The sequence below is a fragment of the Arthrobacter sp. P1_C12_2 genome (genome assembly GCF_056406415.1).
Genome location: NZ_JBFUAF010000004.1, coordinates 168,280 through 224,186, shown reverse-complemented (window position 1 = coordinate 224,186; position 55,907 = coordinate 168,280). Strand labels below are relative to the sequence as shown.

The window sequence follows — 55,907 nt, the reverse complement described above, 5'->3', positions numbered from 1 at the left end:
GGAATACCTCAAGCACACGGGCTCGGGCCTGTTCGCGGTTCCGCCGGGAACCAGGGCGGGAGGCTTCATCGGCGAAGGTCTCTTCGCATGACGGCGGCCGTCACCGATGCCGGCCGCCCGCCCGGAACGGAGGCGCCGGGCCCACCCCACGGCACGGGACATCCGGGACCCAGCAYCAGCGGRCCCGGCAGGCTGACAGGCAGGTCCGCCCTGAAACTCGTGCTGCTGTCCCTGGGGTGTTCGGCCGCGTGGCTGGCGTCCGTGCTGATCGGCGGGTTCCTCGATCCCGGGCCGGAGATCCACCGGGTCGCCCTCGGGGCCCACATCCTGGCCCTTGTGCTGTCCTTATGTTGTTGTCGGGTGGTTCCGTGGCCGTTGTAGGGTCGCGGCTACCCGGGGGAGGCGGGAATGGCTTTGTTGCTGTGGCCGGCCGGCTCACGTCGTGACGGCTCCGAAGGATTGGCCGCCCGCCGCCCCGCGATGACCCGACCGCTGATTGAGAGACGCGACATGATCGCCGGATAAGGACACGACGGCGCGGTTATCTGCTGGGATTTCACCCATCCGCACCACTGCGTCGTGATCGACGCCGACGGAAACCGTCGGCTCTCGCAGAAAATCCCAAACGACGAACCAGCCCTGCTCGGGCTCATCGCCAACGTTCTCAAACTCGGCGACGGGGATGAGGTGGTCTGGGCAACGGACCTGAACCACGGCGGGCCGGCGCTGTTCATCGCCATCCTCGTCGCCCACGGCCAAAACATCCTCTACATCCCCGGCCGGATCGTCCACCACGCCTCCAAGCTCTACCGCGGGGAAGGCAAAACGGACGCGAAAGACGCTGCCGTCATCGCCGACCAGGCCAGGATGCGCAAGGACCTGCAGCCGCTGCGGGCAGGGGATGAGATCAGCACCGGGCTGCGGATCCTCACCGCCCGGCGGGCCGATAAATCCGCGGACCGGGTCCGGGCGATCAACCGCCTCCAAGCACAGCTGCTGGAATACTTCCCGGCGCTGGAGCGGGCCTTGACTACAGCCGCTCCAAAGCAGCCCTGCTGCTGCTCACCATACACCGGACTCCAGACGGGATCCGCCGCTCCGGCCAGACACGGCTGCAGACTTGGCTGAAGAAACACGGCACCCGCTCCTCCGCCGCGGTCGCCCAGACCTCCGTCGACGCCGCGAAATCCCAGCGCACCACCGTCCCGGCCCAACACCTCGGGGAGCTGATCGTCGCCGCCCTCGCACAGGAAATCCTCACCCTCGACAAAGAACTGGCCGACCTTGACGCGCTGATCAGTCAGGAGGTCAACGAACACCGGCACACCCGGACCCTGCTCAGCATGCCCGGCTTCGGACCCGTCCTCGCCGCGGAATTCCTCGGCGCCACCGGCGGAGACCTCACGATCTTTGAAACCGCGGACCGTTTCGCCGGCGTCGCCGGACTCGCCCCCGTGCCCCGCGACTCCGGGAGGATCACCGGCAACCACCACCGCCCGCGGCGCTATGACCGTCGGCTCCTGCGCGTTTTCTACCTCTCCGGCCTCTCGGCCCTCAAGAGCTGCCCCCCTCCCGGGCCTACTACGACCGAAAACGCGCCGAAGGTAAGACCCACATCCAGGCCATGCTCTCCCTCGCCAGACGCCGCCTCAACGTCCTCTGGGCCATGCTCCGCGACGGCACCACCTACTCTCCGGTCCCCGCGCCGGCAGCCCGCCTGGCTGCCTGAGCCGCCCCGCGCCCCGCAAACCCTCCGGGGACGGTCTGACGCGTGCTGCGCCAGCTCTCAGACAGCTGCGGGCGGTTTCTGTCTTCGACGGCGCTGTGATGTCAGGGTGCAGCTTACTCAGCGAGGCTCAGCAGGTGCGGCGCATTTTCAGGCCACTTCGACCAGCCCGCCGCGGTCCGCCTCCGGTACCCGGTTCCTGAGCCACGTGTGGTCGTCCCTGCAGGGGAATACCGCGATCAGTTCGCGTCCGCCGGAAAACGGAGGAGAACTCGCCCCGCCATAGGCCACGCGAAGCTCCCATGACCGTATGAGCTGCGATCATCGCGCTGGCCGATGACAGGACGCGGGCTGTGCCGGCAGCCATGAACAGTACGTGGATGCCGGGTCAGTCCCCGGGTATCTGGATCACGCCGAGCTGCCGCATCAGCCCGAGGTCGTCCCGGTCTGACCAATGCTCGGCGATCTTTCCATTTTCGACTCGGTGGATGGCCACTCCGGTTTCCCGCAGGTCGGCACCTGTGGGAGGCAGGGGTCCGGGGAGCTCCCCCTCGTGTCGACCGTAGGCCGTTAACCTGGTCACCACCTTGTCCGCTTCGGCGATCTGGTCTTCGATCTCGTGCCGCCCTGGCGTCGCCTTCCAGAATATGCGGAAGGCCTGTTTCAGGCCTTCCCGTCCGGCCGGAAGTCCGGGAAATGGCGGGTTGTGGTCAAGATAGTCCTCAGCGACCAGATCGTCCATCGCATCGATGTTCCCGGCGTCGATCTCTGCGTAGAAGCGCTGCACGAGCGCTTTGTTGTCCTCAGACTCCACAGTCGTCCTTCCGTTTGTACACGGAGGCCCCTACCCGGACCGACCGAACCGACCAGTACGAGCAGTTCAAGGGTCCCGTGGGTGGTCAGTCTAAACCCACCGGCCTGGCTGTGGTAGTGAAGGTGGCCCGCTTCAACATAGATCTCATCGAGGGGTTTTCTTGATGGAGGGCAGTAGTCGCACGCTATGTGCGGCGCAGTGGCCTGCGCATGGTGCGTGCCGTCGCACGCGGGCATGGTCGCCTTCGACCGGAAAATCGATGCTGAACTGGTCGCCGAAGGCACCGAATCCCAAAGCCGAGATCACCGGGATCACCAAACTGGGAGGACCGGACCCTATCCTGGCTGGGCGACCTGGATCCCCTCTGGTGCCCCGGCCAGGAACCGGCCGGGGCACCAGAGGGGTAACGTCAAAACCGTTGACAACATCATTGAGATTCCTTCGGTGCCATCCTGGTGCTCGACTGGGTCAGCCTGCTCTGGCTCCTTGGCCGCCGCGACGTCCACGACACCCGTCGACTCGATTCCGCCGCGCAGCCGCTGATCTGGGGCGGGTTGGCCATCCTGCTCATCTCCAGGGCGCTGCTGCACCCCGATCTCTCCAGCCCGCCGACGCAAATCAAACTCGTCAGCATCCTGGTCCTCATGCGCAACGGGCTGGTCCTGACCAAAACCATGAAGCAACTGCACCAACTGCCGCCGGAAACATTGTTCACAGCCATGGCAGCCGGGCTACGGGCGCGCTTGCTCGCGGCCTTGTGCATTTCTCAAACCTGCTGGTGGACGTCCGTGCTGGTCGGACTGCTCAACAGCACGCTGCGGCGCTGGACGGGAGCCTGACGACGGGAGTCCCACGGCTACCGCGCGGCAGGGAGGACCCGGCTGTGGCGTTTCTCGGCCACAGCCGGAGAGTATCTGGTGTCTTCCAGGGTCCCGCCGTCGTCGAGCCAACGGCGGTTGGTGTAGAAGCTGATGGCCCGATCGTTGCTTTTTTCCACCCAGAGAAATGCCCGGCCGTAGCCGAGTTCGATGAACTTTTCCTCGGCAGCCGCAAACAGGACGGAGCCCACGCCCTGCGCCCAGTTGTCCGGATGCACATTGATCGCGTGCAGCTGACCGGTTCCCAGATCCGAGTCGCCGGTAGCAGGGCCGAGGATGGCGAAGCCCACAACGTCATCGCCGCTTTGGACGACGAGGTGGTGCGTCCCTTCCCTGGGCTCAAGGATGTTTCGGCGCCAGGCGGACGATGCGCGTCCGACGTCGAGACCGTCAAGGTAGTCATCGGTCATGATGCCGCGGTACGTGGCCCGCCAGGCCGCGATGTGGACCTCGGCCAGCCGTGCAGCGTCGTGCTCCGTCGCGGCCCTGACGCTGAAATCCAGAGTGCTCATGGTCCAGAATCTATCAACTGGGGCCACCCTTGCCGTGCGGCGCGCGCAAAGCGGCGGGCAAGGTAGCCGATGACAAGGATGCTGGCTGCGGCGAGGAGCCACGTGCCCGCGTGGCCAAAGGTCGGCCCGCTCGTGCAGGTGCTGACGGCGCCGGATTCCGCCGTGTAGTCGATGCACTCGCCTGTCCGAAAGCCGAGAAGTATGGCGTCGACCGCGATCACCAGCCCAATGGCCACCGCCCAGGGCCACCTCTTGGGCGGGCGGAGTTGAGGCGTTTCCCTCACGGCTCCTCCTCCGCATCTCCGTAATGGAGCTAGCCCTTAGAACTCTTGGCAGACATCACAGCACGAATCGGCTCCTGCGGCGAGACCCAATTCATCGCTCGGTCACGAGCGGACGTGGCGCTGGGATTTCGAGGAGTTCCAACTCCTTCCCTGTAACAGCCGGAATGCGTTGGAGAGCCGGAAAGAAGTGTGGGTCGGTGATGTGTCCGTCAAACAAGACCGGGGTACTGCCCGCGTTCACCAGAACTTCTGCCATGGATGCGGCGACGTCGGGGCGCGCCAAGCGGTTTGCCGGGTCCAGGGATTCGCATATCGCCTCCACTTCCGGATCCCGGTCCGTACCGAAGACAAAGCACGCCGCAGCTATCCGGTCGTTCCTGACGACGAACACGCTTCGGGACGGGTCCAGCTCTTTCTGGATCATGGGGCGGAATTCAGCGAGGAGTGTCGTGCGCGACCCAGTGGGTGACCATGGCGCGTGCACGATTTCATACATTTCCGTCCATGCTTCATTCAGTTGCTCCAGCGTTAGTCGATCTCAGAAACAGCAAGAGAGTCTTCCGGCCAATTCTTTCAGCGCGGTACTCTGCACTAGCAGTCCTGTCTCTCACCCGGATCATGACGAGCCAAATCGACCTCGGCGGCCCCGGCGGGGCCTAGCAGAACCGTTTTCTTGGAAAGGTCCACGCAATGTCGGATTATGATCTTTCAGCACTCCGGGAAAGGGCTGCCCGAGGTGACAACGACGCCATCGGAGAGCTCATCGAGCTGGCCGCGGAGCGGGAAGACTTCGAGGAGCTGCGGCATCTCGCCGACGGCGGCAGCAAAGACGCTGAGGATCAGCTGGTTGAACTCGCCGCTGAGAAGGAAGATCTCGAAGAGCTTCGGCGTCTGGCAGCTGCGGGGAATACGGACGCGGCCCAAGTGCTGGCCGAACTGACCGAGTGAACACTCCTGGACGACGGTCGCGCATCCGCAGCTGAAATTGACTATGTCGATCACCACTGGAGCATCCATGCTGCGCTGAGTCGCGAACGCGGCATCAACTCTGGGGGTTTGAAATTGGATCTTGGTCTGTTAGTCGCGGCTCTCTACTGGGCCTTTCCCGTGGCGGCGGTATTCGTTCTGGCGCGAACCGTGTTCCGGCTGAACACTTTTCTGAAGTTGCGGATCGCGCAGCTCCGCGCGGAGGCTGCTGCCGCTGAGACGGCAGCGCCACGGCACCACTTCAGTCCACAGGATTGATCAAATGGCGGCGGTGGTTCAACGGAAGGACGGACCGTGACACCTGAGGGGCCGGTGGTGCGCGCAGCCAGGCCGGAGGACGCGGCCGGGGTGCGCCGGCTGTCCATTGCATTCACCCCGGCCGCGCAGGACGTTCCGCCGGAGGTCTTCCATAGCCGTTTCGCCCAGATCGTGGCCAACGCCTCATGGTGCCTCCCTGTGGCACAGGAACGCACCAGGCTGATCGGCTACGGCCTGGCACAGGACTTCGGGCCAGGGCTGCGCGCTACCTTCACCACGGGCCGGGTCCACGACGTCTTTGTCGATCCTGAAACGCGTCTGGGCGGCACCGGCCGGGCCCTCATGAACTTCATCTTCGACTGGTCACGGGCCCGGCCGGTGCCGATGATCCTGGACTGGCAGGCAAGTCCCTCCGCCATCGGCTTTTACGAGGCTCTTGGCTTCACGGCCGATCGTGTTGGCGACTTTCCCGAGTATCCGGGTTTCACCCTTGACCATCGAGCCGGACACTGCGTGCGATACATTTCTCCCATCCCGACGACGGCTCGGGCGATGGAGGGGGACCATTGAAAGCGTCAAAAGAGAACGTGCACTCGTCGCAGGCGGACAGCTCAGCGTCCACTCAGCGGTCCGCGCGGCGAGCCAGAACGCACCGCTCGGCGTCGGGCCGGCCCGTGGCCGCAACCGTTTGGGCCGGCGCTGCCGGCACACTGTACTGGCTGGCGGCCAGCGGAGAAACCAGGGCCGTGATGGACGCCGCACCCTGGCTGGTTCTGGTGTCCTGGTTCGTCTATGCAGCCCAGTGGCGGCCGTGCCTCCGCGTTGAGGGCGACGGGTTTGAGCTGGTCAACGGGCTCCGCGACCACCGGATACCCTTCGATACGGTCGAGGACATCGAGATCCGCTATGCCCTCGCTGTCAGGGCCGCCGGCAAGAAGTACGTGAGCTGGGGCGCTCCCACCCCGCCCAGCAGTTTCGGTTCCGGCTTTGAGCATGTCAGTGATCTGAAAAGCCGGCCGCACAGCATGCTCCCAAGCAATGAGCGCATCCGACAGCCGGCGGTGACCACCGGCCGGGACGAGATCGCGAAGGCATGGCATGACGCCCTCGCAGCCGGACTCCACTCCTCCGGCGGAACGGTGACCACAACGTGGAACCGCCCTGTGATCGCCGTCGGCATCGCGGCGCTCCTCTGGGTGATCGCTGCCCTTCTGTTCTAGCCGAATCAGACCGAGCGGTAGCGGAGCGAGCCGGGAATCTCGCCCCGTGACCCGAGGCCTTCCCCGTACGCGAACCGTGCCCACAGTGCCCGCATCGCCCGGCCGTGGGCATTGATCTCGTCCCAAGTGGCCCCCGCCAGCAGGCCGGCACCCTCCCAAGTGCCCCGGTGGCCGAACAGCAGGGGCAGGTCAACCGTGTGCGCGGCGCCGTAGAGGTTTCCCGGTGCGCGCCAGGACAGCAGGTAGCTGTGGGCCCGCCCGCCCGCACGCACATGCCGCCTGGCAAACCGCCTGGCCGCTTTGCCGTACACCATTTCCGTGACCACCCACGTGACTGCCTTGAGCACGGCGCTGCCGACCACCGGAATCCTCGCCACGCGGCTCAGGTGCGGGCTTCGCGGCAGAAACAGCCGGGCTTCCTCCGCTGTGTGGCCGATCAGGATGTCGATCCCCGGGGCGGCGGCATTCCAGGCCCGGTCAAGCCCGGATTCCTCGGGCAGAGGTGCGTGCCCGTACTGGATCCCGAACGGCATGGCAGCCATCAGCCCGAACTTCCTCGCCGCCCGCGCGACGTCCTCTTCGAGGGCGACGACGTCCATCGCCGGGGTCGCGGCGGTGACCGCCTCCGCGGCCACACCCATGGCGGCGTTCATCCTCTCCCGCCCGCGGGTAATGCCCAGCGGGGCACTTTGAATGATGGCCCGCTGGAACAGCGACGCCGCGTCAGGCGTCGCCATGAGGTGCGCGACGGCGTCGCCCCCGGCGGATTGCCCGAACGCGGTGACCCTGCCGGGATCGCCGCCGAAGGAGGCGATGTTGCGCTGCACCCACCGGAACGCCTCGATCTGGTCCAGCAGGCCCAGATTGGCCGGCCGGCCGGTGCTGGTGGACAAATATCCGAAGAGGCCAAGCCGGTAGGTCACCGAAACGACAATCACGCGGGTTTCGGCAACCAGCGCCGCCGGGTCGAAAATGGCCAGATCCCCCGAGCCGGACGTGTAGGACCCGCCGTGCAGCCACACCATCACCGGCAGCCGCTCACCGCCGTCGAGGTCCGCCGGCACAGTGATGGACAGGCGCTGGCAATCCTCGCTGCCTGGAAGTTCGCCGTAGCGGGTGCCGAGCACGTCGTCGAGGAAGGGCACCGGGGCCTGCGGGCACGCCGGGGACAGGGAGGTCGCCGCCAGCACTTCGGACCAGTCGGCGGCCGGCACCGGCGGCTGAAAGCGCTCCGCGGTGGCGTAGGGAATGCCGGTGGCACGCACGACGGCGCCGTCGCGCCATCCGGTGATCGGGCCACACGGCGGCTCGAAGGAGAGGTTCACATTCATGCGTGTTTAACCGTTTTTCAGCAGGGCAACGTCGGAGACAAGTTCAATGTGCTCGAGCATCGCCGAGGCGGCGGCCGCCGAGTCCCGGGTCCTGATGGCGTCGGCGATCCTGCGGTGGGAGGCGAGCGACTGCTCCGGCCGGCCGGGCTGTCCGAGGGATTCGAGCCGTGTTTCCAGGACCATGCCGGCAATGAAGGTCATCAGCTGGGCCAGAACTGCCGAGTGGGCCGCGGCGGTTACGGCCTGGTGGAACTGCTCGTCGCCGCGTGCACCCCGGTCTCCCGAGGCGACTTCCTCCGCCATGGCTTCCAGGGCGCGATCGATGGCGTTCATGTCCTGTTCGGTGCGCCGGGCGGCGGCGAGCGCGGCAAGCTTGACCTCCAATGTGCTCCGCGCCTCAACGATCTCGGGCAGCCTGCTGCGGTGCTCGCGGAGGCCCTTGATCACGGACGGAACGTTGGGCCGGTAGACCAGCACCGCTCCGGTGCCGTGCTGGACGTCGATCACGCCGAGCACTTCGAGGGCCACCAGCGCCTGCGCCAGGGTTGCCCGCGAAACCCCCAACCGCTCGGCAAGCTCCCGTTCAGCCGGCAGCGTGTCGCCGGGACCCAGCTCGGCGGACTCGATGAAGTCCATGATCTGCTCCACCAGCTGCTCGTAGAGCCGGGGCCGCGAAACACGGGAAATCTGATGCGTTGCCGCCTGCCTTGCCATACGCGTCCTTCCAGCCTGTCCTGAACCCCAAGACTACCGGAGAACTATTGACATAGACACCTAGTGTCTAGGAGGCTAGGCCACTAAGCCAATTTGTCAGCCACTTCGATCCGGAGGAACAACGATGTCCGCTCCTGTCCTGTCCATCATCATCCTGGCGGTGATGTTCCTTCTGGCCACGGTGTTGCCGCTCAACATGGGGGCCTTGGCCTTTGTGGGGGCCTTCCTGCTTGGCTCCGTGGTGCTGGGGATGTCAACCAACGACATCCTGGCCAACTTCCCCGGCGGCCTGTTCCTGACCATCGTCGGGGTCACCTACCTCTTCGCCATCGCGCAGAACAACGGCACCATCGACCTGCTTGTCCGGGGCGCTGTTCGGCTGGTCGGCAGCAAGGTTGCCCTGATCCCGTGGGTCATGTTCGCCATCACCGCCGTGATTACCGCCGTCGGCGCGCTCTCTCCGGCCGCCGTGGCCATCATCGCCCCGATCGCCCTGAGCTTCGCCGCCAAGCACAAAATCAATCCGCTCATGATGGGCATGATGGTGGTCCACGGCGCGCAGGCCGGCGGCTTCTCCCCCATCGCCGTCTATGGCGTCACCGTCAACAGCATCATTGCCAAGACGGAGCTGGATGCCAGCCCCATGGCGATCTTCCTGGCCAGTTTCCTCTTCAACCTGGCCATCGCGCTGGTGCTGTTTATCGTCCTCGGCGGCGGCAAGCTGCTCTCCACCCCGGGCGGTCGGCTGGTCGAACAGGCCGCCGAAAAGCGCATGTCCGTCAGCGTGGGTGCCCGCGCGGCCAGCGTCACGCTGCAGGGCTCCGGCTCCGACATCTCCGCCGCCGGTGTCTCGGCCAAGGGCACCTCGGGCGGCTCCCGTCTATCCTCGGCAGCCGGCTCCGCCGCGGCCGGCGCACCTCCGGCCAATGGCGCCCGTGCGTCCATTCCCCAGCTCGTCACCATCCTTGGCCTGATCGCCCTGGCCGTCATCTCGCTCGGATTCAAGGTGGACGTCGGCTTCGTTTCGATCACCATCGCAATAGTCCTCGCCCTCGTGTCCCCCGCAGCGCAGAGGGGCGCCGTCAACAAGATCAGCTGGTCCACCGTCCTGCTCATCTGCGGCATGCTCACCTTCGTGGGCGTCCTCGAAGAAGCCGGCACCATCGCATTCGTGTCCGGCGGAGTGGCGGATCTTGGCATGCCCCTGCTCGCCGCCCTGCTGATCTGCTACATCGGCGCCATCGTCTCGGCCTTCGCCTCCTCCACCGCCATCCTCGCGGCCCTCATTCCACTGGCGGTGCCGTTCCTGGCCACCGGCGAGGTCGGCGCCGTCGGCGTCATCGCCGCCCTGGCCGTGGCCTCCACGATCGTGGATGTGTCCCCGTTCTCCACCAACGGCGCTCTGGTCCTGGCCAACGCGCCGGAGGACGTGGACAAGGACAGGTTCTACAAGCAGATCCTGGCGTACAGCGGCATCGTCGTCGCCGTCGGGCCGGCCATCGCCTGGCTGGTCATGGTGGTACCCGGCTGGATGTGACCGCTGGATGTAGCCGGCAAAACAACCCACCGCGCAAGCACACCTGCAGCCGCCCCCGAAGACCGACCAGAGAAGGAACACGCCAATGAGCACCGAACCCACGCCCGACGCTGAGGGCCCCCTGACCGGGTATCTCGTAGTGGACCTCAGCCGCGCCCTGGCCGGCCCGCACGCCGGGATGATGCTGGCCGACCTCGGCGCGCGGGTGATCAAAGTGGAGAACCCCGGCACCGGAGACGATACCCGCGGCTGGGGCCCGCCGTTCGTGGGCCCGGAGGATGATCCGCAGGCCACGTACTTCCTGTCCTGCAATCGCAACAAGGAGTCCATTGCCCTGGACTTGAAGAGCGACGACGGCCGGGCAGTTCTGCGCGGGCTGCTGGAGCGCGCCGATGTGGTGATCGAGAACTTCCGTCCCGGCGTCCTGGACCGGCTCGGGTTCTCGGCAGCGGAGATGCATGCCCTGAATCCGGCGCTCGTGGTCCTCTCCATCACCGGATTCGGACACGACGGGCCCGAATCCCGGCGCAGCGGGTACGACCAGATCCTGCAGGGCGAGGCCGGGCTGATGTCCCTGACCGGGTCCGGGCCGGACGATCCGCAACGGGTCGGGGTCCCCATCGCCGACCTCCTCTCCGGCATGTACGGGGCCTTCGGCACCCTGGCCGCGCTGCTCCAGCGTGAGCGCACCGGCCAGGGCCAGATTGTCCGCACGTCTTTGCTCGCGGCGCTGATCGGGGTCCACGCCTTCCAGGGCACCCGGGCCACCGTTGCGGGCGAAGTTCCGAAGGCCCAGGGCAACCACCACCCGTCCATCGCCCCCTACGGACTGTTCCACTGCCGGCAGGGCAGGGTCCAGATCAGCGTGGGCAGCGAGAAGCTCTGGCGCACGTTCGCGTCGACATTCGGGATCGACGCCGCGCGGCCGGAATTCGCCACCAACGCGGACCGGGTGCGCCACCGCGAGAAAGTCATCGAAGAGGTGGAGCGGGTGTTCTCCGATTTCGAGGCGGAGCCGCTGCTCACCAAACTCAACGACGCCGGCATCCCGGCCGGCAAGGTCAGGACCCTGGACGAAGTCTACGAATGGGACCAGGTCCACTCGCAGGGGCTCGTGATCGACGTCGAGCACAAAATCCTCGGCACCGTGAGCCTGCCGGGCCCCCCGCTGCGGTTCTTCGGCGCCGCCGGCACCGCTGAAACCACGCTCAAGTCCCACACCGCCCCGCCCCTGCTGGACCAACACGGGGAGCAGATCCGGACATGGCTGGGGCTGACAGCCGCCACCGGAGCCGACACGGCCACCGGCACAAGCCAGGACGGTCACCCGGCATGCTGACCCGGCAGAAGGTCAGGCACCTGAACGCCACCGAACTCATCGCCGCGGTGCTCGACCCCGGGTCCTACCGAAGCTGGGACTTACCCGTGCTGGACCCTGATCCGGGCCCCGAGTACCGGCAGGAACTGGCCGCCGCCCGGGCCAAGACCGGCGTGGACGAATCCGTCCTCACCGGCGAGGGCCTCATCCGCGGCCGCCGGGTCGCCGTCATCATCAGCGAGTTCCGGTTCCTCGCCGGCTCCATCGGCCAGGCCGCCGCGGAACGGATCGTGACCGCCGTCGAACGCGCCACCCGCGAAGGCTTGCCCCTCCTCGCCGGTCCTGCCTCGGGAGGGACCCGCATGCAGGAAGGAACCGTCGCGTTCCTCTCCATGGTCAAGATCAGCGCCGCGGTCCGCACTCACCGGAAGGCCGGGCTGCCCTACCTGGTCTACCTGCGGCATCCCACGACGGGAGGGGTCATGGCCTCGTGGGGATCCCTCGGCCACATCACCGCCGCCGAGCCCGGAGCCCTGCTCGGCTTCCTCGGACCCCGGGTCTACGAGGCTCTCCACGGCACCCCGTTTCCGGAGAACGTCCAGACGGCCGAGAACCTCTTCGACAAAGGGCTGATTGACGCGGTGGTCCCGCCCTGGCAGCTGTCCGACGTCGTCCACCGCGCCTTGGGCATCCTGGTCACCGGCCCCCACCCGTCGGTCGCCGCGCCCTCAACGCTGTCCGTGAAGCCCTCGGGCGCCGGCGCCTGGGAATCGATCGGCATCTCACGCGATCCCCGCCGGCCGGATGCCCGGCAGCTGCTGACGCATGGGGCCCGGGACGTGCTCCCGCTCTACGGCACCGGCCAGGGCGAAAAGGACCCCGGCCTTCAGCTGGCCCTGGCCCGTTTCGGCCGGCAATCCTGCGTGGTCATCGGCCACACCCGGCCCATGCCGACGCGGCCGACGGGCATGGGACAGGCGGCATTGGGACAGACGGCGATGGGGCCGGCGTCCCTCCGGGAGGCCCGGCGCGGCATGCGCCTCGCCGAGGAACTCGGGCTGCCGCTTGTCACCATCATCGACACCGCCGGCGCCGCACTGTCCCAAGAGGCCGAGGAAGGCGGCCTGGCCGGGGAGATTGCCCGCTCCCTGCACGACCTCATCGGGCTCAACGCACCCACGGTGTCCGTGCTGCTGGGACAGGGGGCCGGCGGCGGGGCACTGGCCCTCCTGCCCGCGGACCGTACCATCGCGGCCCAGCACGCCTGGCTGTCTCCTTTGCCGCCCGAAGGCGCCAGCGCCATCGTCCACCGGAACACTGATTTCGCCCCGGCCATGTCCGAGGCCCAAGGCGTCAACGTCGCAGCCCTGCACGCCAACGGACTCGTGGAGCACATCGTGGACGAACGCCCCGATGCCGCCGACGAGGCGCAGGCCTTCTGCCGGCGCCTCGGCCGCGCCATCGAGTACGAACTAGCCACGCTCACCGGCGCCGGAGTCAACGAACTGCTCCCCCGGCGGCTGGCGAAGTACCGCAACCTGGGCAGCGTCCTTGGCACCACTGGCGCAACGCCGTCGTCCGGTTAAGGGCCGTACCCAGAGTCAGAGCAGGCTCGGGAACTCCGCGTAACTGAGCGGGGCGTAGCGGCCGTAGGCGGCGATCACCGCAGCCTCCACAGCGTCGACGTCGAGGCCCGGCACGAGGTCATCGGCCGCGCCCGCCGTCGCCGGATCCCATTCGAGGCCGAGGGCGGCGTAACTGGCCTCCAGGACCGCGCGGATCGGGGCGGAGTCCGCCACCACGATCACGGAGCTGAAGAGCCAGCCGCCGGCGACCACCCGCTGGGCGGTGCCTACCAGCTTGATCCGGTGCTCCGGGATCTCCGGGTCGCTGCCGTGCACGCTGAACTCGCCCGGGCAGTACTCCCCCGGGATCTCACCGACGCCGGCATGCACGCCGGCGTCGCGCAGGGCCCCGGCGAGCAGTTCGCCAAAGCGCGAGAACCGCTCCTTGGCCCCGGCAATCGCATCCGCATCGGGCTCCAGGTGGTCGATGACGAGCGTCCGCTCGTGATACGCCGCCGCGCGGCCTCCGGCCTTCCTGACCAGCGGCTCGAAGCCCAGCTGCCGGCAGGCTGCCGCCGCGGCCTCGAAACCGGGCAGGTGCGTGTCGCGCTGGCCGAAAGCGACCGTGGGAACCGGCCGGTACAGCCGCAGGGTGGGGCCCAACGCGCCGGTCTTGACCTTCTGGAGGAGCCCGAGCGCGAAGTCGAGGTCGGCGGCGGCGCCGAGGGATTCCTGCTGCCGCACCACCGTCAGTGTCCGGGGCCCGGCTGGCGCCTGCGGCATGTTGTTATGCTCCCTTATGGTCATTCTGCAATTCCTCGTCGTAGCMGCCGCGTTCGCCGTCGTCGACGCCATCTGGCTCAAGACGATGAACCCGTTCTACCGCCGCCAGATTGGTGACCTGATGGCCGACAAGCCCAATCTAGGGTACGCGGTGGTGTTCTACGTGACCTACATTGCCGGGATCGTGTTCTTTGCCCTGACGCCAGCGCTCGACGGCGGCAGCTGGCTCAGCGCTGCGGGCTATGGTGCCGCGTTGGGCGTGTTTGGCTATGCCACCTATGACCTGACAAATGCCGCCACGCTCAAGACGTGGCCGTGGCAACTGATCGTGGTCGACATCCTCTGGGGTGCCGTGTTGACGGCACTGGCCACGCTGGCCGGCTGGCTCGTCTTCCACACGAACTAGGCCTTCCACACGAACTAGGACTTGCGCAGCGTCAGGATCTGTTCCGCGCGGCCGAACGGACCCGTGAGGTCATGCAGCACCGTGGAGGTCAGCCCGATCCCGTCCGTGCCGAACGAGACCTCGTTGTCCAGCCCCAGCCACTCCCCTTCCGGCTGCCGGTACATGTGGATCTGCAGGTCCAGGTTGGGGAAGGCGTAGCTGCCCTTGCCCGGCGGGACCCGGGCGGCGATTCCGTTGGCCGTGTCCACCAGGCCGATCAGCCGGGCGAGGTCGCCGCTGTCTGCCTGGTCGGTCAGCGGGTAGTCAGTGCGGAGCCAGACTGTTCCCGAGCCCGCCCGGTGGCCCTCGGCGATCCGCATGTGCAGTGAGGCGATGTAGCCGCCGGGCCAGATACTTGCGGCGTCGTACGGTTCGCAGTCCTCCGGCGCGGGAATCCGGGGATCCTCGAAAGCCGCGATGGCGGACGTGTCCGAGGTGATCATCCGCCAGGCCGTGGCTCGGATGGCCGTGCGGCCGCCGGCTACGAGCTCGGCCTGCACCAGCTCGATGGTCCGGCCCGGGCGCAGGGTGGAGGTCACGACCTCGAACTCGCCGCCGGGGATGAGCCCGAGGATTTCGTAGCTGAGCCGCGCCATGCGCATGTCCTCGCGGGGCTCATGCCTGGCCAGTGCGTCGGCCATGATCCCGGACGCGGGGGCCATGTGCTGCTCGTGTTCGTTCCACGCGCCCTGGGAGTGAATAGTCGAGCGGAACCGCCCTTCCCCCAGAACCTCATAGTAGAAATCGCCCTTGGCCAGAACAGGGAGTTCAGCAGTCAACGTCGACCTTTCGCAGCTTCCATCGGAGAATTCCACCACCCTATCGCCTCAAGCGCCCACCGCCCGGCGCTGCAGTTACCGGCGCTGCAGTCACCGGGGCCCGAACGCGCGGCAGACCCCGACGCCGGCGGCGGCGGCCGTGTCAATGGTCAGGGTTCGGCCAGCCTGACTGGGTAGACTCGGTCACAGCGTCCGCAACTATCATCCGAAGAGGTGCTCCCCCTGATTAGAGTCATCAGCTACAACCTCCGCAAGCACAACGCCAGCGGCGAGCTGGTCGATCTGGCCCGCGATTTCGAGATTGACGCTTTGTGCCTCCAGGAGTGCGACACGGACGATCTGCCGGAAACCATCGGGGATCTGCACCTGGCCGATGCCACCAAGGGCAACCGGCTGGGCCTGGCGATCTACTACCGCAAGGACCGCTTCACGGCCTACGACACCCAGACGTTCGCCTTAAAGAAGTCCCTCCACGACCGCGTCCTCTCCCCGGCGCACGAGCGGCTCATCGGCACGCGCGTGACCGACAACGAGACCGACCACGAGCTCGTCATCGCTTCCTTCCACGCGGCACCGCTGACGGCGTCGAACTCCCTGCGGCGGAACCAAATCCATGCCGCCCACGCCGAGCTGCTCAGCATGGGCGGCGGCCTGATGTCGCTGATGGTGGGTGACTTCAACTATCCGTTCTTCACCAAGTCCCTGACAGCGAAGATGAAGGACGCCGGCTACGACCTGACGATGAGTGACCGCCGGACCTACACCCGGTACAAGGTCTTCAAGGGCCATTTCGACTTTGCCACGTCCCAGGGGCTGGAGATCGAAAGCGTCGAGACTCTGCCCCGTGGCGCCTCAGATCACCTCCCCATCCTGATCTCGGCCGAATACGGCCAGGACAGCAACGGTAACGGCAACGGTGCGGAGCACGCGGCCAGCTAGCGGCTGCTCCTGCCGGGTCGGTCCCGGCGGCCGGGGGCGCCCCTAGGAGCCCGCGTTGAAGACGTCCTCGCCGAAGCTGTTCAGGCCCGGCGCCCCGGCATACCCGAGGCGCGGGAGGGAGAAGGCGTCTTCGATGCTCGCCAGGAGGCTGAAGTGGTTGTAGGCCCGGTCCGACGTCGTGCCGCCCGCGGTGAACGGCGAGAGGACCAGTGCACCAATCCTGCCGCCGGCTGTCCCTCCGGGAAGCAGCCCCGACGGCCCCACAGTCTTACCTTCGGATTCGTCGAAGGTGATGACGAGCATCCCGTCCTGCTGGAAGGCCGGGGAGGCCAGGATTGCCGGGACCTGCTGGCTCAACCAGCTGTCGGCGGCGGCCAGTCCCCCCGCGCTGCCATCGACACAGGGGTTGTCGTGGCCGTCATTGCAGAGATTGGGCGAAATGTAGGACAAGTTCGGCGTGGTGGCCACCGACTGGAGGTCGCCGCGGAGTTCCCCGAAGTCCACCACGTTGCTCTGGCAGTCCGGTGACGAGGTGATGGCCTCGAAGTACACGAACGGGTTGTGCCGCGTTGCGTATTGGTCGCCAACCTTGGCGCCCTGGCTGCCGTCCTTCCCGCCAAGCTCGGGATGACGGCACGGCGTGCCCATGTCTTCCATGTAGCCCTTCCAGGTCTTGCCGGCGGCGCTGAGCTGCCCGGCGACAGTGGGGACCGACGCCGGATAGACACAGCCGGCGCCCTCCGCCTGGCCGAGCGAGGCCGTCCCCGTTAGCTCGAACGGGGCGTAGGTGGGGCAGTCGTCGCGGGTCATGGCGTTGGACTGCTGCCCGGAGATCTGGGCCAAGTAGTTCGGGTTCGAGTTGTGCGCGATCCCGTAGTACTTGGAAAGCAGGACGCCCTGGCTGCGAAGCGTCTGGGACAGGTACGGAGCCTCAGAGCCGGCACCCCACACCTTGTCGTAGCCCTTGTTCTCCAGATTGATCACGAACACGTGCCCCGGCTTCGACCCGGCCCGGGCGGTGGCCGTGCCCCCGGCAGTGGGAGAAGGGCTGCCGCCCGGCGGCGCAGGCTCGCACGCCGCAGCCGACACCACGAGGACTGCTGCAATAAGCAATCGCGCGGCGATTCGTCGATGACTTTTCGTGGCTTTCCGGCTCATGGATTCCGGCTTTCTGATTGACCGATCAGCGTGGCAATGGCGGCTCCAGTGGTTGCACTCTTTCACACCGCGGTCAAGAATGCCTGCGAGGTGTCTGCACGGTTGCTGGGAATGAGTTCAGTAGTGACAGCGGTGGTGGTACTTTGCACTCATGAGCGCACCATCGGATTCAATTCCGCTCCTCGACCTGAGCACCGCCAGGGGTCAGGACGGCACCTTTGACCCGGCGTTTATTGATGCCCTGCGCGACGCCACGCACCGGGTGGGCTTCTTCCAGCTGACGGGTTACGGAGCCTCTGCCGCCGAGGTGGACGAACTCTTCGAGGTCACGCGGCGGTTCTTCGAGCTCCCCCTTGAGGCAAGACTAGAACTGGATAACCGGCTCTCGCCCCATTTCCGCGGTTACACGCGGCTGGGCCACGAAATCACCCAGGGGCGTCCGGACGCCCGCGAGCAGCTCGATTTTGGACCCGAGCGTCCCGCCGTCAAGCACTACCCGCCGGATCAGCCATACTGGCTGGTCCAGGGGCCGAACTTGCTGCCGGACCGGGCGTTGCCCGAGCTGCGCACCGTGTGCATGGCCTGGGCGGAGCGGATGTCCCGCGTCGGGGCAGAATTGCTCAGCGCCATCGCCGTGTCGCTGGAACTGCCGGAAGGATACTTCGACGAACCGTTCCGGGACTCACCGGCCTGGATGGCCAAGTTAGTCCACTATGTCGGCGGCGTCGTCGCGGATGCCGGCCCGCAGGGTGTCGGCGCGCATGCGGACTATGGCTTCGTCACCTTGCTGCTCCAGGATCAGGTCGGCGGCCTGCAGGTACTCCCGCCGGGCAGCGACAGCTGGATTCCGGTGGAACCGAATCCGGGAGCGTTGGTGGTCAACCTCGGCGAAATGCTCGAAGTCGCAACCCAGGGCTACCTGGCCGCCACCATCCACCGCGTCGAGGCGCCCCCGCCCGGCGTCGACCGCTACACCGTCCCCTTCTTCTTCTCGCCCCGGCTTGACGCCGTCATTGGGCCGGTGCCGCTTCCGCCAGCACTCGCCGCCCGGACCCGGGGGGTCACTGATGATCCGGACAATCCGATGCTCGCGTCCTACGGCGCCAACGTGCTCAAAGGCTGGCTGCGGGCCCACCCCGAGGTCGCCCGGATTCATCATCCCGAACTTGTCCGGACCGCCGGGCCGTCCTGAACTGCCGCAATTCACCGGCCAACGTACCGGGAATTACGATTCGTCGCAGGACGGCCCGGCCCCGTCCCTGCTCAGGCCTCTCGCTGTGCGACGGCGCCGGCCAGCGAGGCCAGGCCCTTTTCGAAGTCTGCGCCGACCATCTTGTCCATGTTCATGAACAGGGCGAAGATCTTGCCCATGCCCTTGTTCTCCCCGGTCATCGTCCAGGTGACCTGAGTGCCGTCACCGGAGGGCGTGAACGTGAAGGAGGTGGGGTTGACCGCTTTGAAAGGCTTGGTGAACTCCAGGCGGATCTTGATGTTGCGCGGCTCAGCGGTATCGACAATTTCCATGGTGCCGGAGCCGGCCTTGCGGTTCCCGCTCCAGGCGTACTTGGCGCCGACGCCGGATTCGCTGCCGGAGTAACTCCGTTCCATGGCGGGATCCACGGCCTCCCAGGGGGACCACTTGGTCCATTCGTGGAAGCTGTTGACCAGCGGAAAAATGTCCTGGGCCGGTGCAGGAATGACTGCGCTGCGGGTTACTTCATAGGTTGACATGCCGTAATCCTAGGCGGTGGCAGCCGCAACTGGACACCTGACCTGCGGTTTCATCCCGTCTCGGCTGCCGCTTCCGTCAGATCGACCACCGGCGAGTCCGCGTTCTTCTTAACGGACTCGACGCCACCCAAGGCGCTCGCCTTGGTCTTGTAGCTCTGCGAGGAGGCGATCACCTCGCCATTGGAGGCCTTGAGCCGGAACCGGAAGCCGCCCGATTTATCCTTGTAGACCTCATACTTGCCAGCCATGGTGCATCCCTGATTTCTCCATTGGTGTGGCCGGCCGGGGAGCCGGCACGGAATGAGATTAGCGCCCCCGCAATTGCCTGACCAGAGTCCATCTGTTTGCGCAGCCGAAGCCAGCCACTACGCTCGGAAAATGGGATTCATGCGCAAGGCCCTCGCCGCTGTGGTTGTGCTGATGGCCGGCCTTCTCGGCGGGGCTCCCGCGGCGCTCGCCACGACGCCGACCGCCGTCGTGGTTGAAGACCGCGCCGGGGTTTTGGACCAGCGGACGCTGCTGCCGGCGGTACAGTCCACCGACTTTTATGAGCCCACCAAAGTTGCGATCTACACGTACAACGGCACTTCGGCGGACAACCTGAACGAGGAAGTCCTGCGGTTCGCCCGCGCTGAACATCCCGAATGGATCAGCGCCGACGGGCAGAAGTGGGCGGACGGTCTGTTCATCTTCGCCCTCGATCCGGTGGGCCGCCATGTGGGGACGTACATGGGTGAGGACCGGAAGGTCCCGCCCGGACAGCGCGAGGACATCCAGAACGCCGCCAAGGAGCTGCTCCGGGATGCGCAATGGACCGACGGCACGATTGCCGGGATCCGCCGCGGCGCCGAACTCATCAACCAGCCGTGGTACCGTTCCACAGCTTTCCTCGTCACGGCCTGGACGGCAGTGGCCGCCGCAGTCTGCGGCGCCGCGGCGTGGCTGGTCGTGCGGTGGCGGACCCGGCTCTCCAGCCGGAAGGAACTGGCCCGGGGCGACGCCAGCTACGCCAACGTCAGCATGGACCTGCAGGTCACCGAGCTCAACGCCAGCACCATTCCCGAGTCGTCCCGATACGGGAGCACGGTGCTGGAAAAACACCGCACGTTCGTGAACCGCTACGGTACAGCCACCGAACTTTCCAACCAGGTACACGCCCTCAGCAGCCGGGACCTGAGCCGCCGGCCCAACCTCAAACTGGTCCGGAGTTACGCCGACGCCGCGGCCGAACTCGACGCGCTGGACGACGTGATCGCCGATACCAATGCCCTGCTCAACCGAGGCTCGTCCTGGCCTGCTGCCTGGGACCGCCAGCTCGCGCCGTTCCGCAGCGACCTGGACGGCGTGGAAAACCTGCTCAGCCGGCGCCGCGCCGAGGGAACCTCAGCGACGGCGGCGGCACTGCGGGCCTTCCGCGATGAAAGCCAGCGTGACCTGGAGCGCTGGTCGGCGGAACTGGCGGACGGCTCAATCACACCCGAAACGGCGCTGGACCGGTTGCGTGACGCCCGGACCCACCTCTCGGAGCTGTTGAAAAATCACGCCGACACCCTGATCCACGCCTTTGCCCGCAATGAGAAGGAAGCCGGGCTCATGCGCGAGGAAATGGACAGCGCGCAGGCGGGAACCAAGGCAAAATACGGTCGCACGTACGAGCCGAGCATCCTCGGAACGGTGTACCCGTCCTACTACTTCTTCTCGGTCCCGAGCTTCAACACCGGTTTCGACACCGGCGTCAGCAGCGTCAGCAGCGCGCGCAGCGGAGGCACCACCACCGGGTACGGGTCCAGCGGCGGCAGCTTCTCCGGCTCCGGGAGCTCCTCAAGTTTCTAGGGCCGGGACGCCAGGGCCGTACTCCTAGGGCCCGCTCCCGGGCCGTTCGACGACGAAATCACCACCGGGGAACATGATCGTCTCGTGGCCGTCGTCAAACCTGACGAGGTAGGGCGGCGCACCATCGACCCCCCTCACTTCAAGGATTTGGCCGTGCCGGTCCGTGGATTCGACCGTGTGTCCCCGGATGACGATGCGGTCCCCTGCGACTGCTTTCATGGCGATCACCTGTATCTCTATTGACGCCTGTGTGCCCGAAGATCATTATGACTCTTGACGGTGGGGGGCGCCATGGCCTTGGATTGAGGAGCCGTGCCGTGAACACCAACCGGGCATTTTTCACAGCAATAAAAGCATTCAGCACCCTTTTCCCCGAGTTCGGTTCAACCGCCGGACCACGTCGCCCGCTCTCCTCACATTCCGGGCCCGTCGGCCCGGGCCACCGGCGACGCCGACGCGATGGCCGCAGTTCTGCGGGCCCAAGCAACACGGTGGAACCTGCGGGGTACCGGCCATGATGGGCGCAATAATCCGGTGGGTTCTGCAGTTCCGGATCCTGGTCCTGGCAGCGGCCGCGGGAATTCTGGCCCTCGGGCTCACCAGCCTGCCGAGCATGTCCGTGGACGCCTTCCCGGAATTTGCCCCGCCCCAAGTGGAGATCCAGACCGAAGCCCTGGGACTCTCTGCCGCCGAGGTTGAGCAGCTCATCACCTCACCCATGGAAGCCGACCTGCTCAACGGGGTCGCCTGGGTGGAGGCCATCAGGTCCAAATCCGTGCCGGGCCTGTCCTCGATACAGATGGTATTCAAGCCGGGGACCGACCTCTTCCGCGCACGCCAACTGGTTTCGGAACGGCTGACCCAGGCACGCGCACTGCCCAATGTTTCGGCGGCGCCGGTGCTGATGCAGCCGCTGTCCTCGACCAGCCGGGTCATGATGATCCGGCTGACCTCCAAGGACATGTCGGCCATCGACATGTCCGTCCTGGCCCGCTGGACCATGAAGCCCGGGCTCCTGGCCGTGCCAGGCGTCGCCAACGTGGCGATCTGGGGCCAGCGCGACCAGCAGCTTCAAGTCCTGGTGGATCCGGCGAAGCTCGAAGCCAAGGGCGTCACGCTGGACGAAATCATCAAGACGACCGGCAACTCCGTGTGGGTCTCGCCGCTGAGCTACCTGGAGGCTTCCACGCCCGGCACCGGCGGCTTCTTCGAGACGGGCCACCAGCGGATCGGCGTCCAGCACGTCCTGCCGATCACCACCCCGGAGGATCTGGGCCAGGTCCCCATCGAGGGCCCGGCGGGCCATCTCCTGCTCAAAGACGTGGCCACGGTGTCAACAGACCACCAGCCGCTGATCGGCGACGCCCTGCTGAGCAAGGAAGCCGAGTTGCTGCTGGTCATCGAGAAATTCCCGGAGACCAACACGATGGACGTGACCCGGGGCGTTGACGAGGCCCTGCACGCACTCCAGCCCGGCCTGCCCGGGGTCGCGATCGATACCAGTGTCTACCGGCAGGCGTCCTTTATCGACGAAGAGACCGGGACGCTCGGCGCCGCCCTGCTGGTGACGCTGCTGCTCATTGTCGCCTTGTTTGGGGCCTTCTTCCGCTCCTGGCGCACCGCCGTGATCAGCCTCATTACGATCCCGGTGTCGCTGACCGCGGCGGCGCTGGTGCTCGATTGGCGCGGCACCGGGATGAACACCATGGTCATGGCCGGCCTGGTGCTGGCCCTGGCGGTCATCGTGGGAGACGTCGCGGAAGACCTCAGCGGCATCGCCCGGGCACGGCGGGAAGAGACCAGAACCCGGCCCGAAACTGCCGACGGCGGGACGGAGTCCACGCCGGCACAAGATGGGAAGCCGCGCGATTCAGTGATCCCGGGCGCCCTGCGGGCAGTCCGCACGCCAATGCTCTACTCACTGCTGATCATGGCGTTGGCCCTCACGCCCGCGCTGTTCATCCCGGGTGAGAACGGTGCCCTGTTCGGACCCCTGGTCCAGAGCTACCTGATCGCACTGGTTGTCTCGATGATCGTCGCCATCACCGTCACGGCTGCCCTCGCGTTCGTCCTTCCTGCCGCTTCCAAGGCCCCGGAGCGACGGTCCCTCAGGCGGCTTGAAGGCGCTTACGGCCGGTACGTGAAGCGTTTGGCCGGGAAAACCCGGTGGGTATTCGCCGCCGCCGCGGTTGTGGCGCTGGCCGGGCTGGCGCTCGCACCCCAGTTGGCCGGGACCCATCCCGTGGTGCCCGTCCTGGCGGACAAGACGCTGGTGGTGCACTGGAGCGCGATAGCCGGCACCTCGGACCAGGAAATGAGCCGCATCACCGAGGCGGCAGCCGACGAACTGCGCGCGGTGCCGGGGGTCGCCAACGTTGGAGGACACATCGGGCGCGCGATCACCTCCGATCAGGTCGGCGACGTCAGCTCCGGCGAGCTCTGGGTGACGGTGGCCCCCGACGCGTCATACGCCGACACGGCCACCGCCGTCGACCGCGTGATTGCCGGCTACGCGGGCCTGACCAGCAAAGTCTCCACCTATCCGCAGGAACGCATCGACCAGATCCGGGAAGAAGCCGACAGCGGCTTTGCCGTCCGGGTCTTCGGACTCGACCCGACGATCCTGCGGCAGAAGGCGGCGGAGGTCCAAACAATCCTGGAGCACACGGCCGGAGTGGCTAATGCCCACGTCGACCTGCCCGCCGAACAGCCGATCGCCGAAGTCAAGGTGGACCTCGCCGCGGCCCAAAAGGCCGGCGTCGTCCCCGGCGACGTCCGCCGCGCGGCTGCCGCCCTGCTGCAGGGCATCGAAGTCGGCAACCTCTACGAACAGCAGAAAGTCTTCTCCGTCATCGTGAAGGGTGCCGCGGCCACCCGCAGCAGCCTGGACAGCGTCCGCAACCTGATCATCGACACCCCCAACGGCGGGCACGCCCGCCTCGGCGACATCGCGCAGGTGACCATGGTCGGGAACGAGTCCGTGATCCTGCACGATGACACTTCGCGCCGCATCGATGTGAAAGCCGAGATCCAGGGACGCCCGCTGGGCGATATCCAGCGTGACATCAACGCGAGCCTGCAGCAGATGCAGTTCCCGATGTCCTACCACGCGGAGATCCTCACCCAGTACGCCCAGCAGCAAAGCAATTACCAGTGGCTCTGGCTGCTCGCGGCGGTTGCCGCGGCCGGCATCCTGGTGCTGCTACAAACGGCAACGGGGAGTTGGCGGCTCGCCGCTCCGCTCTTCCTGGGCCTGATCCTGGCACTGTCCGGCGGTGTGCTGGCCGCCCAGGCCACGGGCGGCGTCAACGCGCTGGTCGCCCTGGTCGCCTTCGCCGCAGTCCTGGGAATCGCCGTCCGCGGCGCCCTCCTGCTGACAGGCCAGGTTCGGAGCCTGCGGGCAACGGATGCTTCGGCACCCTGGCCTGCGCTGGTGGTCCGCGGAACCAAGGACAGGCTGGGACCCGTCCTGATGTCGACCGTAATAACGGCACTGGCGCTGTTGCCCCTGGTCCTCCTGGGCGGCGTCGTTGGAACGGAAATTATCCTGCCGCTTGCCGTGATCATCTGGGGCGGCCTGCTGACAACAACCTTCTTCACCCTGTTTGTTGTGCCCGCTGTGCTGCTTCGGTTCGAGCCGAAGCGAGCACCCAGCGCGCGGACCGGCCAGGGCGCCGCTGCATCAACTGAAAGCCAGGATGCGTCATGAACTCGACACTTTCGCCGCGGGGCAACAAGGTCGCGGTTTTCATCATTGCGCTGTTCGTGACAGTATTCACGGCGCTCTCCGCCACAGGTTGCGCCCAGGCGCCGGAGGCCGCACCGTCCGAAGGCGAACCGGCGGCGATCGCTGAAGTCCCCGGCACGGATCTTCACCGGCTCACCCTCACCGACCACGCCGTCGAACGGGTCGGGATCGCGACGGCTGTCATTGCAGTGGATCCCCAGACCGGGAAGCTCACGGTCCCCTACGGGGCCATACTGTACGACAGCTCGGGCAAGGCGTGGGTCTACACCAACCCTGAGCCTCGGGTCTACGTCCGCCAGGCCATCACGGTCCAGCGCATCAACGGCGAAGTTGCCGTCCTGACGGACGGACCGCCGGCCGGGACCGTGGTAGTCACGACAGGCGCGGAGGAACTTCTCGGCACCGAATTCGATACGGCCGAGTGACATGCGCTGGCTCATCGGAATCAGCCTCCGTTTCAGGACGGTTGTTGTCGCCCTCGCGTGCGCCGTAATGCTGCTGGGTTCCCTGCAATTGGGCGCCGCATCCGTGGATGTCTTCCCGGAATTCGCCCCGCCACGCGTGGAAATCCAGACCGCATGCCTCGGATTGACCGCCCAGGAAGTCGAGGAGCTCGTCAGTGTGCCCATCGAGGCCGCCGTGAGCGGCATGCCGGGCCTGGACGAGATACGGTCCAAGTCCGTACCTCAGCTGTCCTCGATCGTGCTGCTCTTCCATCAGGGCACTGACCTGCTCAACGCCCGTCAGCTTGTATCGGAACGGATGGCTTCGGTGACCGCGGCGCTGCCCACGTGGGCGGCCCCGCCGGTGATGCTGCAGCCGCTGTCCGCGACCAGCCGCGTGATGAAGATCGGTATGACGTCGTCGGAACATTCGCTCATCGAAATGTCCATGCTGTCCTACTGGACCATCCGGGCCCGGCTGCTGAGGGTCCCCGGGGTGGCCAACGTGGCCATCTGGGGCGAGCGGCTCCAGATGCTGCAGGTCCAGGTGGAACCTGACAAGCTCAAGGCCCAGAACGTCTCCCTCAACCAGGTCATGGAAGTCACCGCCGGCGCCCTCGACGCCGGGCTGCTGAAGTACTCGCCCGGACGCTTCATCGGCACGGGCGGCTTCATCGACAGTCCGAGCCAGAGGATGGGGGTCCGCCACGTCCAGCCGATCCAGACTCCCGCGGATCTGGCCCAGGTGACCATTCGGGAAAAGGACGGCGTGGCGCTGCATCTGGGCGATGTTGCCCAGGTTGTTGAGGATCATCAGCCGCTGATTGGTGATGCCGTGATCAACAACGGGCACGGGCTCATGCTGATCGTCGAGAAGCTGCCCTGGGGCAACACACTGGACGTGACCAAGGGCGTGGAGGAGGCCCTCCACGAGCTGCAGCCGGGTTTGAGCGGTATCAACTTCGACACCACGATCTTCCGCCCCGCCAGCTTCGTTGAGGAGGCGATCTCCAATCTCAGCATCGCGCTGTTGCTGGGCTGCCTGCTGGTGGTCATGATCCTCGTCGCGTTCCTGTTCCAATGGCGCACTGCCCTGATCAGCATCATCGCCATTCCGCTGTCCCTGCTCACAGCCGCACTGGTGCTCTACTTCACGTCGAGTTCGATCAACACGATGGTCCTCGCGGGGCTGGTCATTGCGGTGGGCGTCGTGGTCGATGACGCGATCATCGACGTCGAGAACATCATGCGCCGGCTCCGGCAGCGCCGCGCGCGGGGCAGTGACGAATCCGCGGCATCAGTGGTCCTGAAAGCTTCGCTCGAAATGCGGAGCCCGATCGTTTACGCGACCCTGATCATTGTGGTCGCCGCTGTACCGATTTTCTTCCTGGACGGACTGACCGGCGTCTTCTTCCGGCCACTGGCCGTCTCCTACACCCTGGCTGTCCTTGCCTCCATGCTCGTGGCGCTGACAGTGACGCCGGCCCTTGCCCTGATTCTGCTGGGCAACGCCAAACTGGAAGAACGCGATGCGCCGCTGGTCCGTGTGCTCAAACGCGGCTACCACGCCGCCCTGTCCAAGGCCATGAACCGGCCCCGAATCGGCTACGCAGGCTTTGGCGTCCTGGCGGTCGTGGGCCTGGTCCTGGCTCCCCTGATGGGTTCGTCCCTGTTCCCCACGTTCAAGGAAAGGGACTTCCTGATGCACTGGATCTCGGAACCGGGAACCTCCGCCGCGGAAGAGTTCAGGATCTCCCAGCGCGGCTGCGAGGAATTCCTCAAGGTCCCCGGCGTCCTGAACTGCGGAACGCACATCGGGCAGGCATTCGCGGCCGACGAGATCGTCGGTGTCAATGCCGGCGAACACTGGATCAGCATCGACCGCCACGCCGACTACGACGAGACAGTGGCCGCTGTGGAGGAAGTGGTCAAAGGCTACCCGGGGCTGCACCGTGACGTCCAGACCTATCTTAAGGAGCGGATTGAAGAGGTCATCACTGGCGCCAGCGAGCCCATCCTGGTCCGGGTCTACGGAGACGACCTCAACGTGCTCCGGGAACAGGCGCAACGGGTCAAGACAATCATGGACTCGATCCAGGGAACCCAAAACCCGCATGTCTCCCTCGAGGTGGAAGTCCCCCAGATCGCCGTGAAGGTTGACCTGGCCGCGGCGCAGAAGTACGGCCTCAAACCGGGCGACGTCCGCCGTGCTGCCGCGACACTCGTGGCAGGTGAGGAAGTCGGCGACGTCTTCCGGGACGGCCGGGCCTACGACGTCCAGGTATGGAGCACCCCGGCCACCCGCTCATCCGTCACCGCCATCGAGGATCTGCCCATCGATACGCCCAGTGGAACGCGGGTTCGCCTCGCCGACGTCGCCGACGTGAGCCTGCAGGCGACGCCGAACCAGATCGACCGCACCAACGGATCCCGCCGTGTGGAGGTGGGATCCTTCCTGGCCGACGGAGCGGACTTGGGAACCGTGGCCGGTGAGTTGAAGTCGCGGCTGGAGAGCCTGGAGCTCCCCACCGGCTATAGCGTGCAGCTGCTCGGCGAATACACCGAACGCGAGGCGGCAACGAACCGCCTGATGATCTACTCCGCGGCGGCACTTGTCCTGATTCTCCTGCTGCTGCAGGCGTCCTTCCGCAGCTGGCGGCTGGCAGTCCTGTCGCTGCTGACGCTGCCCGTAGCCCTGGTGGGCGGGGTCATAGCCGCCTTCATGACCGGCGGAGTCCTGTCCCTCGGGTCCCTCGTTGGCTTCCTCACAGTGATGGGGATCGCTGCGCGCAACGGCATCCTGCTGATCAACCACTGCCAGCATCTGGAAACCTATGAAGGCCAAACCTTCGGCCGCGCCCTGGTGATGCGCGGGGCGGCGGAGCGGCTCTCGCCGATTCTCATGACCACCCTGGCCACCGCGCTGGCCCTGGTACCCCTGGTTGTCATGGGCAACATCCCGGGCCATGAAATTGAACACCCCATGGCCGTCGTCATCCTGGGCGGCCTGGTCACCTCCACCCTGCTCAATCTGTTCATCGTGCCCTCGCTCTATCTCCGGTTCGCCAAGTCCAGGAAGACCCGTGAGAGGGAAGGCGCTGCCGCCGGGCCGGTGACCGTTTGACCGCGGCCAGAGGCCGTCCCGGCCCCCAAGGAACCCAGCAAGGAACGCCTCAGAGGAATGTACGATGATCCGCAAAAGCATTGCCGTAGTCAGTTCTCTCGTGGCATTGCCGCTGTCACTCTTCATAGCCAGCGCCGCCCAGGCCGGCACCGGCCCCGCCCAGGCCGGCGCCGCGACCGACTGCGGCCCGGGCTCGCTCCCCGACTTTAAGGCGGGACATTTCCCGGACGAGCCGAAGGTGGATAACACCTGGCTACCCATGAAACCGGGAACCCGATCCGAGTTCACCGGCCGCGTCACAGACCTCACCACGAGCCCGCCGGAGGTGCACGCACACCGCGTGGTGTCAATCGTGACGGGCCTGACAAAGGTGGTGGATGGAGTTCGCACGGTTGTCCTGTGGGACCGCGACTATTCCGACGGTGTCCTTGAAGAATCCGAACTGGCCTTCTTTGCCCAAACCAGGAAGGGGGCGGTCTGGCTATTGGGCGAGTACCCGGAGGAGCTTGAATCAGGCAAATTTGCCGGTGCCCCCAGCACGTTCATCGCCGGGGTCGACAAGGCGCGGGCCGGCATTGCCATGTTGGGTCATCCCTCCAAAGGATTTGGCCCCTATACGGAGGGGTCAGCGCCCTCGATTGATTTCCTGGACTGCGGCCAGGTGGTGAGCCGGAAAGCCAATATTCTGAAGATCGACGAGTTCAACCCCCTCGAAGGGCCATCGGCCGGCCATCAGCAGAAGTACTACCGCGCCGGACAGGGGAACTTCAAAGTAACGGCCTCCGGTGGGGACAGCCAGGAAGTCCTGGACCTCGACTCCACAACGACGCTGGATGCGGCTGCCCTGGCCGCCGTCAACAAGCGGGCCCTGGCGCAGGACCGTCACGGCTATGAGGTCAGCCCTGACGTCTACGGCACCACCGAAAGGGCCACCGAAAGGTCCTGTGCCCGGTCCTGAAGACCAATGGCACTCTCAGAACAACGCGGCGGTCACAGTCCGGGTGAGCTGCTGAATGATCTGGGTACGGGGGCCCATATCCGAGTAATTTTTGCCGCGGGTGTACACGACGAACACGAAGGCCCGGCCGCCCCTGTCCAGGACACTGGCGTCATGCAGGTTTCCGAACAGCAGCCCATACTTATGGTGAATCCCTACCCCGGGCGGAACCGCAGGCGGGATCAGTGTCTCAAAGTTGGTGTTCTGCATATAGGACAAGAGCTGGGCGGTGTTGCGCGCATTGAGCAGCTTTCCCGTGTAGAGCAGATGGAGGGTCCTGGCCATTTCTGCGGGGGTCAGCAGGTTCACTGTGCGGTCATAGGTGATCCCGATCGACGCGGCGTAATCCGTGATGCCCCGCTGGCCAACCGCCCGCAGGATCAGCGCCCACGAATCGTTGTTGCTCTGCTGGACCATCTGGCGGATCTGGGCGCCGGCCGTCGAGGCGCCCATCGGGGCCGTCAGCGAGGCGCGGCCGGTCTCCACGAGGTGGTAATACGCCGACGCGGCCAGGATCTTTGCCGTGCTGGCGGCCACAAACTTGTCCTGGGCCCCATAGCCGTGGACCACGCCGTCGGAGATATCGATCAAGGACACCCCCAGGGCATAGGCACTGTTGGCCGCGATGATCGCGTTGATCTGGCTGTCCAGTTCGGGATCAATGGCCGGGACCGCGACGGCAGGCACGGCGGGGAGCTCAGCGGGCTTCGCGGCGGGCGCCGGGACGGTGGTCGCCACGGGCGAAGCAGTTGCGGGCAGGTCAGATGCCGTCGGAGCTGTCCGGCCGGCATCGGCGGCTGACGGCGTCGCCGCAGCGGCCGGCGGGTCAGCCGGTAGCCCTGCCTGGACGCCTGCATACACGCCGCCGGCAGCTACAAGTGCAAGTGCGACGGCGGCCGCCGTCAGATACTGCCGCCGGATCCTCCCCTCGCGCCGGGCGAGGGACCGCGGGCCGGGCTGGGATCCGTCGCTTGTCCGGTGCCCGCCGGAGCGGTAGTGGCGCGGCGTCGGCTCAGGCATCCGGACCGGCCCTGGGCTGGTGTTCGAATCGTTCGCAGGCATCGTACTTCCCCGAAGGTGACTGACCGCGGTGGGGCCATAGGTTCCCTGCATTGTTCCCGCTTGCGGCTTCCCGCGCAAGGGCACGTATTCGAGAATAAGTGCGTCTGCCCTGCAAAGCCGCGGCGTACTCTGGAGGAAACGTCAGGAGCGGAGATGCGGAAAATCATCCTGGCGACACCTCGGCACAGCACTTCTTAAGCGTTTCTTAACAGCCTGGCGGAAGAGTGGGAGCAGGCGCCTGTCCGGGCGCTTGTCCCGAGCCGGAGGATCCCATGACTGGACCCGCCCCTGTTAGACGCGATGCAGCACCAAGCCGCGATGGAGCACTTAGCCGTCCGGCCATGCGTCCCGACGCCGTCCGTCCCACCGCGGCACCGCGGTTGTGGGCCCTCCCCCAGGTCCGGCACTGGTTAGTGCTGGGCGTCCTGTTGTCCGCTGCCGTCGTGGCACTGGGCCTGGCGGCGCAGCTGACGCCGGGCTATAGCGCCACCGAACTCGGGGTCGACCAGGACCTGAGCCACCACCATGTCGCCGCCCTTACCGCCGTCGCGATGGCGCTGAATGTCGTCTTTGGCCCGGTGGCAGGTCTCTCGCTGATTGGCGCCGCTGCGCTCTGCATCTGGTTGTTCCGTGGCGGCCTGGTCAAGGCGCTCGCTTTCGGCCTCGTGGCAACTTCCGGCTGGGTGGCGAGTGAATTCTTCAAGATCATCGTGGCCCGCCAGCGGCCCAACCCCGCCCTGCTGTTCGATCCCCTGGCTCCGGAAACCGGCTCCGACAGTTTCCCCAGCGGCCACGTGTCCTTTGCGGTGGCACTCGGCTTCGCGCTGTACTTCCTGGCCCGGGGAACCCGCTGGGCCAAGATCGCCGCCTTCGGTGCGGCAGCGCTGGCACTCGTCGTCGCCTGGTCGCGGCTGTATATCGGCGTCCACTACCCCACCGATGTCGCGGCGTCGTTCCTGGCCGCGAGCGCCGCGGTGGTCCTGCTTACGGGACTCTGGAACCTTGTGGCGCCGCGGGTCGCGGATCGACTTGGTGCCTCTTCCGGCGTCCGGCCGCTAAGTATTGAGGAGAAATGAGCATGCCCGTCTTGGACGTCTTTGCCTTCCTGCCGGCCGCCCACGCCGCCGGTACGCCCTCACTGCTGGACCCGGCAAGCCTGCTCGCCGGGCTGGGCCCGGCCGCTTTGGGCGTCATCGCGCTCATGGTCTTCATCGAATCGGGCGTGCTCTTTCCCTTCCTGCCCGGGGACTCGCTGCTGTTCACCGCAGGCCTTCTGCACCAGCAGTTGCACCTGACGCTGCCGGTGCTGATCGGCGTCGTCACCGCGGCTGCCGTCGCTGGGGACCAGGTCGGCTACATGCTGGGACGGAAATTTGGCCGGCGATGGTTCAAGGACGATGCCCGGATCCTGAAGACGGCACACCTGAGCACTACGGAGGACTTCTTCCGCCGCCACGGCGGGGCCGCCGTCGTGCTGGCCCGCTTCGTCCCCATGGTCAGGACGTTTGCTCCGCTTACCGCCGGGATCGCGCGCTATGAGTACAAGTCCTTCACCCTGTGGAATGTCGCCGGCGCGGCGGCGTGGGCCGTCTCCGTGACGATGCTTGGCACCTGGTTGGGACACTTTGACATCGTCGCCAAGAATATTGACGTCATCGCCGTCGCCATGGTCCTCATCTCCGTCGTGCCGTGGGTGGTGCAGCTCCTCAAGCGCCGCCGCAACAGCCGCGGCGCAGCCGCAGTAGCCTCAGTCGCAGCGGCAAGCGACACGGCCGCGGGAACCGGGGACGGACTGCGGACTGAGGAAATGGCCGCGGAAGAATAGCTGACATGACTACTGCTGACCGCCCGTCCCTGCTGCTCGTCGAGGACGACGCCGTTCTGGGACCGCTCATCGCCGAGCTCCTGGACCCGGACTACCGGGTCCAGTTGGTCACCAACGGCCGTGATGGCCTCCACCAGGGGCTGACCGGGAGCTGGGACGTCATGGTGGTCGACCGCGGGCTGCCTTTCATGGACGGCATCGCCCTCATCGCGGCTTTGCGGTCGAAAGGCATTGCCACGCCCATCCTGATCCTGACCGCGCTGGGCGATGCCGACGAAAAGGTCAGGGGCCTTGACGCCGGCGCCAACGATTATGTGACCAAGCCGTTCGACGCCGGTGAACTGGCAGCACGCCTGCGCGCACTGACGCGGACCTTCCCTCCCTCGGCCCCGGCACCGGTGGCGATCGGGGACTGGGAACTGGACCCGACCCAGCGTTCCGTCCGTTCCGTCTACGGGCAAACGGTGTCGCTGACCGCGAAGGAAGGCCAACTGCTGGCAGCCCTGGCCGCGGAACCGGACCGCGTCTTCACCCGGGACGAGCTCCTCGCGGCGTGCTTCAACGTCTCGGAGCAGCCCGGCGTGATCGATACCTATGTTCATCACCTGCGCCGGAAAATCTCCAAAGCCGTGATCCGCACGGTGCACGGCCTCGGATACCAGATAGGCGATGCGCATGAGTGAGGGCGGGCCCGCCGGCGGAAATCCGGACCACTCCATCCTCCGCAGGGCCTCCCTCAAGGTCGCGCTGCGGATCAGCGCCGCGTGCGCGGTCATGGTTCTCGGGCTCCTCGCGGCCACGGCGCTGTACCTCATGAATCAACTGGCCCATCCCGAAGTGCCGGGCTCGGCAGCGGCCGGAACGGCCTTCGCGTACCTGGATTCCAAGGATGTCCTCGAAGCCATGGTCATCGCCGGGGTGGCAGGAATCCTGCTGGCCGGCATCGTCGGGTGGCTCAGCGCGCGCAGCGCCATCCGTCCCCTCGGTGACGCACTGGCCAGGCAGCGGCGCTTCGTCCAGGACGCCAGCCACGAATTGCGTACCCCCTTGACCATCCTGGACACCAGGATCCAGCTGGCCCAGCGCAACACCGTGCCCGGTTCCAGGCAGAGCCAGGATCTGGCCCGGATCCGGGAGGACGCCGCGACGCTGACCGGGATTGTCAACGAACTGCTCCTCGCAGCGACCGCGGCGGCCCCGGACCGCTCCGCACCGCCTGCCGACCTTGCCGACGCTGCCGCCAGCGTCGCCGGGAGCCTCCAGCCGGTGGCAGAGCAGCGGAAGGTGCGCCTGGATTTCTCCGCCGATGCCCGGCCGCTGGCCCGGATCGAGAAGAATGCGCTGCGCCGTGCCGTGCTGGCCTTGGCGGACAACGCGCTGGCCCACACGCCTCCGGGCGGCCACGTGTCCATCACGACCTCTGTCGAGCACAGACGCGCCGTGATCACCGTCGCGGACTCGGGGACCGGAATCACCGGCGTCGATCAGGCCCGGATCTTTGACCGGTTCGTGAGGACCGCCGGCAACGGCAGCTCACAGGGACAGCGGAGCTTTGGCATCGGCCTGGCCTTGGTCCGTGAGATTGCCGTCGCTGCCGGCGGCACCGTGGAGGTGGCCGCGACGGGCGACGAGGGAACCGTCATGAAGTTGACGCTTCCGCTCAGTGGGAGCGGGAATCCCTGAGGATCCTGTGCCGGGGAAAGACGCCCACCCGGATCCCGGATCCCCGACGGCGGAGACAGGAAAGACCGGCGATCGATTGCCCCCAAGGGAATCGATCGCCGGTCTTCCCGGCCTGCCTGGCCCCGGGAGGGGCCGTGCGGCTTAGGCGCGGACGAAGGTCACGCCACCGGTCGCGGTGAGCCAGGACAGCGGGTGAACCATCGTCTGGTTCGAGCCGTTCATGCCGCCGCTGACCACCTGGCCGTGGCCGGCGTAAATGCCCACATGGCCGGACTGGACCACCATGTCGCCGGGCTGCGGCGTGGCCACAACGGTTCCAAGACCAAGGAACGCGCGGGGACCGATGTCGCCAACAGGCTTACCCGCAGCGCCAAGGGCCTTTTCCACCATGGCGGTGCAGTCCTGGGTGATGCCCAGCTGGCTGTACGCGGCCGAGAGCATGATGGCGTTGCGTCCACCGGCAGCGGCCGGGGCTGCAGCCGGAGCTGCGGCCGGAGCGGCCTGCACCTGGACGGTTGCCTTGGCTGCCACCTTGGGCGCTGCTGCCGGGGCTGCTGCGGGAGCCAGCGCCGGCGCAACGGGCTGCTCGATGACCGGCGCGGCGACAGAATCGACTGCGGGGCGCTCGAAGCTGATCTTGACGCTTGAATCGGCGCTGACGGGGGCGCTGACCTGTCCCTTGACGTTAATATTCGACGCCGGGGCGGAGTCACGCTGCACAGGCGCAGTAGCTGCGTTGGCGGCCATTCCGCTGGTCAGGACCAGGCCGGATGCGGCGACGAGGACGGCGGCATGGCGCGCAAAAGTATTGACTGAAGTCATGAAAAATGTAGCCTCTCCCAATGCCTGCGAGGTGAGCTGTCGGATTCGGATGGGAGGCACCCGGCCGCACTCCCGGGCCCGTCGTGGCGGGCACTGTGCGGCTTCACCCCAAGACCTGCATATCAGCAGATCAAAAGTGGTTTCCCCGTCTCTGCCGGACGTTGATGCGAGTTACCCCCGGGCCGCGGCAGAGTTAGGCAATCGGCTGGGGAGCGCCCGTATCGGAGACAACAGGCACTCATCAACCGTAGCGCGAACCGCACCCGAATGTCACATTCAGGTAACGGGGGCACTGTGCCGTCCCCGAATTGCCCATAGGGCGRCGCCTATTCCGAACATAGGATGATGCCATCAGCACCACGCCGAAGCGGAGGCCCGAAATGAACAGCCACTGTGTCGCCATCTGCCAGTTGAGCAAACAGCCCCAAGAGGATTTCGACATCAACACCGAGCTGCTGATCCTAGACGGCGGGGACGTCCACGTGACCACATGGGACGCGGAACCGCGCGATGGAGGCTTCGACGAGCACGTTCTGAATGATCGGGTGGACGCGCTCGGGTACATGGTGGTCAATGACTGGGCCTTCCTGGACGGGAAGGCCTACGCGGTGGTGGAGCGGCGGTCGGGTCCGGGGCAGGCAGGCCGCGGCGAGCCGTGACATTTCTGTCCCTGGCGCTGATCGCCGTCGTGGCCCTGGCTGGCCCCCTGCTGGCCCTGCCGGTGCGCTGGCGGCTGCCGGTGATGCTGGGTGAGCTGCTGGCCGGCATCGCGATCGGCCGCTCGGGACTGGCCCTGGTGGACCCCGCGGACCCAACGTTCAGCCTGCTGGCCAACATCGGATTTGCGCTGATGATGTTTGTAGCCGGCACCCATGTTCCGGTGAGGGATCCGCAGATCCGGCCCGCCCTCGGCAGCGGCTCCCGCCGGGCCATTGCGGCCGCCGCGGCCGCAGTGGCAGTCGGAACCGGCATCGGACTGCTGTTCGGGACTGGACATGCTCCCCTCTACATCGTGCTGCTGGCGTCCTCGTCGGCCGCCCTGGTGCTTCCCGTCGTCGACTCCCTGCGTCTGGGTGGCCCTGATGTCATCGCCATGACGGCGCAGGTGGCGATCGCCGACACAGCCTGCATTGTGGCGCTGCCGCTCCTGGTGGACCCGCCCCACGCCGGCCGCGCGGCTTTAGGCGTACTGACGGTGTTGGGCTGCGCGGTGGCACTCTATTTTGTGCTGCGCTGGCTGGAGGGCAGAGGAATCCGCGGGCGCGTGCACCGGCTCTCGGAAAACCGCAAGTTTGCCCTTGAGCTACGGATCCAGCTGGCCGTGCTGTTCACACTCGCCGCGTTGGCGACGTACAGCAACGTGTCGGTGATGATGGCCGGCTTTTCCTTCGGTTTGGTGATGGCTGCCGTCGGCGAACCGAGGCGGCTGGCCCGGCAACTGTTCGCGCTCAGCGACGGTTTCCTTGGCCCGGTGTTCTTCGTCTGGCTGGGTGCATCGCTGACGCTCAAGGACCTGGCCGGGCATCCTGACATGATTGCCCTCGGCCTGGCCCTGGGAGCCGGGGCCCTGCTGACGCACGCCGGCCTGGCGTTCCTGGGACTCCCGCTGCCCCTCGGGGTGCTGTCGGCGGCCCAGCTTGGCGTGCCGGTGGCGGCGGCGAGCATCGGCACGCAGCTGCAGGTCCTGCTCCCCGGGGAGGCCGCTGCCCTGCTGGTGGGTGCACTGGTCACCATCGCCGCGGGCGCTGTGGCCGGGTCACGGGCGGCCAGGACGTTCGCGTTGCCGGCAAATACCGGGGGCAGGTCCGGGGAAGCCGGCAGCGCCGTCGGGCAGGGCGATCCGGGCGGTCCGGGAGATCCGAAAGTCTGAATATCTGAACTACAGCCGATCGGCGGTAGTTGGGTCGGATCGTCAATCTCCAAGAGGCGTGAATTGCAGCTCCGGCCTCCGCTTTGCCATCTCTGCCAGGACCCGGGAGACCGCGTCCCGGGCCGCACGCCCCTCGGCGTCGGCGTCAGCGTCGGCGTCGAACGGCCCGCCAGGGCCGCCGAGCACCGCGTTGGCGTGCCGGACGAACCTGTCCCAGTCCCCCTTGCCCGCGCGCAGCGCCAGCAGCGGCGAGAGCAGCGCAGCCCGGCGCAGCCAGGCGTCCGGCTCGCGCACCCACCGGTCCAGCACACTGTCAGCCCGCACCCTGGCCAGAACGTCGAGGCCGTCCACCAAGGGCCCGACGACGTCGACGGCGAGCGGATCCACGAGGTCCCGCATGCGCGCCTGCCGGATGAAGCCCTCCAAGCGGGTGAGGTCGGAGTTGGTCAAAACCTTCACATTGGCCTGCAGCAGGACCACCGCGGCCAGCCGGCGCTCGAAAACCGGCACGGTCAACAGTTCGGAGCCCCACAGCTCCGAACCCCACAGTTCGGAACACAGCGCGGTGACCTCATCGCGGGACAGCCCGGAATAGCGGCGGCCGGCATCCCGGACCGTGCCGCGCACGGCACCCACGGAGGTGCCGTAGAACCGGAGGCCGCTGCCCCCTGGCTCCATTTCCAGCCGCGACTGCAGCTCCTCGGCACGGCGCCAGGAAGCTTCCCGCTGCAGCGAGAGGTCGATGAATTCGCCGGCATCACTCACATGCCCATCCTTTCCCCTCGCGGTTCGCGGCGGAAACGGGGGTGCCACGCTGTCCTGAGCGGGCGGTCTGGGCCATCTGCCTAGACTGATCTGGACAGTCTCCGATCGAAAGCGGTTCACGCAACCATGCACACCAAGCTGACACTCGCCATCGCACTTTCCGCCGTGACGTTGGGGGTGGCAGCGTGCGCCGCCCCTGCGCCGTCGACTGCACCGTCGCCTGAGTCCCCCGCGGCCTCCGCGGCGTCGGCCCCTGATTTTGCCCTGGACATCGCGGGGGCGCCCGGCCGGATCGCCCAGGCCGGTCTCGCGGTACTGACAGCGGAGGGCAACGTGGACCACTATCACGCGCATCTGGACGTGCTGAAGGACGGCAAGCCCGTCGCGGTTCCGGCCAATATCGGCATCACGGCCGGACCTGACCACCGCGCCAACGGCATCTCAGCGCTGCACACGCACGACACCACAGGCGTGGTCCACATCGAGTCCCCCACCGCGGGCCAGGTCTTCACCCTCGGGCAGCTCCTGACCGAATGGGGCGTCCTCGGTGGTAGCGGCGCCGCCGGCACCGGGGAGGGTCCGCTGGACGGCTGGACCCTTTACGTGAACGGCAAGAAGTACGACGCCGGGATCCGTGACCTCCCGTTGAAGGCGCACGACGAGATCGTCCTGTCCTACGGCACCGCGCCGGCGAAGGTCCCGGCCTCCTACGATTTCCCGTCCGGGGAGTGAGGCGACCGGAGGCTCGGCGGGCGGCGGGCCCCTCGAACCCCAAAGTCTGCACAATTGTGCAGCAGGCTGACCATTCAACCCCGCCTGGCACTGCTGCCGCCGTAAAGGTATGCACAGACGTGCATGGTGACGTGATCCGCGGAGCGTCTTTCCTAGGCTGAAGTGATAGGAGTGAGCCGGATCACAGCGGGGGCAGATCCCCTACCTCACTTCCGATCACACAGGCCGTCACAGATGACGCGTCCAACCGAAGAGGTAATCAGTGTCCCACCGCAGAAAACCCGCAGCACTCGCAACCTTGGCATCCGCAACCTTGGCGCTGCTTGGCGCATCCCTGTTGGGCGTGCCGGCAGCCCAGGCCGATGCCGTTGACGTTTCGCCGCCCGGCGCGAATGACTGGTCCTGCAAGCCCTCGGCAAGCCACCCCTACCCGGTAATCCTGGTGCCGGGAACATTCGAGAACATGGCGAAGAACTGGGCGACGATGTCGCCGGCGCTGAAGAGCCAGGGCTACTGCGTTTACGCGCTCAACTACGGTGCGACCAACGGCGTCGATGCCACGGGCCCGGTGGCAGACTCGGCCCGCCAGCTCGCCCCGTTTGTCGACAAAGTGCTGGCCTCGACGGGTGCCAGGAAAGTTGATCTCGTGGGCCACAGCCAGGGCGGCATGATGCCGCGCTACTACCTCGGATTCCTCGGCGGTGCGAACAAGGTGAACCACCTCGTGGGCATTGCGCCCTCCAACCACGGCACCCGCGGGCTGATCACCCCCTCTCCGGACAGCGTGCCGCCGGCGACCTCAGTGGGAGGGTCCAATTGCCAAGCCTGCGCCGACCAGCAGGCAGGTTCACCATTCCTCGCCAAGCTCAACTCCATTGGTGACACGGTTCCTGGTCCCGCGTACACGGTGATCTCCACGACGCACGACGAGGTGGTGACGCCCTACCCCAGCCAGTTCCTCGCCGGTCCTGCCCGGCAGGTTACCAACATCACCATCCAGGACAAGTGCCCGGCCGACGTGATTGACCACGACCAGGCTCCCAACGACCCCGTCACCCAGCGTCTCGTCTCCGACGCACTGGGGCAGCCGGCCGGCCGGCCCGGCAACCCGGCATATCAGCCCAGCTGCACGTAGCGGCGGGACCCCGGGGCGACGGCGCCATACAGAATCCTCGCCGTCGCCCCAGCGGGAGGTTTGCGGGCTAAGGTAACGATCGAGTAACGTAGGCCACTGGCCGAGAAGGCCCGGCCCGAATGCAGGGCCCCGGACCGCCCCTTCGCAGGGTCCCGTTGCGCCGCTCGGCGTCTGCTCGCCCATGCCCTTGCAGCAGGGGCCGGATGAAACTTTCCGCACTTTCCGCCGCCCTGGCAGCGACGGTTGTGTGTGCCAGCCACGAAAGCCCGGAGGGGTCCGTTGTTCAAGAAAACACCGTTGTTCAGTAAATCGACGCTCAGTAAATCGACGTTCAAAGATGCACAGCCGAAGACACGCCTCACGGCACCACAGCTTAACAAGATAGCGATTGCGCTGAGCCTGGGCGCACTGTCTCTGACCGGGTGCAGCGCCGCTCCCACGGCGGGCGCCGGAGCCGCTTCTCCGGCTACCCAGGCCGCGCATTCTGCGGTGGACTCCACGTCCTCGGCGGCCACGCAGGCCTCGCATCCTGCCGCGAAGGCCGCGGCCTCGGCGGCCGCAGCGCCTAAGCCGGCGGCGCCGGCTGCCAAACCTGTCGGCGGCACTGCCGCTGCACCGGCGGCTCCCGGAGTCGACGCGGCACCTGCGGCCGCCGCCGCACCCGCCGCCCCGCGGGTCGCTCCGGTCGCTCCGGCAGCGGGCGCACAAGCGGCCGCTGCGGCGCCGACGCCAGTCACAGCGCCCGCCGCTCCCGTCGCGGCCCAGGCCGCCGTCGCCGCAACCGGCGGCGGTTCCCAGGCCGCCACGGCCCGGGGCTGGGGTGCGGTTGTTGCTGGTGACGAGTTCTCCAAGGCCGGCGCCCCCGACTCCACCAAGTGGAGCGTCTTCAAGGGATCCGGACATGCCGGCAAGGGTGTGAGGAGCCCGCAGGCGTGGTCGGTTGCCAATGGCGTGGCCACCGTCAGCGGCAATTCGGCCGGCACCACGGGCGGCATGTCGGCCAAATTTGCGCAGCAGAAATACGGCAAGTGGGAGACGCGCATGCGGACCAGCGCCCGGGACCCGGAGTACCACCCCGTGCTGATCCTGTGGCCCAACAACAACACCTCCCCCAACTGCGCCGAGATCGACTACGCCGAGGGCAGCACCAACACCGCCCAGATCAAGTTCTTCCTGCACTACGCCTGCGGCGGCTCGAACTTCCAGACCACGGCGGCCAAGACGATCGACACCACCCAGTGGCACAACTACGCAGTGGAGTGGACTCCGGCCGGCATCACCGGTTACATCGACGGCGTGAAGACCTTCTCCGACACGAACCCCGCGCACCTGCCCTCAGTGGGCATGCATCAGACGCTGCAGCTGGATTGGTTCCCTGACGGATCGGCCACCAAGCCTTCACAGATGCAGGTCGACTGGGTCCGCGTCTACAAATAGGACCGGCTCAGCACCCGGCAGCCCCGTGCCCCACCAAGGCGCGGGGCTGTCTTGTCGTTGGCCGGCATCCGGGGGTAGGGGCGCGCCGTCACCCGCAGCAGGACTCAAGCCTCCTGAAGTTCCCGGGCGACAACCGCTGAGACGAGCATGGACCCGGCCGCCGTCACCGCGTCGATCACCGGAACCCCGAGCCGGCGGCGGAGCACGTCCGCCATGCCGATGCTGCTCAGGCCCGTGCTGGCCTGGACGATCACGTCGGCGCCGGCGTCAACCAGCATGTGGGCCGCGGCTAAGGCGTCGAAGATCCCGGCAGGCATGAGGAACGCGTCGGGTGTCTCGACCCGCCCCTGTCCGTCAATGAGCAGCATGCGTTCGCCCAGTGCATCCGAGATCGGGCCCGGTACGTGGGCGCCGAGTCCCAAAACTCCAATCCGGCCGCCAAAGGTCAGGGCCGCGGCCGCGGCTGCGGAGCCGGCCCCGATGACCGGGATGTCCACGGCCGCCCGGGTGGCGGCCAGCCCCGGGTCGGACGCGCAACTGATAATCAGGGCGTCGGCGTCCCCGGCCATGTCCCGCGCCAGTTGGACTACCTTGGGCGCCGCGGACTCGAGCGAAGCCTGGTCGTAGACGCCGGACGGCTGGTCCGGAATACAGCGGGAGGTGACGGTAAATCCGAATGCTTCCTGGAGGAGTTTCCCGTGGGCGTGGAGCAGGCGTCGGTCCGACGTCGTCATCACCCGGATCAGTCCAACACGCATGGCGTACTACCTTTCGAACGGATTCCTTGGTGCGAGGCTACCCGGTGAGTATTTCCTAGTCTTTTCGGGCAGGTGACCAACGCAATCGCTGCCGTGAATTTCATGCTGTGGCGCCGGCGGCCGTCCGCATTCCGCAGGCCGCGACACGTGACCTGCGCATGAACTTGGCGAAAACTTCGCTCGTTTTAGGGGTTGGCGGCCCGGCGCCGTTGTAGGGTTTGTCACGGTGGACCGTCTTCGGACCCGGGACAGTACCGGGATGGGGGGAAGGCGGCAGGCCGGTTCCGGACTCAGCCGGAACGATGATCAAAGGAATAGCCATGTCGGTGGAGCCCTCGTCCACTCCAGGACGCCTCGAAGAACAGGATCCCGAGAACCTGGTATCAGGTGCGGAACATGCCGCATCTGCCGCCGGAGTCCGACATCAGGCCGCGAGAATTATTGACACCGTCCTCGCCGACACTGCCCCGGAACACGACCGTGCCCGGGAGTTGCTTCGCCAGCAGATTGCCGCGCATCCCGGACACCCGGAGCGGGCCCTGATGGAACACCTCGCGGCAGTGAAAGCTTTGGGCGACCCCTATGACGGGGCGTCGGACGCTGGCGGTCCGGTCCGGCCGGAGTTTGCCTCGGGTGAGTAAGCGCACCGCTCACTTGTAGACGCGAATCCAGTCGACCTGCATCTGGCTGGCTTTGGTGGGGGTCCCGTTGGGAAACCAGTCAAGCTGCACCGTTTGGTGCATCCCCACCGTTGGCTGATGCGCAGGGTTCGTGTCCATAAACCACAATGACCCATCGAGGTATCCGGTGATCCCGGCGGGCGTCCACTCCACTGCATAGTTGTGCCATTGGGTCGTGTCGATGGCTCGCGCGGCCCGGGTCTGGAAGTGTGGGCCGCTGCAGGCGTGGTGCAGGTTGAACCTAATCAGGGTGGTATCCGCAGTGCCTTCCGCATAGTCGATCTCGGCGCAGGTGGGCGATTCGTTGTGGTTTGGCCACAGGAGCAGGACCGGGTGATATTGCGTATCCCGCGCACTGGTTTTCATGCGTGCCTCCCAGCGCCCGTACTGCCGATGGGCAAACCTGGCGGACATGCCACCCGTGGTGCCTGCCGGGTCGCCGCTGACGGTCACGACGCCGCCGCCTACCGCAAACGCATTCGGACTTCGGATCCCCTTGCCCGCGTGCCCCGGGCCCTTGTAGATCTTCCATTTCGCGCGGTCAGGCGGTCCGGCGTAACTGAACTCATCCCCTGCCACCACCGGTCCCCAGCCGCGGACGACGGCGGCTTGGGTCCCGTCGGAGACGAGAGTCCCGGCAGCGGCGACTTCGGCCGCCCGGTCCGTGGCCGGTGCGGCGCCATACCCGGCAAGAGTCAACGCGCCCGCCGCGGTCAGGGCGGCCGTCGTTCGCCCTGCGAACATCGTGCCTCTATCCCGTCGAGACATGTCTCCTGCGGCCCCGCCACTCACACATACTTGCCGAACCAGGCGAGCGTGTCATTCCACGCGGCCGTGGCCTGCTCCTGGTTGTAGCGCGGCCCCGTGTCATTGTGGAAGGCGTGGTCCACGCCGGGATAGATCTTGAGCTCGTTCCGGACGTCGGTTTTGGCCAAGGCATCCCGGAACGCCGGCATGGCGCCTGTGATTCGCTGGTCCAGTTCGGCGTAGACGCCGAAGACGGCCGCCTTGATGGCCGCGACCTTGTCCAGATCAGGTGCGGGACCATAGAACGCTGAGGTCGCCTTCAGGCCGGGGATAGCCGTCGCCGACTGCCACGTGATGCCGCCGCCGAAGCAGAAACCGTTCATGGCGATTCGCCCCTGGTCAACGAAGTCCTGGGCGTTCAGATAGTCAAAGGCGGCCGCAAAGTCCGAGACGTGACGCTGCGCCCCGGCCTGGGTCAGCGCTCCGGGGACAGCGTCCGGGTCCATACCCGCGGTACCGCCTTCCCTGCTCAGCAGGTCCAGGGCCAGTGCCGCGTACCCGGCTTTGGCGAAACGGCGAGCCACATCCTGGATATGGGGTGTCAGCCCGCGGTTCTCGTGGCAGATCAGCACTGCCGGCCCAGGGGTACCGTTTTCGGGCCGGGCGAGATACCCACTGATGTCGGTGCCGCCCGCAGCGAATTGAACCGTCGCCGTCGTGAGTCCGGGCGCCCCCTCCGGGACGGACAGCGGGCTCTTGGCCCCCGGCACCGCGCCCGCGGACGCGGTACCCGACCCCGGCGAGGCCGATCTCGGCGTCGGCATGGGGTCCGTGCTCCGGGGAACCTCTTCGGGCGTGCAGCCAACTAGAAGCATCGCTGCCGAGGCCGCAGCCATGCTGCCCGTGATGAACGCCACCCGCCGGGTGAACGTACGCTGGCTCATGGCGCCAGAGCGGAAATCGTCGAAGAATTCCTCAATCAGGTACTTCTCAAACTTGCCAAGCTGGGTCATGACGGCCTCCTCCAGTGTGCCGATCATCCTCCTCCGAAGTCAGATTTCCGGCAAGGGTCCCGCACGGGCACCCGTCCGGTGCCGGGATCGCTCGCAAATCGCTCTCGCCCGGCGCGAATCCCCCGCCAAGGGCCGGCCGGCTCCTGGGCCTGCCCAAAGCCCTCGTGATCGAAATGCCGCACACCCTCGCCGAGTCTTCCGCCCATAATGCGGCCGTCCTCGATCTCGAAGATTGTCACGCCGCGCATGTCGAAGGGCTGTCCATCGGTGCGGGTGCCGACCGAGTCAATTTACGCCGTCGCCGTCGCCCACTTCCGGGCCGATAGGGTCTGGGCGCCAATCGGTCCGGGAGTTCCTGAAGTGACGCGACACCACTATCCGGTGACATTCTTGGCCGTCGCGTTCCACGTCAGCCGCCCGTGCTGGAAATCCGTTGCCCGACCGACAGACACCGTGTACGAGTCGCTCGTGGGATAACCCAGCCTGCTCGTCTCCCAGCCGAGCGACGCCCACTTCGACCGGATCGCACCAGTCACCGAGTGCGCGTTGGTTGTCGGTGTCCAGTAGATCGATGCCCCGCCCGAACCGGAGAAGTGGTTGTAGCGCCCCACCTTGTCCGGGGTGCCCTTCTCGTCCGTGATCGGATACCGCAGCGGGCCGGTCTCCCAGCCAAGTGCCGCCCATTTGGACCGGATGGCACCCAGTACAAAGTGCGCCCCCGTCGTCGGCGACCAGAAGATCGAGTTTCCACCCGCGCCTGAGAAGTGGTTGTAGCGCCCCACCTTGTCCGCCGACGCCGTAGTGTCAGAGGTCGGATAGCCAAGCCCGGTCTCATAGCCCAGTGACGCCCACTTGGCTCGGACCGCACCTGTCACCGAGTGCGCGGAGGTTTTCGGTGACCAGTAGATCGATGCTCCGCCTGCACCAGAGAAGTGGTTGTACCGTCCCACCCCGTCCGGGGCGTGCTTCTCGTCGTTGATCGGATAGCCCAGCGGCCCTGTCTCCGCGCCCAGTGCCATCCATTTTGACCGGATCGCGCCAAGGACAAAGTGCGCCCCGGTCGTCGGGGAGAAGTAGATCGAAGCCCCGCCCGAACCGGCGAAGTGGCTGTACCGTCCCACGCCGTCGGACGAAACATTCTCGTCGGAAGTCGGGAAACCCAGGATGCCGGCGGCGCCGCCGGCTGCCTTATAGCGGCCGTTGATCTCACCGAGGACCGAATGGGCTCCGGTCTTGGGCGACCAACAGATCACCCCTCGGACGTAGTCCTGGCATTTGCCTACCCCCACGGCGTATTCCAGGGTCAGCGACCGGCCGAGCGCCGAACCCGGGCGGCCTGCGTTGACCTTCCAGGCGTAGGCCGCGATCGGGTCGTCAGTGCCTGTCCCGGTGAGCATCACTTTCAGCGCACCCTGGCCGTCGTCAGTTGTGATCAGATAATACGTCTCCGTTGTCCCGGCCTGCCCGAAGGCCGTCGGCGTGAAGGTCACGCTCTGGTACGCGGATTCACCCGCGGGGATCTTCAGCCCCTCGGCAATAGGTGTGGTGGTTGAAAAGACCCCCTGCGGCGCCTTCGCCTTGGTGATGATCATCGGGACGTTGCCGGTGTTGGTGATCTGGAATGCCCTGGTGACGGAGGTCCCCACGGGGACGTCACCAAAGTCCAGCGAACGCGGCATTTGCAGGTGCGCCGCGCCTGAGACGGCGGTCGCGGCAACTTTGACTGTCACCTGTCCGCGGTCGCTGGCGACAACGAGCGTATCGGTCACCGGACTCGCCGACGTGGGACTGAATGTCATGGACACCGCAACAGATGCGAGTGGCTGGATCGTCTGCCCCACAGCCGGCACCGTGGCTGGGTCGACCTTGAGCTGTGCGTTGGCCGGCAATGTGACGCCGGTGATCTTGGCGACAGTTGTGCCCGTGTTGACGACGTTGACCGTTTGCCGGCTGATCGTTTTTGTCGGGACGTCGGTGAACTGAACCAAGGCGGGAGTCGCGCCCAGGCCCTCCTTCGTGCCGACGCCGTGGACGCCTAGGAGGTCGGTCTCGCCGTCGGCCGTTTTGACCGTCAGCGTGCCATCGGCCTGGCCCGGGACCGTCGGCGAGAACGTCACGGGGACCGCCATGCTCGCGCCCTTGGCCAACGTCCGGGGCAGCGTGAGCCCGGTTCCGATCTTGAACGGGGCCCCGGCCGTGATGGAGCTGACCGTCACCGCCCGAGACGCCGTGATCGTTACGCTCCCGGTCACAGAGGTGCCCACCTTGGCGTTGCCGAGGTCGGTGTTCTTTGCCCCTACCGCCGATGTTGTCGGGGCGCCGAAGCCCAGGACGTGCCCGTCCCGGGTGCCGACGTACACGCGGCCCTTGTCAGTTGCCACCGATGAGAACTTGGCCCCGATGCCCAGTGGGGCGCTGAACACTTCCTTGAGGTTCCCGGTATTGTCCGGCATGGCACGGTAGGCCCGCAGTTCCGCACCGGCCCCGGTACCTGCGCTGACATAGATCACCCAGACAAGGGCGGAGGACCCGTCTTTGCCGTTGGAGGTCACCACCGGCGAACCGGAGCTGAACCCGAAGGTGCCGGCGGACGTCCCTACGGCGGCGAGGCTGACCCCGCCCGCAGCGCTCGTCACGATCTTGAACGCGCGAAGGTACCCGTTGTTCTCGACGACGTAGAGGTATCCACCGTTGGTGGTTCCGAGAAACCCGGGCTTTCCCCACACTCCGCTGTACGGACCGGCCTTGTCCAGGACGGCGTCGGTTCCCCCCGGCCCCTGCGCCATGCCGCCCAAGTTGTCCCGGTCCAGCAGGTACAGGTGGCCATCTTTACCGATTTGGGCCAGCAGGTGCGGGTGTGCCGCGGTGCCATAGCCGTCCGGGATCGCGATGGGCGCGCCGGCGCCCAGATCGGCGTCGTTCCGGTTTAGTCTCGCGTTGTCGGCCGGGCTGAAGAAGTCGGTGGGTTTCAGATTGCCGTCGCTGCCAACCCGGAGCCGGACCACCGCCTCCGCCAGAGTGGTGGGGGGCTTCGATCCCGGCCCGGGCTTGGGGGAAATGCCGTTCCCCGTGGTGAGCAGGATTTGATCGGGGCCGTCGGACACCAGTCCCCCGCCGGATTGCCAGATCCCGCCCTCGGCGTTGGCGTTGCCGGACTCCGTGGCCCACATAGTCGTCTGCCGGCCGCTGGTGGACACGCCGACGACATAGCCGACGAAGGGGGTGTAGTCGCAGTGGCTGGCGAATCCTGCGTAAACCACGCCGTTCAAGAGCAGCAGCCCCGGGCGCTGCATCGCTGTCATCGGGTTGAACGGTCGGGTGGGGTCATTTGTCGGGGAGCCCTCGATGGTGACGGGGAACCCGGGTTTCTCCGCGCCGGTCGCGACATCCAGGGCGTGCATGTACCAGTGCGGGAGCTGTTTGTTTGCCCCGTCATTCGTCTTCGCCAGCAGGTAGACGCTTTTCGTCGCCGGGTCGTAGACCGGAGTGGACGTGATTCCGATGTTGGGCGTGAGGTCACCGCAGTTAACGGTCGACGCCGGCCATGCCGGCCCGAGTTTGCGCGTCCACTTTGCCGCACCAGTGGCGCTGTCCAGCCCGTAGACGGCATTGTTTTCCGTCGCGGCAATCACGGTACTGCCTACTACGAGCGGCTGGGCATAGACCTGCCCGTCCACGGTTGCAGAGAACAGTTTGCCGAAGTTCGATGATGCGACAGCCGACGGCGAGAGCCCGGKCTCGTCCCTGTCCCATCCGGTCCGCATTGAATCGTTGGCGATAGTCCCCGCGTCCGCAACGGCGGTCTCGCCCACGGACAGCGCGGCGAGGGCAAGCGTCGCCGACAGCAGCGAAGCCCAGGCGCTTCGGGACCACGGCCGTTGTCGGGGCGCAATTGCGTGGATCGTGGCCGCCCGGCGCTTCCGGAGATGCGGAGTCCCACCCATACGTCCACCGCGAAGAAGGCCGTTAAAATGGCCAGACGACACCCGAGATTCTGTTTGATCATGCATGGCTGAGACCCGTTTCTGACCACTACATTGACTTTATTAACCCAGTACTTTGGAGCCTAGAAGCGGGGTTTGATGAGCGCGCGAGTGGAGGCTACTCGACTTTTCGGGGGCGATTCCCGTTTTCTACTTGGTGCTACCTGCCCTGTGCGTGGGCGGACGCGATTGCCTACTTGCTTCCCCGGAGAGCCGCGCGGGAAATGCCGGGGTGATTCGGGCGGCCCGCGCCGAGGACGGAGAGGGCGTGCGGGAACGTCTCAGCGTTCCGGGCCTGAGGGTTGTTTCGCGACGGCGGTGTGCGCCAATCGCTGGAGGGGTCTCCCCTACCGGTTCATCACTGCGTGCAGGATCGCTGCGCCCAGCTGACCTGCAGTGGCCAGCACCAAGAAGCCGATGGCGGGAACGCCAAGCACCCACGCAACCCGGCGCCGTCGTGCCTGATCAACCATCTGCCGGAGCGAGGCGAAGTTCCGTTTGAGCTCATCCGGATTGCCGGGCGTCGGGGGCTTCGTGTGCCAGGTCCGGGCGTTCACGGCAGCTTCGGCAACGCGTTGGACCTGTTCCGCGTCGAGCACGGCGTGGCGCCGCCGCAGAAAGGCCAGGAGCTGCCGATCGCTCAGCACCACTACCTGGCGCGGCTTCTCCTTGATCGTGAGCCGCTGGGGTTCCACGATCACCACGATCGCCGTGACATCGACGGCGGCACCCACGGCCGTACTGAGCAGTTTCGAGGCCCGGGCGGCCTCGTGGGCGGAATTGTGGAGATGGCGGAGTTTCTTTCCTGACACCATCAGGGTTTGCCCTGCCACCCAGATTGATTGACGCGCATGGTTCTTCGTGTTGAGGGTGAACACGCCGGCGGGACCGACCAGCACATGATCGATGTCCGCCCAGCCCGAGCCCACGGGGACGGCATGCAGCACCAGCCATTCCGGCCCGAGCCCTGCCAGAATCCGGCCCACGGCGATTTCGCCCAGCGCACCCCGGTACCAGGGCCAGCTGGCGTCGCTCAACGGGCTGGCACCGAACATCCGCCTGGGCAGCGAACGCGGCGGAACAAGCGCCTGGACTGCCAACAGCTCCTCGATCACGGACTGGGCCGCAAATCGCTCGGTCAGCGGCTCCGGTGCCGGGTATCCGCTCATTGCCGTGACTGTCGTGTGGGACGCATGCGAGGCATCCTACTGGCACGAGGCCGGCCGGCGCGGCGCGAGTGTCGGCGCGCCGGAATCTCTGCCCATGTCGCGTTAGGCTCATCTCATGTCGCCCGATCGATTCCTGGCCGAGCTGACCAGCTCCCTGGACCATCTCGGCACGCTCGCACGGCAGCAGCGGGACACGCTTGGCCGCGCCGTTCCGGCGTGCCCGGGCTGGACACTCGAGCAACTCTTCGGGCATCTCGGTTCGATCGAGCGATGGGCCGGAGCCGTGGTTCGTGCGGGCACCTTCGTCCAGGAACCTGCACCGCCGGCCGAGGGCGCCGCAGCCTGGTTTCTCGAGGGCACGGCAACTTTTCTCGAGACGATGACGGCACTTGATCCCGAGAAAGAATGCTGGAACTTTGGCCCGCCGCCGCGCATCGCCCGGTTCTGGCTTCGGCGGCAGGCTCACGAACACGCCATCCACCTCGTCGACGCCTGTCAGGCGCTTGGCCTGGAGGCCCCCGCACTGGCGGACGACTTCATGCTCGACGGTGTGGACGAGGTCCTGGCAATGTTCACGCCGCGCCAGCTGCGACTGGGCCGGATGCCCCACCCGGACAAAGCCGTGACCTTCCAGGTGCCCGGGGCTACCAGGTGGACACTGGGCCCCGGTACCGCCGTGGCGTCGATTTCCGCCCCATTGCCGGTGATGTATCTGGGTCTGTGGGGGCGATCCAACCTGGCAGACAGCGCCCTCATTGAAGGTGACGCGGCCGTTGCCCTGCGCGTGCTTCAGGGCCCGCTCACACCATGAGCCCCGGATTTCGGGCTTAGGATACGAACACGTCCTGGAAAGCCGTGGACGCTCCAAGGGTTGCCCGATGCTTTCGTGACCGCCCGCCCGAAGGGAATCCAAACGCATGTCAGAGCACGCCGCCACCGGCACCGCCGATCTCTCCACGCCCGTTCCGAGGTGGGGAATTCTCGGCACCGGGTTCATCGCCGGGCTGCAAACGCCGGACCTGATGAGCAACGGCTCAGTGGTCCAGGCCGTGGGTTCCCGGACTCTGGCATCGGCCACGGAGTTCGCGGCCCGGTTTCAGATCCCCTCGTCCCATGGGAGCTACGAGGACCTCGTGGCTGACCCGGACGTCGATATTGTCTACATTTCGACGCCCCACCCGTTCCACCACGAGAATGCGCTGTTGGCCCTGGACGCCGGCAAACACGTGCTGATTGAAAAGCCCTTCGCCATGAACGCCCGGCAGGCCCAGGAGATTGTGGAGCTCGCCGAGACCAAGGGACTGATCGCACTTGAGGCCATGTGGACCCGCTACCTTCCGCACATGGTCCGTATCCGTGAGCTGATTCGGTCCGGTGCCCTGGGCGAGGTCCGGACAGTGATCGCGGACCACAACCAGAATCTGCCCAAGGATCCGGCGCACCGCCTCAATGACCCGGCGCTGGGCGGCGGTGCGCTCCTGGACCTGGGCATCTACCCCGTGTCCTTCGCCTTCGACGTCTTCGGGGCGCCGGTCGGCATCCGGGCAGCGGCCAGCATGACTGAAACCGGTGTTGACCGGCAGACCGCGATGATCTTCGAATACGGTGACGGACAGCAGGCCGTGCTGCACTGCGCGCTGGACACGGCAGGGCCAAACCAGGCCGCGATCATCGGAACCGAAGGCCGGATCGAGATCCCGTCAGTCTGGTACACGCCGTCGGCCTTCACCAGGTACGACGCCGACGGAAACGTCGTGGAGCACTTCGACGAGCCCGTCTCCGGCCGCGGAATGCAATACCAGGCACGGGAAATGGAGCGGCTCATTGCGGTCCGCGCCATTGCCAACGACATCCTGCCGCCGCGGCAGAGCGTTCAGGTCATGGAGGCCTTGGACGAAGTCAGGCGCCAGATCGGCCTCGCCTACGCCAGCGACGACAAGGAAGACGGGCGCGCCTAAGTCTCACCCGCGTCCGATCAGCCCGGCCACGCGGTCAAGCTCTTCTTCCAAATTGTAGAAATGTACCGCCAGCCGGATCCTGCCTTCGCGGACCGATGCCACCACGTTGGCCTGGCGGAACCGCGCCAAGACCGCCTCGGTATCTCCCACGGGCACGGAGAAGATCGTGGAGCGGTGCTGCCCGGTGAAGGGCCGGAAGTCGGAGCACTGCGCTGCCAGGGCATCCTGCAGACGAAGGGCGAGCCGGGCGTTGCGATCGAGCAAGGCCGTGATCCCGAACCGGCGGAAAATGCCGAGCGCCGCCTGCTCCGCCAGTGCGGGGAACCACGCCAATGAGGCATCGAACTTCGAGGCCGTGGGCGAGAGGTCCATGGCCGGTCCGTAGAAGCTCCCGGACGGGTTGCGGGCGGCCTTCCAGCCGGGGCCGACGGGTTGGAGCCGGTCAAGCAGCCCGCTGCGGACATAGAGGTAGCCCATGCCCCTGGAGCCGAGCAGAAACTTATGGCTTGCGGCGGCCAGGAAATCCACGCCGTCACGCACCACGTCCAGCGGCACCGCGCCCGCTGCCTGGCAGGCGTCGACGAAGAACCAGGCTCCGGAGCGGGCCGCGACCCGGCTGAGCGCGGCCAGGTCGGCCCGGTACCCGTTGGCCGAATGAACGGCACTCACGGCGATCAGGCGCGTGCCGCCGTCGGCCGCCTGCCCAAACGCCTCAGCCGTCACACAATCACCGACCGGTGACACGGCGCGGACCTCGTAGCCGCGGTTCCGGAGCATAAGCCAGGGATAGTAATTCGAGGCAAATTCGTTCCCGGCGACCACGATGTTCTCACCGTGCTTCGCGGGCGGCAGGTTGGCGGCCACTATCCCGGCCGCTGAGCTCACGGCCGGAACGATTGCGATCTCCCCGGCCGTCGCCCCGACGATCTCCGCGAACATGGCGCGGGCTTCCTCCCCTGCCCGCTCGGCTTCCATCCAGTCGAACCGGCCGGAGGACCAGCGCTCGACCGCCAGCCCGTAAGCCTCGCGGGCGGGGGCGCAGCCGACGTTCATGGAGGCGGTATTGAGATAGATGGTGTCCTTGAGCCCGGGGAAGAGCCGGCGGATCTCAGCAGCGTGCATGGCCGGCACCGCCCTAGCCGTGCCCGCGCGCGGGGTCCAGGCCCTTCGCGTAGGCCGCCTGCCCCACGTGCTGGAGGCAATCGGCAATCGTGCTCACCAGCCTCACCCCGAGGGTGACGGGCGGGTCCCAGCGGGTATCGACGATGCGGTCGAAGTCGTCGTCGCCGAGGGTCTCCAAAAATTCCACGGTCTGCCGGTGGACGGCGTCGTAGTATTCGAGCAACAGCTCCGGCGGTGCCTGCACCGCGTCCACCTGGCGGCTCGTGTGGCCGTAGCCGGTGTCCCGCGTGGAGAGCGGCAGGCCGAATCGGGCGGCAAACCCCTGCGAGGTCCAGACCTGGTCCAGGCCTGCGGCGGAGGCGAGCTGCGCGTCCTCGACCCTGCTGAGGTGCCAGATGAGCCAGGCCATCGAGTTCCCGTGGCCTCCGGGCCGTCGGAGCAGGGTGGCATCATCGGCCCCGGCCAAGGCCGCGGCCACCGTCTCGCGGATCCGGCCGAAGGCGTCCAGCAGCAGTTCATTGGATTTCATCGAGTCCCCTCGCTGTGCATGATCGGTGATCCCCATGCTTGCATGGAGGCCGCACCGGCGGATAGGGCCGGGCGTTTCCGGGTCAACGGCGCATGCGCAGGCATTGCCGGCGGCAACACCGCCGCGCGTGGTCCGCCGCAGTCCGCGAGGTCTTGGCAGCGGCGACCCCCGCGCCTACCCTTACGGATTATGAGCAACTTGTTGCCTGTAGCGCAGCCGGTGCGACCAACGTCCAGTCGCTGGGATCGCCGGGACAAGTTCCATCTCGCCGGCATCACCGGCTTCGTCGTCCTGCTCAACGTTGTCGGCTGGAGTGTGCTGACCCTGGCCGTTGCTCCACAGAACTTCGCCCTGGGCCGCTCCGGTGTGTATGGGGTGGGGCTGGGCGTTACCGCCTTTCTGCTGGGGGTGCGGCACGCGTTCGACGCCGACCACATCGCCGTCATCGACAACACCACGCGCAAGCTGGTCGGCGAGGGAAAGGCCGCGCTGGGGGTGGGCTTCTGGTTCTCGCTGGGCCACTCGACCGTGGTCTTCGGCGCGGCGCTGCTCCTGGCCCTCGGCGTGAGGGCCATGGCCGGCACCGTGCAGGATGGGGATTCGGCCCTGATGCAGACACTGGGGCTGGTGGGAAGCGTTGTGGCTGGAACGTTTCTGATCCTGATAGGGCTGATGAACTTCGTCTCGGTGATTGGCATCGCCCGGGTGTTCCGCGGAATGCGGACCGGGGAACTGGACGAGGCCGAGCTTGAGCAGCAGCTCAACAACCGGGGTTTCCTGGCGCGGCTGCTCGGCGGAACCATCCGGCGGATCACCAAGCCGTGGCACGTCTATCCGGTCGGCCTGCTGATGGGCCTGGGATTCGACACCGCGTCCCAGATAGCCCTGCTCGTGCTCGCGGCCGGTTCCGCGGCCTTCTCCTTGCCCTGGTACGCAATCCTGGTCCTGCCGGTGTTGTTCGCGGCCGGCATGAGCATCTTCGACACCGCCGACGGCGTGTTCATGTCCCGGGCTTACGGGTGGGCGTTCCTCAAGCCGGTCCGCAAGGTGTTCTACAACCTCACGGTCACGGTGCTCTCGGTGGTGGTGGCCTTGGTCCTCGGTGTCACCGTGCTGCTCGGGCTGGCGGCGGATAAGCTGGGAATCGAATCCGGGCCGGCGGCCGCAATCGGTTCGCTGGATCTCGAAGGCATCGGGTACATCATTGTCGGACTCTTCGTGATCATCTGGCTGATCGCGCTCGCCGTCTGGAAATTCGGCCGAATCGAGCAACGCTGGAGCCAAGCCGGCACCAGCTGAGCCGATGCCGGCGCGGCGTAGGTCAGCAGTTGGGCGAGTCGAACTCGTAGGCGCCCGAATCGGCAGCGGCCGTCCCGTTGCAGTCCCCGTCCTGGGGTACCGCACTTCCGGCGAGGTCGACGGCGGACAGGCTCGCTCCGGCGCGGTCGATGGCCGGGCTGGTGCCGGTCAGGTGGAGATCGGCCGGTGCGTTCACGAAGCGCGCAGACGCAGTGGTGGATGTGCTGTTCGGTACGAAGTTGACCGGGCCATTGAGGACGTTCTGGTTCTCGGTCCAGCCTGAGCCGTTGATCCACAAGGAGTTCCTAACCCCGGCCAGGATGTTGCCGCGGATCACGGTCGATGCAGGGCAGCCCGCATGGCAGACAACGGCCTGGGACTGCGGCCCGTTCAGATACACGGTGTTGAACTCGAAGACTGTGCCGTTCGTCGGCCCGAAGGACGTCCCTGCACCGCGGGCGATCAAGCCCTTGGCCTGGGCACAGTTGGCTCCACAGGTCGACCGGACCAGGTTGTAGCGGTAGGTGTTGCCGTCGGCCGTCCCGGAGGACCTTCCGATCTCGGAGAAGTTGTTGTTGTCCAGGGACACATTGTGATGGATGTAGTTCCGGCTGCCGTTGTAGATTTCGAAAGAACCGCCGTCGCGGGTGTAATCGTAGGAAAACGCAGTGGAGCCGCTGACCGTGTTGCCGGAAAGTTCGTTGTCGTTGCCGTTGATCAGCACGCCGGAAGCGCCCGAGTCGTCATTGCAGTTCACGGCCTGGGGTGTCCCGCAGTTCGTGCCCTGCGTCAGGACGTTCATGACGTTGTTGTTGGTCAGGACATTGCCGGTGTATTTCCCGAAGTCAGACCCGGTCCCCGCCTTGATGCCAACAGCATTGTTGGAGGCACTGGAATTCCGGACCGTATTGCGGTCGCCGGTGACGCTGATGCCCGCGTAGCCGCAGGAGACGCCGCGAAGACCGTCAACGGTGGTGAAGTTGCCGTTGATCCTGATGCAGTTTCCAGACTTGCCGCCGGTAATCGTCGGAGCATTGCCGGTCCCGTAGCCGATCAAGGTGATGGGTGCAGCCTCGGTTCCGCTCTGGGTGGTCACAATGCCTCCGGCCCAGGTGTCGCCCCTGCGGAAACTGAYGGTGTCGCCGGGCTTGAAGACGATCGAGTTGACCTTCGACAGTGACTTCCACGGCGCAGCGCTGGAGGTTCCCGGATTGGTGTCGCTCCCCGAGGCACTGACGAAGTACGTGGTGCCCGCGGCCTGGGCCGGTGCCGGGAGCCCCACCGCCAACCAGCCGGCCGTGAGGATCAGGGTGGTTACGGCTGCGCGGGCGGAGTAGATTCTCATGGCGATCCTCGCGGGTTTGATGGTGAACGGAGGAGAGCTCCGCGACCTTGAGTGTGTCCGCTCCGGCGCTGCGACCATGAGTCGAGACGCGGGCTTAGGTCATCCGCCGACCCTAGTGGGCGGGGGTTGTAAAAAGCTTGGGGCATCGTCAGCCAGAGCTTTATCTCAAACAGCGCTGTATAGTTTATATTGCCCAACAAAAGTGCCTGACCTGACCGGTCCCGGCGCGGAGACGTCGCACCGCCTACCTCAGTCCCTTCGTCCTGGAGTCTTGCCATGATGCCGCGCCCCTCCCGCCACACCCGCCCAGCCCTGGACAATCCGCCCCGCAGGCGTCCCCGGATGCGGGGCCTCCGCATGGCGGGGGTTGTGGCGCTGAGCGTGGCCGGTTTGCTGGCCGCCTCGACGTCGGCCAATCTCATCCTGGAACAGATCGAAAAGTCCCACACCGTCGCATACGGCGAAAAGGTTCACCTCAATGAGGGAACCATCAATGTCACCCGCACCGGCGAGACCGGGCCGACGGTCGTGCTGCTCAGTGGACTCGGGACCCCTGCCCCGGGGCTCGATTTTGCCCCCTTGGTCCGGGAAATGCGCGGCTTCCGAACAGTGGTTGTTGAGGGATTCGGCTACGGCTTAAGCGACATGACTGCCCGGCCAAGGACCGTGGAAAACATCGCCGAAGAACTTCATGAAGTGCTGTCAAAGCTCGGCATCAGGGCGCCATACACTCTCATGGGCCACTCGATCGCCGGCTTTTCCACGCTGTACTACGCGAACAAGTATCCTGCGGAGGTGTCCGCCGTTATCGGAATCGACCCCACCGTCCCGGCCAGCAGGATGTCCACA

Annotated in this window: 54 protein-coding genes, 1 pseudogene and 1 riboswitch (2 of these 56 only partly in view); of the genes and pseudogenes, 31 read left to right on the top strand and 24 right to left on the bottom strand. The window is 66.5% G+C overall.

The genetic code is table 11. From position 1 onward, the window contains the following. From efeB to AC1DZQ_RS06875, 3 genes and pseudogenes are all read left to right on the top strand, one after another. Positions 1-91 carry the 3' portion of an iron uptake transporter deferrochelatase/peroxidase subunit gene (efeB, locus tag AC1DZQ_RS06885; RefSeq protein WP_476962807.1) on the top strand. It extends 1,322 nt beyond the left edge of the window, so the window shows 91 of its 1,413 coding nt (coding positions 1,323-1,413); its start codon lies off the left edge, out of view; the stop codon is at positions 89-91. Continuing rightward, positions 88-381, top strand: coding sequence for a hypothetical protein (locus tag AC1DZQ_RS06880; RefSeq protein ID WP_476962806.1), 294 nt, complete (start codon positions 88-90; stop codon positions 379-381). The genes efeB and AC1DZQ_RS06880 overlap by 4 nt, the downstream gene beginning before the upstream one ends. A gap of 162 nt (positions 382-543) precedes the next feature. After that, a pseudogene (locus AC1DZQ_RS06875) lies at positions 544-1,729 on the top strand (IS110 family RNA-guided transposase). Between the two features lie 385 nt (positions 1,730-2,114). On the opposite strand, the gene AC1DZQ_RS06870 reads toward AC1DZQ_RS06875, so the two are convergent. Further along, positions 2,115-2,540, bottom strand: coding sequence for an ester cyclase (locus tag AC1DZQ_RS06870; protein WP_476962805.1), 426 nt, complete (start codon positions 2,538-2,540; stop codon positions 2,115-2,117). Positions 2,541-2,995: 455 nt separating this feature from the next. On the opposite strand from AC1DZQ_RS06870, the gene AC1DZQ_RS06865 reads away from it, so the two are divergent. Continuing rightward, positions 2,996-3,379, top strand: coding sequence for a hypothetical protein (locus tag AC1DZQ_RS06865; RefSeq protein ID WP_476962804.1), 384 nt, complete (start codon positions 2,996-2,998; stop codon positions 3,377-3,379). 17 nt (positions 3,380-3,396) lie between these two features. On the opposite strand, the gene AC1DZQ_RS06860 is transcribed toward AC1DZQ_RS06865, so the two are convergent. The 4 genes from AC1DZQ_RS06860 to AC1DZQ_RS06845 all read right to left on the bottom strand — a co-directional run bounded on the left by AC1DZQ_RS06860 (position 3,397) and on the right by AC1DZQ_RS06845 (position 5,219). Further along, positions 3,397-3,930, bottom strand: coding sequence for an N-acetyltransferase family protein (locus AC1DZQ_RS06860; RefSeq protein WP_476962803.1), 534 nt, complete (start codon positions 3,928-3,930; stop codon positions 3,397-3,399). Continuing rightward, positions 3,927-4,214: a hypothetical protein gene (locus AC1DZQ_RS06855; protein ID WP_476962802.1), complete on the bottom strand. Its 288-nt coding sequence runs from the start codon at positions 4,212-4,214 to the stop codon at positions 3,927-3,929. The genes AC1DZQ_RS06860 and AC1DZQ_RS06855 overlap by 4 nt, the downstream gene beginning before the upstream one ends. Before the next feature lie 91 nt (positions 4,215-4,305). Next, the gene (locus tag AC1DZQ_RS06850; protein ID WP_476962801.1) at positions 4,306-4,638 is read right to left on the bottom strand and encodes a hypothetical protein; all 333 of its coding nucleotides are present in this window, start codon (positions 4,636-4,638) and stop codon (positions 4,306-4,308) included. 284 nt (positions 4,639-4,922) lie between these two features. Continuing rightward, positions 4,923-5,219, bottom strand: a complete 297-nt coding sequence (locus AC1DZQ_RS06845; RefSeq protein ID WP_476962800.1) for a hypothetical protein — start codon at positions 5,217-5,219, stop codon at positions 4,923-4,925. A gap of 276 nt (positions 5,220-5,495) precedes the next feature. Between AC1DZQ_RS06845 and AC1DZQ_RS06840 the strand changes: the two genes are divergently transcribed. Then, entirely contained in the window at positions 5,496-6,029 is a 534-nt protein-coding gene (locus AC1DZQ_RS06840; protein WP_476962799.1) for an N-acetyltransferase family protein, read from the top strand. Positions 6,030-6,133: 104 nt separating this feature from the next. Next, the gene (locus tag AC1DZQ_RS06835; protein WP_476962798.1) at positions 6,134-6,679 is read left to right on the top strand and encodes a hypothetical protein; all 546 of its coding nucleotides are present in this window, start codon (positions 6,134-6,136) and stop codon (positions 6,677-6,679) included. A 5-nt stretch (positions 6,680-6,684) separates the two neighbouring features. On the opposite strand, the gene AC1DZQ_RS06830 is transcribed toward AC1DZQ_RS06835, so the two are convergent. After that, positions 6,685-8,010, bottom strand: a complete 1,326-nt coding sequence (locus AC1DZQ_RS06830; RefSeq protein ID WP_476962797.1) for a carboxylesterase family protein — start codon at positions 8,008-8,010, stop codon at positions 6,685-6,687. A gap of 6 nt (positions 8,011-8,016) precedes the next feature. Next, positions 8,017-8,724, bottom strand: coding sequence for a FadR/GntR family transcriptional regulator (locus tag AC1DZQ_RS06825; RefSeq protein ID WP_476962796.1), 708 nt, complete (start codon positions 8,722-8,724; stop codon positions 8,017-8,019). Positions 8,725-8,848: 124 nt separating this feature from the next. Here AC1DZQ_RS06825 and AC1DZQ_RS06820 point away from each other — a divergent pair, with 124 nt between their 5' ends. The 3 genes from AC1DZQ_RS06820 to AC1DZQ_RS06810 all read left to right on the top strand — a co-directional run bounded on the left by AC1DZQ_RS06820 (position 8,849) and on the right by AC1DZQ_RS06810 (position 13,165). After that, positions 8,849-10,261: an SLC13 family permease gene (locus AC1DZQ_RS06820; RefSeq protein WP_476962795.1), complete on the top strand. Its 1,413-nt coding sequence runs from the start codon at positions 8,849-8,851 to the stop codon at positions 10,259-10,261. An 85-nt stretch (positions 10,262-10,346) separates the two neighbouring features. Beyond that, complete coding sequence (locus AC1DZQ_RS06815; RefSeq protein WP_476962794.1) at positions 10,347-11,600, top strand: CaiB/BaiF CoA transferase family protein; 1,254 nt, start codon at positions 10,347-10,349, stop codon at positions 11,598-11,600. Beyond that, complete coding sequence (locus tag AC1DZQ_RS06810; protein ID WP_476962793.1) at positions 11,594-13,165, top strand: carboxyl transferase domain-containing protein; 1,572 nt, start codon at positions 11,594-11,596, stop codon at positions 13,163-13,165. Before AC1DZQ_RS06815 ends, AC1DZQ_RS06810 begins: the two co-directional genes overlap by 7 nt. Before the next feature lie 15 nt (positions 13,166-13,180). On the opposite strand, the gene AC1DZQ_RS06805 is transcribed toward AC1DZQ_RS06810, so the two are convergent. After that, a complete protein-coding gene (locus tag AC1DZQ_RS06805) occupies positions 13,181-13,927 on the bottom strand; it encodes a lipoate--protein ligase family protein (protein WP_476962792.1) in 747 nt (248 codons plus the stop codon). 16 nt (positions 13,928-13,943) lie between these two features. Between AC1DZQ_RS06805 and AC1DZQ_RS06800 the strand changes: the two genes are divergently transcribed. Continuing rightward, positions 13,944-14,333 (top strand): DUF2177 family protein, encoded by a 390-nt coding sequence (locus AC1DZQ_RS06800; RefSeq protein WP_476962791.1) that lies wholly within the window; start codon positions 13,944-13,946, stop codon positions 14,331-14,333. 14 nt (positions 14,334-14,347) lie between these two features. Here the strand turns inward: AC1DZQ_RS06800 and AC1DZQ_RS06795 are convergent, their stop codons facing one another. Continuing rightward, positions 14,348-15,151 (bottom strand): thioesterase family protein, encoded by an 804-nt coding sequence (locus AC1DZQ_RS06795; RefSeq protein ID WP_476962790.1) that lies wholly within the window; start codon positions 15,149-15,151, stop codon positions 14,348-14,350. A 225-nt stretch (positions 15,152-15,376) separates the two neighbouring features. Here AC1DZQ_RS06795 and AC1DZQ_RS06790 point away from each other — a divergent pair, with 225 nt between their 5' ends. After that, the gene (locus tag AC1DZQ_RS06790; RefSeq protein ID WP_476962835.1) at positions 15,377-16,090 is read left to right on the top strand and encodes an endonuclease/exonuclease/phosphatase family protein; all 714 of its coding nucleotides are present in this window, start codon (positions 15,377-15,379) and stop codon (positions 16,088-16,090) included. A gap of 42 nt (positions 16,091-16,132) precedes the next feature. Here the strand turns inward: AC1DZQ_RS06790 and AC1DZQ_RS06785 are convergent, their stop codons facing one another. Continuing rightward, positions 16,133-17,203: an alkaline phosphatase family protein gene (locus AC1DZQ_RS06785; protein WP_476962789.1), complete on the bottom strand. Its 1,071-nt coding sequence runs from the start codon at positions 17,201-17,203 to the stop codon at positions 16,133-16,135. Between the two features lie 196 nt (positions 17,204-17,399). Between AC1DZQ_RS06785 and AC1DZQ_RS06780 the strand changes: the two genes are divergently transcribed. Then, positions 17,400-18,440 carry an isopenicillin N synthase family dioxygenase gene (locus tag AC1DZQ_RS06780; RefSeq protein WP_476962788.1) on the top strand — a complete coding sequence of 347 codons (1,041 nt, stop codon included), beginning with the start codon at positions 17,400-17,402 and terminating at the stop codon, positions 18,438-18,440. Between the two features lie 71 nt (positions 18,441-18,511). Here the strand turns inward: AC1DZQ_RS06780 and AC1DZQ_RS06775 are convergent, their stop codons facing one another. Next, positions 18,512-18,979, bottom strand: coding sequence for an SRPBCC family protein (locus AC1DZQ_RS06775; RefSeq protein ID WP_476962787.1), 468 nt, complete (start codon positions 18,977-18,979; stop codon positions 18,512-18,514). Between the two features lie 50 nt (positions 18,980-19,029). Continuing rightward, the gene (locus tag AC1DZQ_RS06770) at positions 19,030-19,227 is read right to left on the bottom strand and encodes a YegP family protein (RefSeq protein ID WP_476962786.1); all 198 of its coding nucleotides are present in this window, start codon (positions 19,225-19,227) and stop codon (positions 19,030-19,032) included. A 130-nt stretch (positions 19,228-19,357) separates the two neighbouring features. Between AC1DZQ_RS06770 and AC1DZQ_RS06765 the strand changes: the two genes are divergently transcribed. Then, entirely contained in the window at positions 19,358-20,812 is a 1,455-nt protein-coding gene (locus AC1DZQ_RS06765; protein ID WP_476962785.1) for a DUF5129 domain-containing protein, read from the top strand. Positions 20,813-20,836: 24 nt separating this feature from the next. Here the strand turns inward: AC1DZQ_RS06765 and AC1DZQ_RS06760 are convergent, their stop codons facing one another. Then, positions 20,837-21,031 carry a DUF1918 domain-containing protein gene (locus tag AC1DZQ_RS06760; RefSeq protein ID WP_476962784.1) on the bottom strand — a complete coding sequence of 65 codons (195 nt, stop codon included), beginning with the start codon at positions 21,029-21,031 and terminating at the stop codon, positions 20,837-20,839. A gap of 295 nt (positions 21,032-21,326) precedes the next feature. Here AC1DZQ_RS06760 and AC1DZQ_RS06755 point away from each other — a divergent pair, with 295 nt between their 5' ends. From AC1DZQ_RS06755 to AC1DZQ_RS06740, 4 genes are all read left to right on the top strand, one after another. Next, positions 21,327-24,521, top strand: a complete 3,195-nt coding sequence (locus AC1DZQ_RS06755) for an efflux RND transporter permease subunit (protein WP_476962783.1) — start codon at positions 21,327-21,329, stop codon at positions 24,519-24,521. Further along, a complete protein-coding gene (locus AC1DZQ_RS06750) occupies positions 24,518-24,985 on the top strand; it encodes a hypothetical protein (RefSeq protein ID WP_476962782.1) in 468 nt (155 codons plus the stop codon). The genes AC1DZQ_RS06755 and AC1DZQ_RS06750 overlap by 4 nt, the downstream gene beginning before the upstream one ends. Position 24,986: 1 nt before the next feature. Beyond that, positions 24,987-28,127: an efflux RND transporter permease subunit gene (locus AC1DZQ_RS06745; protein ID WP_476962781.1), complete on the top strand. Its 3,141-nt coding sequence runs from the start codon at positions 24,987-24,989 to the stop codon at positions 28,125-28,127. Between the two features lie 64 nt (positions 28,128-28,191). Continuing rightward, on the top strand, positions 28,192-29,085 hold the full coding sequence (locus AC1DZQ_RS06740) for a hypothetical protein (protein ID WP_476962780.1): 894 nt from the start codon (positions 28,192-28,194) through the stop codon (positions 29,083-29,085). 15 nt (positions 29,086-29,100) lie between these two features. Here AC1DZQ_RS06740 and AC1DZQ_RS06735 read toward each other — a convergent pair whose 3' ends face one another. Further along, on the bottom strand, positions 29,101-30,186 hold the full coding sequence (locus AC1DZQ_RS06735) for a serine hydrolase (RefSeq protein WP_476962779.1): 1,086 nt from the start codon (positions 30,184-30,186) through the stop codon (positions 29,101-29,103). Positions 30,187-30,527: 341 nt separating this feature from the next. Here AC1DZQ_RS06735 and AC1DZQ_RS06730 point away from each other — a divergent pair, with 341 nt between their 5' ends. The 4 genes from AC1DZQ_RS06730 to AC1DZQ_RS06715 are packed head-to-tail and all read left to right on the top strand — an operon-like array spanning position 30,528 to position 33,694. Then, positions 30,528-31,262, top strand: a complete 735-nt coding sequence (locus AC1DZQ_RS06730; protein WP_476962778.1) for a phosphatase PAP2 family protein — start codon at positions 30,528-30,530, stop codon at positions 31,260-31,262. A 2-nt stretch (positions 31,263-31,264) separates the two neighbouring features. Next, positions 31,265-32,011 (top strand): DedA family protein, encoded by a 747-nt coding sequence (locus tag AC1DZQ_RS06725; RefSeq protein WP_476962834.1) that lies wholly within the window; start codon positions 31,265-31,267, stop codon positions 32,009-32,011. A gap of 5 nt (positions 32,012-32,016) precedes the next feature. Continuing rightward, on the top strand, positions 32,017-32,694 hold the full coding sequence (locus tag AC1DZQ_RS06720; protein WP_476962777.1) for a response regulator transcription factor: 678 nt from the start codon (positions 32,017-32,019) through the stop codon (positions 32,692-32,694). Continuing rightward, positions 32,687-33,694 (top strand): sensor histidine kinase, encoded by a 1,008-nt coding sequence (locus AC1DZQ_RS06715; protein WP_476962776.1) that lies wholly within the window; start codon positions 32,687-32,689, stop codon positions 33,692-33,694. The genes AC1DZQ_RS06720 and AC1DZQ_RS06715 overlap by 8 nt, the downstream gene beginning before the upstream one ends. A gap of 141 nt (positions 33,695-33,835) precedes the next feature. Here the strand turns inward: AC1DZQ_RS06715 and AC1DZQ_RS06710 are convergent, their stop codons facing one another. Next, positions 33,836-34,516, bottom strand: a complete 681-nt coding sequence (locus AC1DZQ_RS06710; protein ID WP_476962775.1) for a hypothetical protein — start codon at positions 34,514-34,516, stop codon at positions 33,836-33,838. A 7-nt stretch (positions 34,517-34,523) separates the two neighbouring features. Continuing rightward, positions 34,524-34,726: riboswitch (cyclic di-AMP (ydaO/yuaA leader) on the bottom strand. 170 nt (positions 34,727-34,896) lie between these two features. Here AC1DZQ_RS06710 and AC1DZQ_RS06705 point away from each other — a divergent pair. Next, complete coding sequence (locus AC1DZQ_RS06705) at positions 34,897-35,175, top strand: hypothetical protein (RefSeq protein WP_476962774.1); 279 nt, start codon at positions 34,897-34,899, stop codon at positions 35,173-35,175. After that, complete coding sequence (locus tag AC1DZQ_RS06700; RefSeq protein WP_476962773.1) at positions 35,172-36,386, top strand: cation:proton antiporter; 1,215 nt, start codon at positions 35,172-35,174, stop codon at positions 36,384-36,386. The genes AC1DZQ_RS06705 and AC1DZQ_RS06700 overlap by 4 nt, the downstream gene beginning before the upstream one ends. 42 nt (positions 36,387-36,428) lie before the next feature. Here AC1DZQ_RS06700 and AC1DZQ_RS06695 read toward each other — a convergent pair whose 3' ends face one another. After that, on the bottom strand, positions 36,429-37,151 hold the full coding sequence (locus AC1DZQ_RS06695; protein WP_476962772.1) for a DNA alkylation repair protein: 723 nt from the start codon (positions 37,149-37,151) through the stop codon (positions 36,429-36,431). Positions 37,152-37,277: 126 nt separating this feature from the next. Between AC1DZQ_RS06695 and AC1DZQ_RS06690 the strand changes: the two genes are divergently transcribed. From AC1DZQ_RS06690 to AC1DZQ_RS06680, 3 genes are all read left to right on the top strand, one after another. Beyond that, complete coding sequence (locus AC1DZQ_RS06690; protein ID WP_476962771.1) at positions 37,278-37,883, top strand: DUF4430 domain-containing protein; 606 nt, start codon at positions 37,278-37,280, stop codon at positions 37,881-37,883. 298 nt (positions 37,884-38,181) lie between these two features. After that, positions 38,182-39,018, top strand: coding sequence for an esterase/lipase family protein (locus AC1DZQ_RS06685; protein WP_476962770.1), 837 nt, complete (start codon positions 38,182-38,184; stop codon positions 39,016-39,018). A gap of 489 nt (positions 39,019-39,507) precedes the next feature. Next, positions 39,508-40,455, top strand: a complete 948-nt coding sequence (locus AC1DZQ_RS06680) for a glycoside hydrolase family 16 protein (protein WP_476962769.1) — start codon at positions 39,508-39,510, stop codon at positions 40,453-40,455. A 104-nt stretch (positions 40,456-40,559) separates the two neighbouring features. Here the strand turns inward: AC1DZQ_RS06680 and AC1DZQ_RS06675 are convergent, their stop codons facing one another. Next, a complete protein-coding gene (locus AC1DZQ_RS06675) occupies positions 40,560-41,213 on the bottom strand; it encodes an aspartate/glutamate racemase family protein (protein WP_476962768.1) in 654 nt (217 codons plus the stop codon). A gap of 320 nt (positions 41,214-41,533) precedes the next feature. Here AC1DZQ_RS06675 and AC1DZQ_RS06670 point away from each other — a divergent pair, with 320 nt between their 5' ends. Beyond that, on the top strand, positions 41,534-41,854 hold the full coding sequence (locus AC1DZQ_RS06670; RefSeq protein ID WP_476962767.1) for a hypothetical protein: 321 nt from the start codon (positions 41,534-41,536) through the stop codon (positions 41,852-41,854). Between the two features lie 9 nt (positions 41,855-41,863). Here AC1DZQ_RS06670 and AC1DZQ_RS06665 read toward each other — a convergent pair whose 3' ends face one another. The 4 genes from AC1DZQ_RS06665 to AC1DZQ_RS06650 form a co-directional block, all read right to left on the bottom strand. Next, positions 41,864-42,637, bottom strand: a complete 774-nt coding sequence (locus AC1DZQ_RS06665; RefSeq protein WP_476962766.1) for a glycoside hydrolase family 16 protein — start codon at positions 42,635-42,637, stop codon at positions 41,864-41,866. A gap of 44 nt (positions 42,638-42,681) precedes the next feature. Beyond that, the gene (locus AC1DZQ_RS06660; protein ID WP_476962765.1) at positions 42,682-43,680 is read right to left on the bottom strand and encodes a dienelactone hydrolase family protein; all 999 of its coding nucleotides are present in this window, start codon (positions 43,678-43,680) and stop codon (positions 42,682-42,684) included. A 347-nt stretch (positions 43,681-44,027) separates the two neighbouring features. Next, on the bottom strand, positions 44,028-47,597 hold the full coding sequence (locus AC1DZQ_RS06655; protein WP_476962764.1) for an Ig-like domain-containing protein: 3,570 nt from the start codon (positions 47,595-47,597) through the stop codon (positions 44,028-44,030). A gap of 386 nt (positions 47,598-47,983) precedes the next feature. Further along, positions 47,984-48,805, bottom strand: coding sequence for a nuclease-related domain-containing protein (locus AC1DZQ_RS06650; protein WP_476962763.1), 822 nt, complete (start codon positions 48,803-48,805; stop codon positions 47,984-47,986). 115 nt (positions 48,806-48,920) lie between these two features. Here AC1DZQ_RS06650 and AC1DZQ_RS06645 point away from each other — a divergent pair, with 115 nt between their 5' ends. Next, the gene (locus tag AC1DZQ_RS06645; RefSeq protein WP_476962762.1) at positions 48,921-49,616 is read left to right on the top strand and encodes a maleylpyruvate isomerase family mycothiol-dependent enzyme; all 696 of its coding nucleotides are present in this window, start codon (positions 48,921-48,923) and stop codon (positions 49,614-49,616) included. 106 nt (positions 49,617-49,722) lie between these two features. Further along, positions 49,723-50,763: a Gfo/Idh/MocA family protein gene (locus tag AC1DZQ_RS06640; RefSeq protein ID WP_476962761.1), complete on the top strand. Its 1,041-nt coding sequence runs from the start codon at positions 49,723-49,725 to the stop codon at positions 50,761-50,763. Between the two features lie 3 nt (positions 50,764-50,766). Here the strand turns inward: AC1DZQ_RS06640 and AC1DZQ_RS06635 are convergent, their stop codons facing one another. Both AC1DZQ_RS06635 and AC1DZQ_RS06630 read right to left on the bottom strand, forming a co-directional pair. Further along, entirely contained in the window at positions 50,767-51,885 is a 1,119-nt protein-coding gene (locus AC1DZQ_RS06635) for an aminotransferase class V-fold PLP-dependent enzyme (protein WP_476962760.1), read from the bottom strand. A gap of 13 nt (positions 51,886-51,898) precedes the next feature. Continuing rightward, a complete protein-coding gene (locus tag AC1DZQ_RS06630) occupies positions 51,899-52,414 on the bottom strand; it encodes a mycothiol transferase (protein WP_476962759.1) in 516 nt (171 codons plus the stop codon). 189 nt (positions 52,415-52,603) lie between these two features. Here AC1DZQ_RS06630 and nicT point away from each other — a divergent pair, with 189 nt between their 5' ends. Next, a complete protein-coding gene (gene nicT, locus AC1DZQ_RS06625; RefSeq protein ID WP_476962758.1) occupies positions 52,604-53,713 on the top strand; it encodes a Nickel transporter NicT in 1,110 nt (369 codons plus the stop codon). A gap of 22 nt (positions 53,714-53,735) precedes the next feature. On the opposite strand, the gene AC1DZQ_RS06620 is transcribed toward nicT, so the two are convergent. Next, positions 53,736-55,058 (bottom strand): right-handed parallel beta-helix repeat-containing protein, encoded by a 1,323-nt coding sequence (locus AC1DZQ_RS06620; RefSeq protein ID WP_476962757.1) that lies wholly within the window; start codon positions 55,056-55,058, stop codon positions 53,736-53,738. 276 nt (positions 55,059-55,334) lie between these two features. Between AC1DZQ_RS06620 and AC1DZQ_RS06615 the strand changes: the two genes are divergently transcribed. Further along, positions 55,335-55,907: the 5' portion of an alpha/beta fold hydrolase gene (locus tag AC1DZQ_RS06615; protein WP_476962756.1), read on the top strand. 453 nt of this gene lie beyond the right edge of the window; only the first 573 of its 1,026 coding nucleotides appear in the window; its start codon is at positions 55,335-55,337; the stop codon falls past the right edge of the window.

What these genes read in the sequence shown, in the direction of transcription:
- AC1DZQ_RS06860 (WP_476962803.1), bottom strand. Translation starts at nt 3,930, where the DNA reads ATGAGCACTCTGGATTTCAGCGTCAGGGCCGCGACGGAGCACGACGCT.
- AC1DZQ_RS06850 (WP_476962801.1), bottom strand. Translation starts at nt 4,638, where the DNA reads ATGATCCAGAAAGAGCTGGACCCGTCCCGAAGCGTGTTCGTCGTCAGG.
- AC1DZQ_RS06830 (WP_476962797.1), bottom strand. Translation starts at nt 8,010, where the DNA reads ATGAATGTGAACCTCTCCTTCGAGCCGCCGTGTGGCCCGATCACCGGA.
- AC1DZQ_RS06825 (WP_476962796.1), bottom strand. Translation starts at nt 8,724, where the DNA reads ATGGCAAGGCAGGCGGCAACGCATCAGATTTCCCGTGTTTCGCGGCCC.
- AC1DZQ_RS06820 (WP_476962795.1), top strand. Translation starts at nt 8,849, where the DNA reads ATGTCCGCTCCTGTCCTGTCCATCATCATCCTGGCGGTGATGTTCCTT.
- AC1DZQ_RS06815 (WP_476962794.1), top strand. Translation starts at nt 10,347, where the DNA reads ATGAGCACCGAACCCACGCCCGACGCTGAGGGCCCCCTGACCGGGTAT.
- AC1DZQ_RS06810 (WP_476962793.1), top strand. Translation starts at nt 11,594, where the DNA reads ATGCTGACCCGGCAGAAGGTCAGGCACCTGAACGCCACCGAACTCATC.
- AC1DZQ_RS06805 (WP_476962792.1), bottom strand. Translation starts at nt 13,927, where the DNA reads ATGCCGCAGGCGCCAGCCGGGCCCCGGACACTGACGGTGGTGCGGCAG.
- AC1DZQ_RS06780 (WP_476962788.1), top strand. Translation starts at nt 17,400, where the DNA reads ATGAGCGCACCATCGGATTCAATTCCGCTCCTCGACCTGAGCACCGCC.
- AC1DZQ_RS06775 (WP_476962787.1), bottom strand. Translation starts at nt 18,979, where the DNA reads ATGTCAACCTATGAAGTAACCCGCAGCGCAGTCATTCCTGCACCGGCC.
- AC1DZQ_RS06770 (WP_476962786.1), bottom strand. Translation starts at nt 19,227, where the DNA reads ATGGCTGGCAAGTATGAGGTCTACAAGGATAAATCGGGCGGCTTCCGG.
- AC1DZQ_RS06765 (WP_476962785.1), top strand. Translation starts at nt 19,358, where the DNA reads ATGGGATTCATGCGCAAGGCCCTCGCCGCTGTGGTTGTGCTGATGGCC.
- AC1DZQ_RS06760 (WP_476962784.1), bottom strand. Translation starts at nt 21,031, where the DNA reads ATGAAAGCAGTCGCAGGGGACCGCATCGTCATCCGGGGACACACGGTC.
- AC1DZQ_RS06755 (WP_476962783.1), top strand. Translation starts at nt 21,327, where the DNA reads ATGATGGGCGCAATAATCCGGTGGGTTCTGCAGTTCCGGATCCTGGTC.
- AC1DZQ_RS06750 (WP_476962782.1), top strand. Translation starts at nt 24,518, where the DNA reads ATGAACTCGACACTTTCGCCGCGGGGCAACAAGGTCGCGGTTTTCATC.
- AC1DZQ_RS06745 (WP_476962781.1), top strand. Translation starts at nt 24,987, where the DNA reads ATGCGCTGGCTCATCGGAATCAGCCTCCGTTTCAGGACGGTTGTTGTC.
- AC1DZQ_RS06740 (WP_476962780.1), top strand. Translation starts at nt 28,192, where the DNA reads ATGATCCGCAAAAGCATTGCCGTAGTCAGTTCTCTCGTGGCATTGCCG.
- AC1DZQ_RS06735 (WP_476962779.1), bottom strand. Translation starts at nt 30,186, where the DNA reads ATGCCTGCGAACGATTCGAACACCAGCCCAGGGCCGGTCCGGATGCCT.
- AC1DZQ_RS06730 (WP_476962778.1), top strand. Translation starts at nt 30,528, where the DNA reads ATGCGTCCCGACGCCGTCCGTCCCACCGCGGCACCGCGGTTGTGGGCC.
- AC1DZQ_RS06725 (WP_476962834.1), top strand. Translation starts at nt 31,265, where the DNA reads ATGCCCGTCTTGGACGTCTTTGCCTTCCTGCCGGCCGCCCACGCCGCC.
- AC1DZQ_RS06720 (WP_476962777.1), top strand. Translation starts at nt 32,017, where the DNA reads ATGACTACTGCTGACCGCCCGTCCCTGCTGCTCGTCGAGGACGACGCC.
- AC1DZQ_RS06715 (WP_476962776.1), top strand. Translation starts at nt 32,687, where the DNA reads ATGAGTGAGGGCGGGCCCGCCGGCGGAAATCCGGACCACTCCATCCTC.
- AC1DZQ_RS06710 (WP_476962775.1), bottom strand. Translation starts at nt 34,516, where the DNA reads ATGACTTCAGTCAATACTTTTGCGCGCCATGCCGCCGTCCTCGTCGCC.
- AC1DZQ_RS06705 (WP_476962774.1), top strand. Translation starts at nt 34,897, where the DNA reads ATGAACAGCCACTGTGTCGCCATCTGCCAGTTGAGCAAACAGCCCCAA.
- AC1DZQ_RS06690 (WP_476962771.1), top strand. Translation starts at nt 37,278, where the DNA reads ATGCACACCAAGCTGACACTCGCCATCGCACTTTCCGCCGTGACGTTG.
- AC1DZQ_RS06675 (WP_476962768.1), bottom strand. Translation starts at nt 41,213, where the DNA reads ATGCGTGTTGGACTGATCCGGGTGATGACGACGTCGGACCGACGCCTG.
- AC1DZQ_RS06670 (WP_476962767.1), top strand. Translation starts at nt 41,534, where the DNA reads ATGTCGGTGGAGCCCTCGTCCACTCCAGGACGCCTCGAAGAACAGGAT.
- AC1DZQ_RS06665 (WP_476962766.1), bottom strand. Translation starts at nt 42,637, where the DNA reads ATGTTCGCAGGGCGAACGACGGCCGCCCTGACCGCGGCGGGCGCGTTG.
- AC1DZQ_RS06660 (WP_476962765.1), bottom strand. Translation starts at nt 43,680, where the DNA reads ATGATCGGCACACTGGAGGAGGCCGTCATGACCCAGCTTGGCAAGTTT.
- AC1DZQ_RS06650 (WP_476962763.1), bottom strand. Translation starts at nt 48,805, where the DNA reads ATGAGCGGATACCCGGCACCGGAGCCGCTGACCGAGCGATTTGCGGCC.
- AC1DZQ_RS06645 (WP_476962762.1), top strand. Translation starts at nt 48,921, where the DNA reads ATGTCGCCCGATCGATTCCTGGCCGAGCTGACCAGCTCCCTGGACCAT.
- AC1DZQ_RS06640 (WP_476962761.1), top strand. Translation starts at nt 49,723, where the DNA reads ATGTCAGAGCACGCCGCCACCGGCACCGCCGATCTCTCCACGCCCGTT.
- AC1DZQ_RS06635 (WP_476962760.1), bottom strand. Translation starts at nt 51,885, where the DNA reads ATGCACGCTGCTGAGATCCGCCGGCTCTTCCCCGGGCTCAAGGACACC.
- AC1DZQ_RS06630 (WP_476962759.1), bottom strand. Translation starts at nt 52,414, where the DNA reads ATGAAATCCAATGAACTGCTGCTGGACGCCTTCGGCCGGATCCGCGAG.
- nicT (WP_476962758.1), top strand. Translation starts at nt 52,604, where the DNA reads ATGAGCAACTTGTTGCCTGTAGCGCAGCCGGTGCGACCAACGTCCAGT.